This window comes from Mycobacterium sp. IDUB_36 (genome assembly GCF_055419225.1).
Window position 1 is genome coordinate 3,063,254 of record NZ_JBVAXH010000001.1, and the last position, 55,956, is coordinate 3,119,209.

Consider the following 55,956-nt stretch of genomic DNA (forward strand, 5'->3'; position numbering starts at 1 on the left):
GCATGCCGGCTTCGCTGATGTCGATCTGTCCCGGTTCGCGGGAAAGGCTGGTGTCGATCCAGTGCCGCACCTGCTGGCGGTATTCCTCCGGCACTCCGGCCATTCTGGTGATGACTTCGACCGGGAACGGTCCGGAGAAGTCCTGCACGACATCGAAGTTGTCGGGATCGACCGCACCGAGATACTTGTCGATCACCTCGTGCACTGTCTCGGTCTGCGACTGGACGGCCCGCGGGGTGAAGGCCTTGTTGAGCAGGCTGCGCATGTGCCGGTGGTCGGGCGGATCCATGAAGATGATCGATCGCATATCGGCCGAGATGCCTTTGCGCACCATCGACAGGTCGCAGCCACGGCTCGACGAGTAGGTCTCGTGGTCCTTCAACGCCGCCGCGACATCAACGTGGCGGGTGATGGCGTAGAAGTCTTCCTTCTCGTCGTAGTAGAGCGGGGCGTCCTCGCGCATTCGGCGATAAATGTCGAAGGGGTTCATGAAGAACTCTTCAGAGACCGGATGGAAGACGACTTTTGCCTTGGTCACGACAACCTCCTGACCGCCCAGTGAGCGGCGTACACCGTTACGACGGAATGCTCGACTGTAACGCTAACGGTAGACGCTTCGTCGCGGGCCGAAAAGGCCTTATCCGACGCCGGGAATTGCCGCATCGATGACGCTATCCAGGATGCCGAGGTCGCCGCCCAGTTCAGCGGCGATCTTGCGGACAACCGCGACGTCCTTGCCGACGAATTCGCCTGCGGATTCGACGAACGACGCCACCGAGCCCCCGGCCGCCACGATCTCCAGCACGCGACTCGCCGAGCTGCCGCTCGGCAGGGCGGCGAGCAGGGCGGACTCCGCTACGCCGAGGCGGTCCGCCAGCGCGACCGCGTTCGACAGCAGGCCGATCTGCGCTGCGAACAAGGCGTTGTTCACCAGCTTCACCTTCTGTCCCGTGCCCAGCGGGCCGACGTGCAGGATCGGATTCCCGTAGCAGCTCAAGACCGGCCGCACTCTCGCGACCGCGTTGTCACCGCCTCCGACGAACAGCGTCAACGTCCCCGCGGCGGCGTTGTGCGGGCCACCGCTGACCGGGGCGTCGACGACGTCGGCGCCGCGCGCGGCGATCGCCTCCGCCGTGCGGGGGCTGCCGGTGGTGTGCAGCACCAGGGTCGAGCCCGCCGGCATCGCGTCGATCAGACCGTCGGCCAGGCAGACCTGCCGCACCTGTTCGTCGGTGAACACGCAGACCACCACCACCTCCGCCGCGGTGCACACGGTGGCGATCTGGTCGACGGGCTTTGCGCCCAATTGGGATATGGCCGAGCGCTTCTCGTCTGATCGGCCCAGGACGCGGACGTCGTGGCCGCCGCCGACCAGGCGACCTACCATCGGGCCGCCCATCCGGCCGGCGCCGATGAATCCGATCCTCACCGCGGGTGATCCATCAGGGACAGCGTCTCGTCGGCGGCATTCAACACCGTGCCGGCGGCCACCGATGAGGCGTCGGCGACATCGGCCAGCAGCCGGACATCCTTCTGCAACAGGGTGCCGGCCATCTCGGCGAGCCGGGCCAGGCCGGCGGTGTCACCGCCAAGTACGTTGAGCGCGAAGCTGTTTCCGCTGCCGCGCGAAATGACCTCGGTCAGGCGGTCGGGCCGGACACCGAGTGCCTCACCGAGCGCGAGGGTGGTGGCCGCCGTCCCCAGGTTCGCGGTGAACAGCAGGTTGTTCAGTAGCTTGGTGGTCTGACCGGCGCCCAGTGCGCCGAGGTGCACAATCGGGTCCGCGTAACTGGCGAACACCGGGCGGCACCGCTCGACGACGTCGCTGTCACCGCCGACCATCACCAGTAGCCGTCCTTCGGCGACGGCCGGTGCGCCGCCGCTGACCGGCGCATCGATGATCGAGACGCCTTGTGCGGCAGCCTTTTCGGCGAGCTGCAGGCAGGTCTTCGGATGCACGGTACTGTGAACGGCGATCACGCCGTCCGCCTTGAGTCCGGCCAGCACCCCGTTTTCACCCGCGACCACTTCTTCGATGTCGGCGTCACCGACCACACACAGGCAGACGAGGTCGCTGGCGGCGGCGAGTGCGGCCGGGGTTTCGGCGACGGTGGCGGCGGTGCCGGCGAAAGGCTCGAGCGATGCCGGCCGGCGCGCCCACAGCGTGGTGGTGAAGCCCGCGTCGATGATTCGGCCTGCCATCGGTGCACCCTGACTACCCAGGCCGATGAATCCGACATCCATCAGTGCGCCTCCGAGCATTCGTCGGCGAACGCAAAGACCGCCGAGTGGTAGGCCGCGGCCGTGTGGCCGAGGCTGATGTTGTGACCAGCTCCGGGTTGCTCGTTGAGCTGGAAACGTGGTGCGCCCGAGAACAGTTCAGCAATCTCGGCGTGCGCGGAGGAGTCGGCCTGCCACACCTTTTCGTGTTCGGCCGCGCTGAACTGCACGGGAACTCGTACCCGCGGGGCGAGCGCCGGGAAATCTTGGCGTGCCCAGTTCGACACCATCTGGTCCTCGTAAGGCGGAGCGCCCGGATACACCGTTGCTCCGCTGAGCACTTCGGGTGGATACAACTCGGTCGGATGCCACAACAGCTCGCGCAGTCCGGCCGGCCGGCGATCTCTGGTGGCGGCCTTCAGGATTTCCCGCGCTGCGGGATGGTAGCGCCGGCCGGTGCCGGACAGTTCGATGCCGATCACGTCGGCCCGCTGTTCCTCGGCGGCCATCCGCAACGTGAGTTCGCACCCACCGGAATGGCCCAGCAGAAACAGTCCTGCGCCACGCGGCTTTTCGCCCAGGATGCGGTCCACCGCGCCGAAGGCCAGCCGGACCCGCTGCTCGGGCTGGGCCACCGCGTCGAGATAGGCGGCGGAGCTGCCGTAGCCGGGTCGGTCGAGCGCTATCACCGTGTAGCCGTGCTGGGCGCCGGTGCGCAGCAGCGACGACTCGGGATGGCCGGGGCAGTCGAAATACATTGCGGTGGTGCCTCCACCGTGGATGGCGACGATCACCGCACGCGGGTCCGGTGACTCGGCCACCAACGCGGACATCGGCACACCGTCGACGATGACGAGCCGCGGCTGCACGGTTGCGGTCGTCATGCGCCGCTCCTCCTCATCGCTGCGCTCTGCATCACCGTTCGGCCCGGAGCAGCAGCACCCCGCTCGGTGTCAGGCCGCCGCTGCTGACGACCCCGACCCGAGCGTCGGCAACCTGACGTTCACCGGCCTCGCCGCGCAACTGCGTGATCGCCTCGTGCAGCAGACCCATGCCGTGGGTCCGGCCGTGGGACAGCTGACCGCCGTGGGTGTTCAGCGGCAGCTGCCCGTCACGGGCGATGTTCTTCCCGCCGTCGAGAAAGTCGCGCGCTTCCCCGATGCCGCAGAACCCCAGCGCTTCGATCCAGGACAGGCAATTCATCGTGAACCCGTCGTACAGCTCGGCGACGTCGACATCCTGAGGCTTCAGCGAGGTCCGCGACCACAGGTGAGCCGCTTGACCGAGCACCTGCGGCTCGTGAGTCAATGTGCTTTGGTCCCAATCGATCCGCTCGATGATCTGGGTGCCGACGGCGTCGACGTAGACCGGCGGTTTAGCAGTGTCCCGGGCGGCGTCGACAGCAGACACGATCACCGCGACCGCGCCGTCGCAGGGCACGTCACAGTCGAAGAGCCCGAAGGGCGAGGTGATCGGTCGAGCGTTGAGGTAGTCGTCCATCGTCATCGGCGTGCGGTAGACCGCGGTCGGGTTGAGTTCGGCGTTGGCGCGCTGGTTCAGTGCGATCCAGCCGAGCGTTTCTTTGGTGGTGCCGTAGCGGTGGAAGTGGCGTTGTGCGTTCTGCGCCAACGTGTGTGCCGCGGAGGTGGCGCCGAACGGGAGCAGCCAGTCGGCTCGGCGTCCGCCCGACACCGGGATCTTGCCCTGCTTCATCTGTTCGTTGAAGGTGGCTTCCCACAGCGTCCGGAAGCACAGTACGTGACGGGCCAACCCGGCTGCGACGGCGAGCATCGCCGCGATCACCGAGCCACCCGGACCGAAGGTTTCCATGCCGCCGTTGTGCCAGGTCGGCCGGATGCCCATGGCGGCCTCGAGCGCGGTGACGCCGCCTTCCCCGAAGCCGCCCAGGTTCCCACCACCGGGATACGTTGAGAGACCGTCGATGTCGTCGATCGTCAGCCCGGCATCGGCGATTGCCGCCTCGCAGGCCGCGACCGTCAGCGACAGCGGCGGCACCATCAGCCGCCGGCCGATCTCCGACATGCCGATGCCGGTGAGCGCCACCTTGTCTTCGAATTTCTCTGCCGTGAGCATCGGCCGGACGAACTCGCCGAAGCGGTCGGGTTCGATCTCGTCGATCGGCAACGGCCCGGGCTCGGCGCCGTCGACGAGGCGGAACAGCGGCAGCCAGACGTCGTCGTCCTGCTCGAAGACCACTTCGACCTGCTGGCCCAATTCCAGTTGCCCAGGGTCGCATTCGATGATGTTGGTGGTCAACCGAACTCGTGGATCCTCGGCGATCGCGACCTGCGCGACCACATAGGGTGCGGGCAAACCGGGCAGACTGAATCTTTCGTTGATCGTGAACCCGGCCAGCGTGGCACGCCCGGACACGGCCCGCACGCCGAGGTTGTGCGAGCGGCAGTACCGGCAGACCGGCGCCGGTGGATGGATCAGCGCCGTGCAGTCGCCGCACTCCTGCAGGCGAAGTGTGCCGTCAGCCCCCGACTTCCAGAAGAACTCGTTGTCGTCGGTGATCAACGGCAGCGGACGTCCGGTCAACGGGTGAACCCCCACTCCGCTTCGTTCGCTTCGGTTTTCAGGTGTTCGGCCGCGTCCGGGGCACCGACCGACCGGTCGTGTGGTTCGGCCTCACGGTGCTCACCCCACTCGGTGATGGCGTGCACGGGGCAGTCCAGCAGTGCCCGCTTCACATCGTCACGGTCGGCTTCGCTGACGTCGCCCCCGCCTTCCAGTGATGCGTATCCCCAGTCGTCGAGGGAGAAGTAGTTCGGCGCATGCTTGGCGCACAGCCCGAAACCGTCACAGATCGTGCGATCCAGCCGAACCTTCACAGCGCCTCCACCTGGTAGGGCCGGTCTGCGATGAAAGCACCCGATTGGCATGTCGGACAACCATTGTCGAGGTGGTTCTGAACCAGGTCGGGGAACTTCGCCAGCAGGCTGGCGGCGATATTCGTCGCTGCGTCCAATGTGCCGCAGGCGCCGCGTCCGCGAAGCACGACCGACCAGCGGCGCAACCGGGCCACATCCTCCTCGGTGGCGACGCCGTCGCGCAGGGCCCCGGCGACGGCCGCCATGGCCGCCGTTCCGTTGAAGCACGACCCGCACTGCCCGGCGTTCTCACGGTCGAAATACGCCAGCACCGAGGCGGCCACGGCGAGCGGGCAGTCGTCGGTGATCACCGTGATCGCGCCATTACCGAGCCCGCTGCCGAGATCGCGGAGTGTCTCGTGGTCGAGCGTGGTGTCGAGCACGGCACGATCGAGCAGGCCAGCGAAATAGCCGCCGATCAGGGCGCCCCGCACGCGGTCCGGTGAAACACCGTGCAGAGCAAGAAGATCGGTGAACGGCAGGCCGTGCGGGATTTCGTAGAGCGCGGGCGGCCGTCCGGCGCCGGTCAGCGTGACCAGGAAGCTGCCCGGCGACGACGATGTGCCCACCGAACGGAATTCCGCCGACCCGTGCCGCTGCAGGAACGGCAGGGCGGCCAGCGTCTCCACATTGCTCACCAGTGTGGGCAGTCCGCCGACACCTTCCTGGAAGGGTCGCGGCGGCTTGTCGGTCGGCTTGGCCGGCCCACCGTTGAGCGCGCGGACCGCCGCGGTTTCCTCACCCGCGACATAGCCCGCGTCGACAATACGCACCTCGACCGCGATCCCGTCGAACGGACCGGATCCGAGTTCGGCCACCGCGGCGTCCACACTGCGTGCCGAGTCCGTGTCCGAGACGTAGACGTAGGCGCGGTCGGCGGACACCATCGAAGCGGCCAGCCGCAGTCCATCGAGGACCAGATGCGGCCGGTAGCGCAGCAGCCATCGGTCTTTGACCGAAGCCGGTTCTCCCTCTTCGCCATTGGCGACAACGACGGCGCCACCGGCGATGCGGCCGTTGTCACGTACCGCGCGCGCCTTGACCGCGAATGGGAAACCGGCCCCGCCGCGGCCGAGGAGCCCGCCGGCTTCGACCGTGCGGAGCAGCTCCTCGGCTTCGGCGAGCGGCAGGTATCCGGGGTAGGCGCCGAGGTCTTCGCGGCCCCCCTCGGTCAACAACCGGGGCGTCAGCCCGGACGAGGTGCCGGTGGTGATCGCCGGTGGGGCACTGGTCTCCATCAGTCGACTCCCGCCGTCACGGTTAGGCTGGCACACATGCGAACCGCAGTCGTGCGCGTCAATGTCGACCCGGACAACGCGCTGGCGCCGGCACAGCTAACGGAGGGCATGACGGCACTCCTCGAACGTGTCGGCCAGGTGGGTGGCGAGGTGATCATGAACGACCTCGGAGCCATGCCCGCCGGCCGCCGCGAGGTGGAGCTCCTGATCAGCTGCGACGATGCCGACACCGCAAGCCAGACGGCGATCGGGCTGTGCGCCAGAGCTTTTGCCACTACACCGGTGCCCGGCGTCATCACCTTTGTCAGTCGGGGAACCGACGACGACGCGCACGGCGTACTGGCCGGATTCGGGTTGACCGGCGACATCGTCCGCAGTCCCGGCGACGACGGCTTCGACGTGGTCGACGTGACTCTGCGGGAAGCCGACCTCGATCGCATTCCCGAGAGTCGGGTCCACACCGCGCTCGAGGCGTCGCTGAATTGTGAAGTCCGCATTCACACCAGGTAGCCGCATCAGGATCCCAGGAATTTCAGGATCTCCGGCGCGGCCTGCACCCAGGTGTCGAACATGTTGAAGTGCTTCACTTTACCCTGAGCGCGGGCCTCGGACGCGCGCTCCCAGGCATCCTCCGGCCATGGTGGATCGATCAGTTTCGATCCCTTGATCAAGCAGCTGACTTCCAGCGATGTCCGCTTCGGATGGTCCATGTCGTTCTCACCACCGCGAATGATCAACGTAGGAACCTTGATTCGGTCGAACATCTCGTCGTCGACACCGGGAATCGTCTGGCCCGGCTTGGATACGAACGCGTTGAGCCAGCGCAGCATCAGTTTGAGGAATTCGTCGGAGTCGAAGTCGAGGAAGCGCTTTTCGTTGTCCGGATTCTCCTCGATGCGTTCACGCCACTCCGGCACCTTCGCCACACCGTCCATGCCGGTGCCCCGCACCGCGAGAATGCTGGGAATGATGTAGTACGAGCCGAGTACGAAGCTGCCGTAGATTCCGCCGACGATGTTCCAGACCACCAGCTTTTCGACCAGCTCCGGGTAGAGCATGGTGGTCAGCATGGAATCTCTTGCGCCACCGGAGCCGCCGGCCAGGATGCACCGGTCGAATCCCAATCCGGTGACCAGCTTGTGCAGCGTCTCTGCGCGCATATGCGATTCGCTCTGCCCGTAGAACTGGACATCGGACGCACCGCAGTTGGGCCGGTCCCACAACAGCACCCGGTAGCCACCGTCGGCCAGCGCCTCGGCCAGCGGTCGCAGACCGGGGATGTCCTTGCTGAACCGGCCGCCGGGTGTCAATGCGATCAGATCGCCTGAGTCACCGAGGATTTCGTAGACGACATTGCCACCGTTGACCTCGATAGAAGACACAGATTCTCCTGTTGCTCAGGCCTGTACCAGGACGTCGTTGCCGACGACCCGCACCGGGTAGGTGCGGATGCTCCATTCCGGTTTGACTGCGGTCGTCCCGGTCGCCAACTCGAATCCCCATTGGTGCCAGGGGCAGTAGATGTATTCCTTGTCGCGCACCATCACCGCATCGCCGGGCGCGCTCTCGTCCACGATCGTGCGACCACGCGCGCGCCCCGAGCACAGCGGACCACCTTGGTGCGGGCAGTAGTTCGCGATGGCGTAGAACGTTCCGTTGACGTTGTAGACGCCCACGCCATGCCGCCCGATCGGCACCAATTTGTGCTTACCCGAGGGAATCTCATCGACCGTCGCGACGACGTGCTCGCGGCCCTGGGCGAGACGGGGCTGGGCGAGCGGGGGCTGGGCGAGCGGAGGCTGGGGCCGGGTGGTCTCTGGCCCTGTGGTGTCAGCAGACAACTCAGAGCACCCGGACTTGACCCTCGAGGACGGGAACCGTCTCCGGGAGGTGGTACGTCGCAATGCCGTTCTTGTACATCACGGCGTCCCTGGCGTGCTTGGGCAGGTGCTTGACCAACCAGCGCGGGTCATCGAAGGTCCAGTGCGGGTAGTCCGAGGAGAACAGCAGGATCTTCTCGCACTCCATCCATTCCAGGGCGCGGGTCAACTCGGTCTTGTCCTCCGGGTAGTCCAGCGGCTGGGTGGTGAATTTGATGTGGTCCTTGACGTACTCGGACGGCTTGCGCTTGATGTCCAGCCAGGACTTGCGCGCGTCGTAGATCGCGTCCATCCGCCACATCAGCGGCAGGATCCAGCTGAAGGCGTGCTCGACGAACACGATCCGCAGTGTCGGGAAGCGGTCGAAGACACCGTCGAAGATCAGGCTCATCACCTGATTGGCGGCCAGCAGTGAATAGGTGACCATGAAGTCGTGGTTGTAGCTGGGATAGCCCACCGGCGGCGCGGGCAGTTCCTCGAACTGGCTACGCGACAGGTGGCAGCTGACCGTGATGTCGTGCTTGGTGGCGGCGGCCCAGATCGGATCGTATTTCGGGTTGCCCCACGACGGCCGTGGTTCGGCTTTGATCAAGATCTGCGCCATATAGGGATGCCCGGCCCACTTCTCGATCTCGCGGACGGATTCCTCGGGCTGCTCGATCGCCGCGCAGATCGAACCGCGCCACCGCTCGTGCCAGTTGTTGTGACCGTCGAGCCAGTGCTGGGCCTGCCACTCGTTGAGCGCGGCCGCCATCGCGTGCTGGGCCTCGGGTAGCCGGGCCGGGTAGGCGGCCGGCTCGAGGATCGCGATGTCGGATCCGGCTTCCATGATCAGCTGCCGAAACGCCATGTCCGGGTCGCTGCAAGCGAATTCGCCGTCCGGGGGGAAGGCGTCGGTGCGCATGGCGTAGCTGTGCGCGTAGTCCGGGGCGTCGTAGTAGATCTGCTCACCGACGTCGCGGGTACCGAAGTACTTGCTGCGCCACGGCTCGGGGATGTACTGGACGAGCTCGCCGCGCCGGGGTGCCGGGTGGACGTCCGAGTCGACGCACCGCACCGCGATGCGTTCGGCGGCGGGAACACGCTCCTGGGAATGGGTCAGCGTCATCTCGATCTCCTCGCTCTCCCTGATTGCTTCTATTCTGCGACTAGCCGGTCGCGAGATCGGCCGAAATCTCGATCCCGTACAAATCGGCGGCGTTGCGCCAGCACAGCTTCTCCCGCTGCTCGGCGGACAACGCCCGGGGCAGCTTGCTGATGTCGCCGCACTGCCAGTGCGGATAGCTCGAGCCGAACATCACCATGTCTTCCTTGCCGGTGAAGCCGAACCACTCGCCGGCGAAGTCGGTGTCGCCGGGACCGTCGAGGCTGCCCTGGACGAAGTAGATGTGTCCCGGTAGGTACTCGCTGGGCATCCGCGGCGCCCAGGGGGTCTGCTCGAGGTGCGGTCGCCCGAAAGTGTCCATTCGCCAGATGAACGGAGTGATGAAGTCCGCGGCGCCGTCACCCCAGACGAACTTCAGGTCGGGGAAGCGTTCGAAGACGCCTTCGGCGATCATGTTCATCTGGTGGTACAGGTAGTTCAACGCCATGAAGCTGACGTAGTGCTCGTAGACGCGGGTGTTGCCGTTCGGCGTGGGTGGGTTGGCGATGCCCGAGCCGACCTCGATGTGGGCGGCCACCGGCAGGCCCGCGTCAACCGCGGCTTCCCACAACGGCCAGAACTGCGGCTTGCCATAGAGTTCGCGCGACTGCAGCGGCACACCGATCTGGACCACGCGCGGGTGCGAGCGCCACTTCTCGATTTCCTTGCATGCGCCCGCGATGTCGTCGGGGTTCACCCGAATGGTGCCGCGGAACCGGTCGCCGAACTGGCTGTGCTCCAACCACTTCGACACCAGCATCTCGTTGTGCGCCGCATGGAGCGCGGTGCCCAGATGCCGGTCCGGCATGATGCCGCGCGCCATCGGGTGCAGCACCGCTACATCGACACCGCGGTTCGAAAAAAGTTCATTGCCAACGAATTCGGGGTCCGAACCGGGGTACTGGCGTTCGGGCCCGCGAGTTTTGGGTGCGTACTCACCGCCCGGCGCGCCGTACCAGTCCATTTCGTAGTCGGGAAACCCGCGACTCTTGAACGGCTCGCGAAGCACCGAGCGAAGTTCCTTGTTGGACGAGAAGAAGATGTGCACGCTCGCATCGATCAGCGGCGTGCGCGTCCCGTCCGGGTGCTCGATCACCTAACCACCCTCCATGGGTCGACAGACTGCGTCGGGGCTGTCGCAGTCTGATAGCCAAACTAACATCCTCGTTCGCCGCTAATCAACGGGTTTCCGGTAAGCATTTCGATTATTCATAGCAGCTGATGGCGGGCACAATCGGGGTTGGTCTGCGTAAGTGCTGTTCTGCACCAGCGATAATATCATTCTCCCATTTCGGAGCCCTCGGGCGATGAGAGCAACCGGTCCGGGCGCCCAGACGTCGGACGCGGCATCGCGGTGCCGCCATCCGCCGTTGCCGGCCATCGAAAACCCACGGGGCTCAGCTCGATGAGGCCGGCACCCGTCGTTGCCGCCCGCCCCCGGTCGGCGCTCGACCGGTCACGGGCTGTTCCTGGCGAGATTGTCACTGTGCTATTAAGAGAATAGTATTCTCGCAGCACGTTAACTGATCTGAGGAGTTGGCCGGGATGCTGTTGGAATTCGACGCTGATCAGCGGCTCTGGCAGGAAACGGTGCGCGACGCCGTCGGCAAGCAGTGTCCTCCCGCCCTGGTCAGGGGCGTCGCCGAAGACGGTGCCGACGCGACTCCGGTGTGGAAGGCGTACGTCGAGCACGGCTGGACCGAGATGAACGAGCCCGAGAATGCCGTGGAGTTAGCCATCGTGCTCGAGGAGCTGGGCCGGGCCACCGACCCCACGCCGTTTCTGGCGACCATGAGTCAGTTCGCCCCGCTGGTGGGAGACCGGTTCGATCCGCAGGCATCGGGTGCCGCGGTCTACAGCGGAATCACCGTGCACCGGGATGGCGACGAGTGGGTCCTGGACGGCACCGCCCGGCACGTGCTGGACGGCGACCGGGCCGAGTGGCTTGCTGTGGTCACCGACGCCGCGGTGTTCGTCGTCGACGCCGCCGAGGCGGGGGAGTGGGTGTCCAGAACGCGCAGCTCCGTGCTCGACCCGGTGCTGCACGTCGCGGACCTGACGTTCCGTGGACTGCGGGTGCCCGACGCCGCCCGCGTGCGCGTCGACACCGAGCAGGCCCGCCAGGTTGCTCTGATGGGCATGTCGATGACGATGGTCGGTGCGTGCCAACGCATTCTGGACCTGGTCCTCGACCATGTGCGCAGCCGTCACCAGTTCGGGGTGGCGATCGGATCCTTCCAGGCCGTCCAGCACAAGGCAGCCGACATGCACGTCGCCATCGAACGTGCGCGGGCCCTCGCCTACTACTCGGCACTGACGATCGCCGGTGACGATCCGCGCCGTCGACTGGCCGCGGAGATGGCGAAAGCCGGTGCGGGGGAATGTCAGTCGCTGGTATTCCGCAACGGCTTGCAGCTGTTCGGGGCGATGGGCTTCACCTGGGAGAACGATCTGCAGTTCGCGCTGAAGCGCGCCAAGGCCGGCGAACTGATGCTCGGCGGGACCGCTGAGCACCGGGCCAGGGTTACCGAGGAGTACCGTGCAGCTCACCTTTGATCCAGACGTCGAAGCGTTCCGCGACGAGTTCGTCGCATTCTTGGACGAACATGTGCCGGCGGCCGCTGCCGAAGCGTTGGAGCGGCCGAAGTCGGTGTCGCACATGCCGGGTTGGGCCCGCCGCTGGCAGCGCCTGCTGTTCGACAACGGCTGGCTGCTGCCCACCCAGCCGCCAGAATTCGGCGGTCGCAACGCCACCGTGTTGCAGCAGTACGTGTATCTGGAAGAACTCTGCAGGCGGCGGATCTATCACAGCTTCAACCCGCAGGGCGTCAATATCATTGCCGCATCCTTGATTTCATTCGGCAGCGACGAGCAGAAGCAGCGCTGGGCGGTACCCATCCTGCGCGCCGAGATCACCGCGTCGCTGGGCATGAGCGAGCCCAGCGCCGGATCGGATCTGGCCTCGCTACGGACCAAGGCCGTGCGCGACGGCGACCACTTCGTGGTGAACGGACAGAAGGTCTGGACGTCGGGCGCCCATGACGCCGACGTACTGTTGACTTTCGTCCGCACGGATCCAGATGCGCCGAAGCACAAGGGAATCAGCGCGCTGGTGATCCCCACCGATACGCCTGGTGTGACGCGCCGGCCGTTCGCGGACATCTGCGGTCAGGACAACCTGGACTTCAACGAGGTGTTCTTCGAAGACGTCCGAGTCCCGGCGGAGAACCTGGTCGGGCCGCTCAACCAGGGTTGGGGCGTGGCCAACGGTTCACTCGGGCACGAGCGCACGATGATGTGGCTCGGGTTCGCCGACCGACTCGACAACGTCATCTCCGATTTCCATCCGGCAGATGCCCTCGAACGGGATCACTATGCGACCGCGATCATGGATCGCCAGGCGCTTCGCCTGCTCGGGTCGGTGGCACTGGCCCGCGCGGCCCGCGGCGAGGAGGACGTTCCCGCCCTGTCGGTACTCAAGCTGCTGGGCTCGGAGGCGGAACGGCAGGCATGCGAAAACGCCTTGTCCGCAGCGGGATCCGACGGGTTGGTGCACCCGGCTCTGAGCGGACCGTACGAGCCGATGAACCTCGACCACTACTTCGGCAGCTGGTTCGAGCGTTACGCCCGCAGCTTCTCGGGAACGATCGCCGGTGGCACGTCGGAGATCCAGCGCAACATCGTGGCGCAGCGAGTGCTGGGGCTACCCGCTCGCTGAACCGCGGGCTCAGAACCGGACGAGGCTGAACGGCCAGCTGGCGGTGCCGCCCGGCGCGCCACCGCAGCCGGCGTCGAACGTCGACGTCACCGAGCCCGTCAGCGTCACCACGTCCCACGTGTAGACGTCGTGCGAGGGCAGGAAATAGACCGTGCAGCGCACGCCGTCGGGTACGTCGACGCTCATGGTGTAGGTGCCGTTCGTCAGGTGTCCCACCGCGTACCACGGGGTTGCCTGGCCGTTCGGCCTGGGCTGGGCCTGGTCCTGCACGCAGTCGGTCGGTTCACCCGGCTCGCACGGCCGGATCGCCCACAGCCACGAGTGGCCAGGGTCGCGCGGGGTCTGCACTTCGTAGTTTCCGTACACCATCTGGGCGTGGGCCACCGGAGCCATCGTGACCGCGGCCGCCATCAGCGACATGCCGAGCGTCAACGACTTCACGGGCTGCCCCTTCCGCTCGCCTGTTCGGGACCTGGATCGGCTGAATATATGCCGATCGGCATCACCGCCACTCGGTATTGCCGAGTTCCGTGCCACGGGCCGGACGCTCAGTCGATGACCGCGGCTTCCTTGCGTTCGGTGATCGGCCGGGCGAGCTCCTGCTCGTCGCAGATCTTCTGCAGCTTCTCCAGGGTCTCGTCGAGTCCTGCGCCGAGTCGCTTGCCGGGGGTGAAGGTGGCCGGCAGATTGCGCATGCCCTGGATGACACCGATGGTCTCGTAGTGCACGGTGCCTTCGGGGTCGCACACATAGTCCGGCATCCGGTCGAGCACCGCGGTCAACATGGACTTGAACACCGTGCGCGCGACGTTGGAGCCGATGCAGCGGTGGACACCGAGTCCAAAGCTGAAGTGCCGATTGCCCTTACGATCCATGACGATCTCGTTGGGATCGTGGAACACCGATGGGTCTCGATTGGCCATGGCCCACGAGATCCACAGCCGCTCACCCTCCTTGAACTGCGTCCCCTCCAGCTCCACGTCATCGGAGAAGGTACGGCCGTCACCGGGGGCCGGCGTGTAGAACCGCAGGAACTCCTCGGTGGCGGGATCGAGCAGGGTGTCGCGGTTGCGGCTGAGCCGTTCGCGCTCATCCGGGTGCTGAGACAGCCATTCCATCGAGTGCGCGGTCAGCGCGGTGGTGGTGTCGAAGCCGCCGCCGATCACCAGGCCCAGATTGCCCATGATCTCGAGGTCCGGAGCGGGTTCGCCGTCGATGCGTAACTGCAAGAGCCCGTTGACGATTCCCGGCCGGGGATTCTCCTTGATCTCGACCATGTTGGTCAGCAGGTCCAGGCCCATCTGCCGGTGCATGGCGACGATCTTGTCGATGTCGGGGGAGTGCTCCGGGGTGTACACCGAGGCATGCACCGGCTCGCTGTAGATCGCCCAATTCTTCAGTGGGATACCGAGCATGGCCAGCGTCAGCACGGCGGGCACGATGTTGGCGAGGTCGTCGACGAAGTCGATCCGGCCCTCTTCGATCTTCTCGTCGAGGCACGCCCGGGTCACGTCGTCGATGAAAGGAACCCAGCGCTTGACCGCAGCCGGCGACAGGTAGGGATTGAGCACGGTCCGGTAGGTGCGGTGCTCGGGCTCGTCCATCTCCAGGATGCCGCCGCGCACTCCGCTCGCGCGCTTGGCCTTGGGGATCGAAATGCCCTGATAGCCACGACGTTCACCGTTGATGTCGTGATCATTGGACACGGCTGGGCAGCGGGCCAGTTCGAAGACCGCGTTGCTGCCGCCGGCGACCCAGTGGCCGTCATAGGTGTCGGTCCACGCGACCGGACATTTCTCGTGGATCTCTTCGGTGATCTTCTCGAATTGATGGCGGTACTCGGGCGTGTGCCGGTCGAAGTGGTACCGGTTCTTCTTGCGATCGATGTCGTCGTCGACGCTCACGAGCTGGCCTCCGTGATCAGAATGGCTTGCTCCGGGCAGGACTGCGCCGCTTCTCGAACGGCGTCTTCGTGTTCTGCCGGAACATCTTCCGACACCGCCGAGGCGTGGCCTTCGATGTCGTCGAGCTCGAAGGATTCCGGCGCGATCATCGAGCACAGCGTGTGCCCCTGGCAACGATCTGAGTCAACCCGAACTTTCATTGGCATTCCTTAAGCGCGGTAGTCGTACCACTTGAGGTATCCGCCGGCGTCGACGCGGAGCTGCAAACCGGTCACATACCTGGCCTCGTCGGAAGCCAGCCACAGCACCGCATTGCTGATGTCCTCCGGTTCGACGAACGGAATCCTCATCGCCTGCTGCACACCGAAAACCGGCTCGGCGTCGGCACGCGTGGGATTCTCGAGATCTGGCCGGAACGAACGGTACATCGGTTCGCTCTGCAGCATAGGGGTATTGGTGTTGGTCGGATGCACGACGTTGGCCCGGATCCCGAATGCGGAGAGCTCGGTCGCGAGGTCGTGCACGTAGCTCGACAGCGCGCGCTTGGAGTGCACGTAGGCCATGCCGCCCGGGTCCTGCCCGGGGTTGTCCTTCTTGGACGTGTCCATCAGCGCGGCCGTCGACCCGGTTGCGACGATCGAGGCGCCTTCGTTGAGGTGAGGCAGCGCAACCTGAATGGTGTTGATCGTCCCGATCAGGTTGGTGTTGATCACGTCCGACCAGGCCTGCAGCGGTGGCTGCCCCTTCATGCCGGCGATACCGGCCGCCGTCACGACGATGTCCAGTTTGCCGAACTCGGCGAGGCCGCTCTGCAGAGCTGTGTTCAGCGCCGCGGTGTCGCGAACGTCGGCCTGCGCGATCACCACTCGCTGACCGGTCTTCTCGATCAGCCGCGCAGTCTCGTCGAGATCTTCCGGGCTGGCCATCGGGTATCCGATGGTGTCGATGTCTCGGCAGATGTCGACGGCAATGATGTCGGCGCCCTCTTCGGCGAGCCGTACCGCGTGCGCGCGGCCCTGACCGCGGCCCGCGCCGGTCACGAACGCGACTTTGCCGGCCACCCGGCCGTGCGCTTCTCCCACGACTTCTCCTTCGAGTCAGTTAGTGAATTGTGTTGGTCAGCTACGTGTTTCGGCCACCATTGACGCCCAGGATCTGGCCGGTGATGTAGCCGGCTTCCTCGGACGCCAAGAACGCGACGGCGGCCGCGATGTCTTCCGGTTTGCCGATCCGGCGAACCGGGGTGGCCGCGATGGTCTTGTCGATGTCGCCGAGGTAGCCGCGCTGTTCCGCGCTGCGCAGCATCGGGGTGTCGATGAAACCCGGTGGCACCGCATTGACCGTGATGCCATTGGGGCCGTACTCCAGCGCCAGCGACTTCGTCAATCCGTTGACCGCCGACTTGGCGGCGACGTAATGCGACATGAACGGGGCGCCGGAGTGCGTACTCGACGACGAAATGTTCACGATGCGGCCCCATTTGGCGTCCAGCATGTCGGGCAGCACGGCCTGGGTCATGTGGAACACACCATTGAGGTTGACGTCGATCAGGCGTTGCCAGTCGGCGAACTCGATGTGGTTGAAGCGCTTGAAGCCGTCGAGTCCGGCCGCGTTGACCAGAATGGTGATCGGCCCGAGTTCCTCGCGGACACCAGACAAGGCCGTATCGATCTGTCCCCGGTCGGTGACGTCGGCGGTGTAGGCCGATTGGGTGTCCGACGGCTTGAGGTCGACGATCGCGACCCGGTGGCCGTCTTTGCGGAGCCGCTCGACGATGGCGAGACCGATTCCGGAGCCGCCGCCGGTGACGACTGCCGTTCTCACAGGGTCACCGCGGCAAGGGCTGTGGCGCACACAAAGAATCTCCCTTCCGAATACGAGAACCTTACTCTCGCGTTATGGCTGCGTGCAAGATGGCTCAGAAACAACCGTTGTACTGCAGTGATGCCGAAATCGCCGGGTGCGCATATCGCCTACAAGGACGGTGGTCTCGTTTCTTCCGTTTGGTTGAATTCTCGTAGGCGGAATGTAAGATTCGCCCGGGATGAGAATGCAATTATCGACGTGTTGAGGAGCCTAAATGCCGCCGCAGGAAGCCGCTACCGCCATTGTGGGCGTCAGCCCATCGACGGACGGCGGGCCTGATCGGCGGCTGTTGATCGACGGCCGGCTCGTCACCATCGACCGGGTTTTTCCTTCCGTCAACCCCGCCACCGGCGAGGTAATCGGTCACGCTCCCGATGCGGGAATCGAGCAGGCGCAGCAGGCAATTGCGGCCGCGCGCCGGGCTTTCGACACCACGACGTGGTCGACCGACGTGGCGTTCCGGGTGCGCTGCCTGGAGCAGTTGCATCAAGCGCTGCTCGATCACGCCGAAGAGCTGCGCGACCTGACCATCGCTGAGGTGGGGGCGACACGAGCGCTCACCCAGGGAGCTCAACTCGACGAGCCGATCAAGATCGTCCGTTATTACGCCGACGTGTTGCGCGGATACCAGATGACCGAAGAACTCGGCGAAATGGAGTCCCGGGGCATGCGGCACCGGCGCTGGGTGGAGAAGGAAGGCGCCGGGGTGGTGGGCGCGATCATCGCCTACAACTACCCGAATCAATTGGCGCTGGCCAAGCTTCCGCCCGCCCTGGCAGCAGGATGCACGGTCATCCTCAAGGGCGCACCGGACACCCCGCTGGTGACGCTGGCGCTGGGCGAGCTGATCGCCAACCACACCGACATTCCGCCCGGCGTGGTCAACGTGCTCAGCTCGTCGGACGCGGCGGTCGGAGAAGCGCTGACGACGAGTCCCGACGTCGACGTCATCACATTCACCGGGTCGACGCCGGTCGGGCGACGCATCATGGCGGCGGCCAGCGACACCGTCAAGCGTGTCTTTCTCGAGCTCGGCGGAAAGTCGGCGGCGATTCTGCTCGACGACGCCGATTTCGCCGGAGCCAGCGTGTTCGCGGCTTTCTCGATGGTCACGCACGCCGGCCAGGGCTGTGCGCTGACCTCTCGGCTGCTGGTGCCGCGCGCACATCAGGACGAGATCGTCGAGCTGGTCGCGCAGAATTTCGCCAAGGTGCGCCACGGCGATCCGGCCGATCCCAAGACATACATGGGACCGCTGATCAACGAGCGCCAGCGCGACAAGGTCGACGGCATGGTCCAGCGGGCGATTGCCGACGGCGCGACTCTGGTCACCGGTGGCAAGAAGCTCGACCCCGGCTACTTCTATGCGCCCACGCTGCTGACCAATGTCGACCCGGACAGCGAGATCGCGCAGCAGGAGATCTTCGGCCCGGTACTGGCGGTGATCGCCTACGACGATGACGACGACGCCGTGCGGATCGCGAACAACTCCATCTACGGCTTGGCCGGCGCGGTGTTCAGCGCCGATCAGGATCGGGCACTGGCAGTCGCGCGCCGCATCCGCACCGGATCGTTCTCGATCAACGGCGGCAACTACTTCAGCGCAGACGCTCCCTTCGGCGGCTTCAAGCAGTCCGGTGTCGGCCGCGAAATGGGTGTGGCGGGTCTCGAAGAGTTCTTGGAGCGCAAGACATATGCCGTTCCGGCCGCGACGGCCGGTGGCGCGGCATGACTCGGCCGCTGGAGGGCATCCGCGTCCTCGAGGTCGCCATGTACGGGTTCGTGCCGTCCGCAGGCGCGGTGCTGGCCGAGTGGGGCGCCGACGTGGTCAAGGTCGAGCACGCCGTGACCGGTGACCCGCAACGGGGTTTGCGTCAGACCGGGCTGCTGCGGGTCGAAGGCGATCCCAACCCGAACATCGAGCACGCCAATCGGTGCAAGCGCAGCATCGGTCTGGACATCTCGCTGCCCGAGGGCAAAGAGGTGCTCTACGAGTTGGCCCGTCGCTCGGACGTCTTCCTGACCAGCTTCCTGCCCGGGCATCGCACGAAGTTCGGCATCGACGTCGACGACATCCGTGCGGTCAACCCGACGATCGTCTACGCCCGCGGCAGCGCTTTGGGCCCGCGCGGCGCGGAGGCGGAAAAAGGTGGCTACGACATGACCGCGTTCTGGTGCCGAGCCGGAACCGCCGCCACCATCACCCCACCCGGAACCGAAGGCATGGTCGGCCCGCCCGGGCCGGCCTACGGCGACACCATCTCGGGGACCAACCTCGCCGGCGGCATCGCGGCGGCACTGCTGAAGCGGGAGCGCACCGGCGAACCATCGGTCGTCGACGTCTCATTGCTCGGCAGCGGCCTCTGGTCGTTGGGACACACGGTGGCGTTGACGACTCATCTCAACCAGCGCATGGAAGCCTTCCCACCGGGAGTGCACGGTTCCCCGATCAATCCGCTGGTGGGCCTTTATGCCACCTCGGACGGGCGCTACATCTCGTTCGTGATGATGCAGGCCGCCAAGTTCTGGGCTGACGTCTGCCGCCACATCGACCAGCCCGAATTGGCCGATGATCCACGCTTCGACAGCGGCGAGAAGATTGCCGCCAACACCGGCGAGGCCGTGCAGATTCTCAGCAAGGCCATCGCCACCAGGACCCTCGCGGAGTGGAGTGAGCGCTTTGCCACCCTTGCCGGGCCGTGGGCTCCGGTCCAGGACACCTTGCAGGCGGCCGGCGACGCTCAGATCCGGGCCAACGAATATGTAGTACAGGCAGGCGAACTCGAACTGGTGGCCAACCCGGTGCAGTTCGACGTGGCTGCGCCGGTCTCCGGACCCGCGCCCGGATTCGCCGAACAGACCGACGAGATCCTAGAGGAACTCGGACTCGACTGGGACCGCATCATCGAGCTCAAAACTATCGGAGCCGTCACTTAATTCGGAGGTCTCTCGGTTGTCAATTTTCACTCCAGACGCACGTGGTGTAGGTCATACTCGCCAGACGCTTCCAGAAGTGGGGTCCGCCCGGCCCGTGTTGTTCGGGTGCGCCAATTCGGGCGGACGAGACGGAGGGATTGGCGTGGCGATGGTAGGGACCGATGGCGACTAAGGGACCCGAGCGCTGGTCGACAGGAATCAGCTTGCCGAATGGCATCTCCGGTGCGATGCAGGCCGTCGGTGGGCTTTTCGCGATGAGCGTCGACGCGGTCAGGTTTGTGTTTCGCCGACCGTTCCAGACTCGCGAGTTCTTCGAGCAAGCCTGGTTCGTCGCGCGCGTCGCTCTGGCTCCGACGCTGTTGGTGGCCATCCCCTTCACGGTTCTCGTCAGCTTCATTCTCAACATCCTGCTGCGCGAATTGGGCGCTGCGGATCTCAGTGGCGCAGGTGCCGCCTTCGGCGCGGTCACGCAACTCGGTCCGCTGGTGACCGTGCTGATCGTCGCCGGCGCCGGCGCGACAGCCATGTGCGCGGACCTCGGCTCGCGCACCATCCGCGAGGAGATCGATGCGTTGGAGGTGCTGGGGATCAACCCCGTCCAGCGACTGGTGACGCCCAGGATGCTGGCCGCCGGTCTGGTCGCGCTGTTGCTCAACAGTCTGGTCGTCATCATCGGAATCGTCGGCGGTTACGTGTTCTCGGTGTTCGTGCAAGACGTGAACCCCGGTGCGTTCGCAGCGGGCATCACCTTGTTGACCGGAGTGCCCGAGGTGATCATCTCCTGTGTCAAGGCGGCGCTGTTCGGTTTGATCGCCGGTCTGGTGGCGTGCTACCGGGGACTGACCATCTCCGGCGGGGGCGCCAAAGCGGTCGGCAACGCCGTCAACGAGACCGTGGTCTATGCGTTCATGGCGCTGTTCGTGGTCAACGTCGTCGTCACCGCCGTCGGTATTCGATTCACGGCGAAGTGACGGGAACGATGCCGTGACGGTAAAGACGTTGAGAGCCACCTATCCGCGGGCGTTTCGCGCGTTCGGGGTTTGGCGCCGACCCGTCGGCGCCCTCAACTCCATCGGCGACCACACCGTTTTCTACGGCAAGGCATTGGGCGGTATACCTTTCGCGCTCACCCGCTACCGGCGGGAGATAGTCCGTCTGATCGCCGAAATCAGCATGGGCGCCGGGACATTGGCGATGATCGGCGGAACTGTCGTCATCGTCGGCTTCCTGACGCTGGCCGCCGGTGGCACGCTCGCGGTTCAGGGCTACAGCTCGCTGGGCAACATCGGCATCGAAGCCCTGACGGGATTCCTGGCCGCGTTCATCAACGTCCGCATCCTGGCGCCGGTCGTCGCCGGAATCGGACTGGCGGCAACGTTCGGCGCCGGTGTTACCGCGCAACTGGGTGCCATGCGGATCAGCGAAGAGATCGATGCGCTCGAATCGATGGCGATTCGGCCGATCTCCTATCTGGTCAGCACCAGGATCGTGGCTGGCATGATGGCGATCACACCGCTGTACAGCATTGCCGTCATATTGTCTTTCCTGGCAAGCCAATTCACCACGGTGGTGTTGTTCGGCCAGTCCGGTGGTCTGTACAACCACTACTTCGACACCTTCTTGAACCCGATCGACTTGCTGTGGTCGTTGGTGCAGGCCGTGTTGATGGCGCTCTCGGTCCTGCTGCTGCACACCTACTACGGATTTTTCGCCTCGGGCGGACCCGAAGGCGTCGGGGTCGCGACCGGCAACGCGGTACGTAGCTCGCTGATCGTGGTGATCTCGGTGACCCTGCTGATCTCGCTGTCGATCTACGGCTCAAATGGAAACTTCAACCTCTCGGGATAGGGAACACATCCGATGCCCCACAACGGGTTACGCGCACTGACGGGTCTGGTGACCGTCGCGGTTATCGCCGCGATCGTTGCCGTGGCCGTGGGTTTGTTCCAAGGCAGCTTCAGTGAGAGCGTGCCGTTGACCGTCCTGTCCCCGCGTGCCGGCTTGGTGATGAACCCGGACGCGAAAGTGAAGATGCACGGCGTTCAGGTCGGCAAGGTCGCCTCGATCGAGTCGCGACCCAACGGTCAAGCCGCTCTGCACTTGGCGATGGATCCCTCGGAGATGCACTTGATCCCGGCCAATGTGCTCGTCGACCTCACCTCGCCCACGGTGTTCGGTGCCAAGTTCGTCGAGTTGGTTCCGCCGGCCGAACCGTCGGCGCAATCTCTGCGCGCCGGTCAGGTGCTCGACAGCCAGCACGTAACCATTGAGATCAACACGGTCTTCAAGCAGTTGACCCAGGTACTCGGCACGCTCGACCCGGCCAAGCTCAACGAGACCCTCGGGGCGGTCTCCCAGGCCGTCAGCGGACGGGGAGACAAGATCGGTCAGGCGTTCAGCGACCTGGACTCGTTCCTGGCGAAGTTCCAGCCGACCCTGCCCGCGCTGAGCCACGACATCGCCATGTCGGCCCCGGTGTTCCGCGCCTACGGCGATGCGTCAGCGGATCTGGTCAAGACCTTCGAGAACTCGGTGAAGATCAGCAAGACGATCGTCGAGGAACAACGCAACCTCGACGCCTTCCTGATCAGCGCAATCGGCCTGGCCGATGTCGGCAATGACGTCCTGGGCGCCAACCGGAAGGGCCTGACCAACGTCTTCCACTTGCTGGCGCCGACCACCGATCTGCTCAACGAGTACGCCCCGGGCCTGACCTGCGCCCTGGCCGGCGACGCGCAGTTGTCCAGGACGCCGCCGTTGCCGGAACCGAGCATCGCGATCTCGGCCAGCCTCACATTCGGTGCCGAGCGCTATCGGTATCCGGCCAACCTGCCCAAGGTGGCAGCGACCGGCGGCCCACACTGCATGAACCTTCCAAAGATTCCCTTCAACAGCACGGCGAAAGTCCTTATCGCCGATACCGGCTCGAACCCGGTGGGGTATGGGAATCCGCAGTTGTTGCTGAACTTCGACGGCCTCAAACAGCTGTTGTACGGGCCGATCGACGGCCCACCGCGTAACCCTGCTCAGGTTGGACAACAGGGATGAGGGGCTCGCTGGGCCCGACGCTGGTCAAATTCGGTGTCTTCGCTGTCGTGATGTCATTGCTGACCGTGTTTTTGTTCTTCACGTTCGGCCAGTACCGCACCGGTGGCGTCACCGGTTATTCGGCGCTCTTCACCGATGCGTCACGGCTGAGGGCCGGAGATTCCGTGCGCGTCGCCGGCGTCCGGGTGGGCACCGTCAACGGTGTCTCCCTGCAGCCGGACAAGCGGGTCGTGGTGAAGTTCGACGCGGACCGGTCCGTGACACTCACCGAGGGCACCAGAGCGGCGGTTCGGTACCTCAACCTGGTCGGCGATCGCTACCTCGACTTGGTCGACGGTCCGGGGTCGGCCAAGCGGCTGGCGGCCGGCGGACAGATCAACATCGGCCACACCGCGCCCGCGCTCGACCTCGACCTGCTCCTCGGCGGCTTGAAACCGCTGATTCACGGCCTGAATCCGAAGGATGTCAACGCACTCTCGTCCGCGCTGTTGGAGGTCTTCCAGGGTGAGGGCGGTACCTTGCAGTCGCTGTTCAACAAGTCGACGTCGTTCACAAATGCGTTGGCCGACAACGACCAAACGATCGAGCGTCTGATCGACAACCTGAACACGGTGGCGGCAACCCTGAACAAGGACGGTAGCCAATTCTCCGGGGCCATCGATCGCCTGGAGCGGCTGATCACCGGACTGGCGAACGACCGGGACACGTTCGGTCCGGCCATCGACGCCTTGAGTACCGGCACCACCACGGTGGCCGACCTGCTGGGCAAAGCGAGGCCGCCGCTGTCGGGCACCATCGACCAGCTCTCGCGGTTGGCGCCCAACCTCGACAACGACAAGGACCGCATCGACGCCGCGCTGCAGAAGTCGCCCCGGAACCTCCGCAAGCTGACCCGGCTCGGCGTTTTCGGTGCCACCATCCCGTACTTCCTGTGCCTCATCACGATCCGTGGCACCGACCTGTCCGGCAAGACCGTCATCGCTCCCTGGTTCAGGTCTGATGCGCAGCGGTGCGAGGAACCGGAACCGGAGGGGCACTGATGCTGAAATACCGCGGCACACGGTTGGTCAAAGCCGGATTCATCGGCGCTGTACTGATCACGATGCTCATCCTGGTGGGACTGTCGCCCGACCGGATTGTCTCGCTGGCGACCAACGTTCGCTACCAGGCGCTGTTTTCCGAAGCCGGCGGCCTGGCCAACGGCAACGCGGTCACGGTGTCCGGAATCAAAGTCGGCACGGTGTCCGATGTGGCGCTGCACAACGGCGACGCGCTGGTCACCTTCACGATGAAGGGCAACGTGTCGCTCGGCAATGACACCAGCGCGCACATTCGCACCGGCACGCTCCTGGGCGAGCGGGTGCTGACCCTGGAGTCGTCGGGCGGCGGGACCATGCATCCGCTGGATATCATCCCGATCTCGCGCACCTCCTCGCCGTACTCGCTGACGCAGGCGGTCAGCGACTTCACGGCCTACGCCGACCAGACCAACACCGCGAACCTGAACCAGTCACTCGACACGTTGTCGGCAACGCTGAACCAGATCGCGCCGCAACTGGGACCCACCTTCGAGGCGGTCAGCAGGTTTTCCCAAAGCCTCAACAACCGCAATACGAGCCTGGCCGACCTGTTCAAAAGTGCCAGCGCTGTCACCGGGATCCTGTCCGAGCGCAGCCAGCAGGTGAACAAGCTCATCCTGAACTCCGATGACCTGCTGCAGGTTCTGGCGGGGCGCAGGCAGGAGATCGTTCAACTGCTCGCGGCGACGTCGCAGGTATCCAAACAGCTGACCGGATTGGTGCACGACAACGAAAGCAAGTTGGCGCCGGCGCTGCACAAGATCAATTCGGTGACCTCGGTGCTGGAAAAGAACCGCGAGAACCTCGAGAAGGCCTTACCAGGCCTGGCGAAATTCCAGGTCACGGTCGGCGAGGCCATCTCCAGCATGTACGCCTACTCGGCGTTCGTCCCGAACTTCCTTATCCCGCAACTCTTCCAGCCCTTCCTGGATTATCTCTGGGGATTCCGCACCTTCGACACCAGCAAGGGCCCGGGCTTCCCGTCGCCGACACCGCGGGCGCTGTTGCAGTTCCCGTTCAACGGTGCTCCGCCATGCCCTGGTTGCACGCTGGGTGGACGGATCGGGGGATCGCAATGACCTCGTGGACTCGCCGGATCCCGCGAAACAGGCTCACGAAAGTAGCCGCAATCGTCCTGGCATTGCTCGTCGTCGCCGGTGCCGTCTTCGGAATCCGGCAGATCTTCTTCGGCCCGCGGACCATCAACGCCTACTTCACCTCGGCCACTGCGATCTATCCCGGTGACGAGGTGCGGGTCTCGGGCGTCAAAGTCGGCACCATCAAATCCATTGACCCGCAAGGCACCAAGGCCAAGATGACGTTGCACGTCGACCGCGACGTGCCTGTACCGGCGGACGCGAAGGCCGTCATCGTCACCCAGAACCTGGTGGCTGCCCGCTACGTCGAGCTCACTCCCGCCTACCGGACCAGCGGTCCGGTCATGGCCGACGGCGCCGTGATACCGGTCGAGCGCACGGCCGTTCCGGTGGAGTGGGACGAGGTCAAGACCCAATTGATGCGGTTGGCAACGGATTTGGGTCCGAACGCCAAAGTGTCGACGCCGTCGATATCGCGGTTCATCGACAGCGCGGCCAACGCGCTCCAGGATGGAAACGGCGAGAAGCTGCGTCAGACGCTGACCCAGTTGTCCGGGGTGGCGCGGACCATCGCCAATGGCAGCGGCAACATCGTCGACATCATCAAGAACCTGCAGACCTTCGTCACCGCATTGCGTGACAGCAACGTCCAGATGGTGCAGTTCAACAATCGGTTGGCCACGCTCACCAGCGTGGTCAACGACAGCAAATCCGATCTGGACGCGGCGGTGACGGACCTGTCGACCGCGGTCGGCGAGGTGCAACGTTTCATCGCCGGGTCCCGCGACGAGACCAGTGAGCAGATCGACCGATTGGGCAAGGCCATCCAGCCGCTCGTCGATCAGCACATGGCTCTGGAGAACATCCTGCACGGCGCGCCGACTGCCCTGAGCAACTTCTTCAACGACTACAACGCCGACACCGGAACCATCGTCGGCGGGTTCGGAATCATGGACTTCGCCAACCCCACCCAGTCCGGTCTGCTCCTCCCGATACCGATACCTGGGTGTGCACAGGTCCAATCGGTCGAGAACGTCACGGCAACCGAATCGGGGAAGCTGTGCTCATTGTTCCTCGGTCCAGGTCTGCGGGTGCTGAACTTCAACAGCCTGCCGATCCCGATCGATCCGTTCATTCAGAAGTCGGTGGATCCGGCCAACGTCGAATACAGCGAACCGCGCCTGGCACCAGGTGGCGCCGGGCCGAAGCCCGGGCCGCCCGAGACGCCGCCGGCGGTGTCGGCCTACACCGGTCTGAACGGCGACTCGATAGTGCCCGGTCCGACGCCGTCGGTTCCGTTGCAACGGATACCGGGGGCGGCGATGCCGCTGCCGCCGCCGCCGTCGGTAGCGGAGGTTCCGCCGCCGGCGCCAAGCCTGCCGGGCATGCTGCTCCCAGCCGAAGGTCCGCAACAATGACCGCCCGGAAAGCCCTCTGGCGGCTGCTCGCCATCGGATGTTGCGTGATGCTGACGGGCACCGGCTGCGCGTTCCGCGGTCTCAACTCGTTGCCGTTGCCCGGGGCGGTGGGCCGCGGACCAGACGCCAACGTCTATCACGTCGAAATGGCGAATGTCATTACGATGGAGTCGAATTCGCCGGTGATGATCGACGACGTCGTGGTCGGCAGCGTGGGGCCGATGACAGTCAAGGACTGGCACGCGAACGTGCAGATCTCGGTCAAGCCCGATGTCGTCATCCCGGCCAACGTGGAAGCCAGCATCGGTCAGACCAGCCTGTTGGGATCCATGCACCTGGAGCTCAATCCACCACTCGGGCAGCCCGGTGTGGGCCGGCTGCGGCCGGGCGCCACCATCCCACTCAGTCGATCGTCGACCTATCCATCGACCGAACAAACCCTGTCGTCGCTGGCGTTGGTCGTCAACGGTGGCGGACTCGGGCAGATCGGCGAGATCATCCACAACTTCAGCGCCGCGCTCGCCGGACGCGGGGGCGCCGTACGCGATTTGATCAACCGCTTCGACACTTTCGTCGGGACACTCGATGAGCAACGTGACGAGATCGTCGCGTCGATTCAAGCGCTGGATCAGATCGGCGGGACCTTCGCGGCGCAGCGCGACGTCATCACCCAGGCGCTGAACAAGGTGCCGCCCGCACTCGACGTGCTGATCAAGGAACGGCCACGCCTCACGGAAACTTTGGACCGCCTGCGGATCTTCAGCAACACCGCCACCGGACTGATCAACGACACCCAGGCCGATCTGGTCAGGAATCTGAAGAATCTGGAGCCGACCGTCAAAGGCCTCGCCGACGTCGGACCGGACCTGGACACCGCGCTCGCGGCGTTGACCGTGTTCCCCTTCACGCAGAACTTCGTCGACCGTGCCGTCCGCGGCGACTACTTCAACCTGCACGTCCAACTGGACCTGTCGATCCCGCGGCTCAAGCGTGGTCTGTTCCTCGGAACGCACTTCGGACAACTCGGGGAGCAGATGATCCCCGGGCCTGGGGACCCGCCTTATCTGCAATACACCCGGGATCCGTTCCATGCCGGCTTCGGACCGCCGCCCGGCGCGCAACCGGGACCGCCAGCTCCGGCCGCACCGGGGCCGGCTCAGCCGAACCTTCAGTTCAGTGCTCCACTGCCGGGACCGGCTGCCGGCGCACCCCCCGGATTCGGTCCGCCGCCCGGACCCGCGCCTGAGTCGGCGCCGGGGCCGGTCATGCCGAATGCCGCTGCGTCGCCCGGGCTTCCGGCGAATGAGGGGAGCAGGTAGATGCTGACACGCTTCGTCCGGATGCAGCTGCTGATCTTCTCGATCGTCGGCCTCATCGGCGTGATCGCGATGGTCCTCTTCTACATTCAAGCGCCGACATTGCTCGGTATCGGCCGGATCACCGTCAGCCTCGAGCTGCCGGCGACCGGTGGCCTGTACCGGTTCTCCAACGTCACCTACCGCGGAGTCCAGGTCGGGAAGGTCACTGCGGTGTCATTGACGTCGCACGGTGCCAAAGCGACTCTGTCGCTGGGTACTTCGCCGAAGATTCCGGCGAATTTGAAAGCCGAGGTACTGAGCGTCTCGGCGGTGGGCGAACAGTATGTGGACCTGCGGCCACGTACTGATGCCGGGCCGTATCTGCGCGACGGCTCCGTTATCGCCATGCGCGACACGACGATTCCGCAAGCGGTCGGGCCGATGCTCGATCAGGTGAGCGCGTTGGTCAAGAGCCTTCCCAAGAACAAAATCGGCCAGCTGCTCGACGAGTCGTTCCAGGCTTTCAACGGTGCCGGATACGATCTCGGTTCGCTGAGCGATTCAGCGTCGCGAATCTCGGCTGACTCCAACAACATTGTCGAGCGCACGCGTGCCCTGACGGTTGACGCGCAGCCGCTGCTGAACGCTCAGGCGCAGACGACCGACTCGATCCGGAAGTGGGCGCGCAGCCTGGCCGGAATCTCGGATGTGTTGGCGAACGACGATTCTCAGTTTCGCACGGTGCTGGACAGAGGCCCTGGCGCGTTGGACGAGGCTTCGGGGCTCTTCCAGCAGATCAAGCCGACGTTGCCGCTGTTGCTTGCCAACCTGACCACGATCGGGCAAATCGGCATCACCTACCACCCCTCGATCGAGCAGGTGCTGGTGCTGCTGCCGGCGGCGGTTGCCTACGAGCAGACGGCGGGCAGCACGAACTGGCCCGACGGTCAGTCCAGGGGTGACTTCGCGCTCACGGTGGACGATCCGCCGATCTGCACGGTCGGCTTCTTGCCGCCCAGCCAGTGGCGATCCCCCGCTGACACAAGCGATATGGACACCCCGGACGGCTTGTACTGCAAGCTGCCGCAGGATTCGCCGCTCGCGGTGCGCGGCGCACGCAACTACCCGTGCATGGGGCATCCCGGGAAGCGCGCGCCGACCGTCGAGATCTGCAACAGCGACAAGCCGTACATGCCGTTGGCGATGCGCCAGCACGTGCTCGGCCCGTCGCCCCTCGATCCGAACCTGCTTTCCCAGGGCATTCCGCCCGACGACCGGGTCACCGCCGACAAGCGAATCTTCGGTCCGGTCGAGGGGACACCGCTGCCGATGGGGGCCGTTCCGCGCGGTGCGCCCCCGGGACCTCGGGGAGCAACTCCGCCTCCGGGAACGATGGGCGCGGCGGCACCGCCGGCGCCGTCGTCGGCCAACATGTCCACTCAGGCCTCGAACTTCCCCCCGATTGCTCCACTCGATGTGCCGGCATCGCCACCGGCCATGCGCCGGCCGTCCGCGCCGCCGAAACCACCTTCGGTGATCGACGGAGGCCGGCCGCAGGCGGCACCGAGTTCGTTCGACGCCAACGCGCCCAAGCAAGCGCCGTTGGTCGCGGTCGCGACGTACGACCCGCGCAACGGTCGCTATCTCACCCCGGACGGTAAGTTCCTCGAGCAGTCAGATCTGGCGACCAAGACAACGCCGAAGACGTGGCAGGACATGCTCCCGACGTAAAAGAGATGATCGGCGACCGCGCGGTCAGCCGATCTTGTCCAGCCGCAACGGAATATCGATCGAGAGCCACTGGTTCTGTCCGCACGCGCCGCTGGGTCCAAGCGTCTTGTTCCGGCCGGCCATGACCGGCGATCCGAGTTGCAGGTAACCGCTGCCGCCGGGATCTGCGGGGTAGAACGAGAACGTCTGTCGGCCGGTGAACGCCGTGCCGTCTTCACACCGCTCCCAGTTCGGTACGTCACGTCGGACGTACCACGACGTCCCGTCGATCATGTACATGCGGGCGCTCCAGCCCTCGTCGCTTTTCGCTGTACCGTCGCACTGCAAAAAGGTGCTGCAGGTGGAGCTCAGCGTCCAGGTCTGGACGGTGGTCGGCTCGCCGTTGTATTGATCGTTGATCTTGGCCCAGTTGCCGATGGACGTGACGCGGTACGTCCCGTTGATCGCGACGTCTTCCTTCGTGACGGCCCGGGCTGTCGAGGCCGGACCCATCAGCCCAACTGCGCTGGCAGCCAACAGCATTGCCGTGGTGCGTGTCCCAAGTGGTCGCATCGTCTACTCCTCGACGCGCTCATGCCGATCAGGTCGGAGCGGTGGCTGAACCGGTAGCGGCGTTCTCGCCTGCCGAGAATATCACCGGCGCGTTCGCCCTGGTCCGGGTTCGAATAAGTAGATGGAGCGCTTATCCCACCGGATCCAATTTCGAGATCAACCACGAACCTTTGACCTTGGTGAGGGTTACCCGGACGCTGCTCGGGGTGACCAGCGGTTGGGGCTTGTCTCTGCCTGTCGTGGTCTCGTTGAGGAAGATCAGCACGACGGCCGAGTTCGGCTCCAGTTCGGACACCGCCGCTCTCAGCACCGAGGCGGTTTGCGCGAGGTGCTTTTGCTGCACGGTCGGAATCACGATTTCTTTGGTGAATTTGTCGTAGTACGCCAGGAAATCCCCGGTGAGATGTGATCTCGCCCGGGCGAAATCGTTGTCCATGTTCTCGCTCGAGTACGACAGCGCCGCAACTGCGCCGTCCGAGGCGGCTTGGATCGCCCGCCGGCCCGCGGCGTCGTCGATTTGTCGGTCCGGACGGTACTGCAGCACGAACAGGCACACCGCCAGGCCCACTGCGGCGATGACCGCCGCTGTCAACAGGATTGAGGTCCAATGCGCGAGGAGGCTGGTGGCGAACCGGTCGATCGTTGCGCTTCTGTCGAGACGCGATTCGCGGGTGGGAGCGGCCTTGGTGTTGTTGGCCTTCGGCGCCGGATCGCCGACGGCGGTGTCGGCAACGTCTGGCGATGATGCCGGCTCGTCCGCCGCGTTCTCTTCCTCGTCGAGCGGCGACCCTGATTCGGAACTCATTGGACGAATTCGAATTTCGACATCTTGAGCCGATCCCCATCCCGATCGATGCCGACGCTCAGTCGCCAGAAGACCGGGGGCCGCAGGGATTTGTCGGCGTTGACGGTATCGGACTTCGCTATCACCAGCAGAACTGCCGAGTTGTCTGTCATCGACTCGACCGCGACATCCTGCACGGTGGCCTTCGTGGTGACCCCCGCCTCCTGGGCATTCTTTGCCATGTAGCCCGACGTCGCTTCCAGCTGGCTTTTGAGCGCTCCGGTCGAGTCATCGATGGTGTGCTGAAGATTCTCGACAGCGTGGGCGGGGTCGATGGACATCAGCGCGGCGACTTGCTCCCGGGCCGTCGCGGCGAACTCCGCGGCGTGCTGCCGCTGCTGCGCGAGTGCGCGGTGTTGCCACACGAAGTAACCACTCGCCGCCAGTGAGGCGCCGATGACCAGGATTGCGGCGCTGATAGCCACCACTTTTCGAGTGGGGCGGTGGAGCCTCCGTGGCAACCGCCCCTTCAGCTGTGACCCCAGCCCCCGGAGTTTCGAGGCAGCCGGGTTGGCGTCAGTGGCGTCATCGGTCACGCCGGACGTTTCGCTTGAATCCTGCTCGGCATCCCGACGCAATTCGGCGGCGCGCGCTCGTGCGGCCGCGGCGCGCTGCTCGGCACGAATGAGCTCTTCTTCGGCCTCCGCTAGCGAGTCTGGAACTTCGGAGGTGGTGGGATCGGCGCCGGAGTCCGTCACCGGTACAACACCATCGCCGTCGCGCGTGCACCGCGATGTACGGCTCGTTCCGGGCTAGACATGGAGATTCACGTTATCACCTCAAAATCGCTGGCTGGATGGTGTAACGGCCTGCGATGAACGTCGGTTGCCCGGTCCGCGTGATCTTCTCCGAATAAGAGAATTTTCTTACCGCCCATGCCAGACTAATTCGGTGCGTTTCATCGTGGCGGTGGTGACGGCGCTGATCGGAGTCGGCGTGGTGATGCCGCCGACGGCTGCCGCGGGGCCGACTGTCTGCGACTACCCGGCGTGCACTCCAGGTATCGCTCCGAACATGGTTCTGGGTGCGCCCTGTGACAACACGACCTACTACGCATTCGGCGTATCAGGCGGTTATGTTCCCGCCACCCAACCCGGACGGCTGATGTTCTGCGGCTCACCGAGGCGATACCAACCGAGATGGTTCCGCTCTCCGCCGATGGCCGGCATCAAAGAAGAGAATGCCGACTGCCATCTGTTCAACAACTACGTCGCGCAGGCGCCCGACGGACTGTTCCTGATCTGCATCGCGCAGGCCGGTCGATCATTCTGGACCCGCGCCGACACCTGAGTCGCCGCGTGACCACGGTGTTGCGCAATCAGTCTCGGCGGTGCAGGAATCCATGCAGTATTGCCTGGACCAGTTCGTCGACGATGGCTTGTCTCGGTGGGGGTTTGGTGCCGAAGTAGGTGGATCGCAACGCGGCCATGCCGGCGATCATGGCGACCGTCGAGTGCGCCGGAAGGTCGGGATTACTGGAGCGCATGCCTCGGATCTGCATGCCCTCGGCGCTGATCCGGCTGAGCAAGGTGAGCGCACCCCTGATGTCGGCGATGCCCGTCTCGGCGAGTTCGTCCTCACTGAGCGTCTGGGCCGCCATGAGCGTCAACAGCAGACCTTGGTGCTCGACGAAGACATCGTAGAGATGGCCGACGAAGCGCCGGGCGAACTCTTCCTCATCCGTTTGCTCGTGGACGACGGAGTTCCAGGTGTGGCCGAACTCGTCGACGAATTGCGTGAAGGGCAGCACCAGGGCTTCGCGGAACAGTCCCGCTTTGGAGCCGAAATTACGAAACAGCAGGTGCTCGGTAACGCCTGCGGCTTCGGCGATTTCACGCGTTGTGGTGCTTCGGTAGTCCTGGCGGGCGAATAGATCGCGGGCCGCTGCGAGCAGAAGTTTCCGTGGCGCACCGCGCGGCCGGCGCGACCCCGAGACCGGGGGCTCGGCCGCGGTCGGCGGTTTCGCAGAAGAGCGCTGGGGCACGGTTGCAGACTACTCAAACCACCTTTGACGGTTGACTCTTTATAAGATAGTCGTCACTATCTAAAGATCGATTCCTCAAGGGAGAGGTTCTTGGCGTGGGTGCTGTCATCATGCTGGGCACGTTGTTCGGATTGATTGCCCTGGTGTTCGGTCTTGTTCTCCGCTTCGATCCGGAAGCGCGGCGCACCCCGAGCGGGGAGAGCCGTCGATGACCCCGAAGATAACGCCCCTGCTGGCGGGGCAGATGTACTTTGCCTACGCCTCCGGGATTGCGTTCATCCTCATCGGCATCTATCTGAGCTATCGTCGCCGTCGCCTGCATCCGCTTCTGCTGCTGAGCATTTCGGCGCTGTCCTTCTCCTGGATCGAGTCGCCTTACGACTGGGCGATGTACGCCCAGTTCCCGCCCGGTCTGCCGCGGATGCCGTCGTGGTGGCCGCTCAACGTCACCTGGGGTGGTCTGCCCTCGGCGGTACCCATCGGCTACGTCTCCTACTTCGTGCTTCCCGCGTTGATCGGAGCCGCCCTCGGTCGATGGCTGAGCGCAAAGTTCCAGTGGCGCAGGCCGATTACGCTGCTGACGGTCGGCCTTCTGGTGGGCTTCAGTTGGGCGTTCGTGTTCAACGCCATCACCGGGGCCCAGTTCGGGAACTTCTACTACGGCTACGTCATCCCGGGGCTCGCGATATTCGAGGGAACCAAGCATCAGTACCCGCTGTACGACTCCCTGGCCATGGGCATCGAGATGATGGTGTTCACCTACCTGCTCGGCCGCACCGACGCGGAGGGGCGCAACGTCATCGAGATGTGGGCCGACAGCAAGGCGAAAACCCGCGTGCAGTCGGCGGTCCTGTCGGTCGTCGCCGTCATCGTCCTGGGCCACCTGGTGTACGGCTCAGTCTTTGCGCCGCACCTCATCACCAAACAGGGCGGCTGGGTGACGGCGGGTCCCACCGAACAACTCTTCCCGGGAATCCCCAACCAGCCCCGCTAGCAGAAGGCAGATCTTGAGCAATTCGACAACCGAGTTGTACTACGACCCGTTCGACCACGCCATCGACGACGACCCCTATCCGGTCTGGAAGCGGATGCGTGCGGAGGCACCGCTGTACTACAACGACAAGCACAACTTCTATGCGCTGAGTCGTTACGACGATGTCTCACCGGCACTGCATGATTGGCGGACCTATCGCTCAGGACACGGCACCACCGCAGACGTTCTCTTCAGTGGCATCGACATACCGCCGGGCATCTTGCTCTGGGAGGACCCGCCGCTGCATGACCTGCACCGTCGACTCTTGTCACGGGTTTTCACTCCGCGCCGCATGCTGGCGGTCGAAGGCCTGGTGCGCGACTTGTGTTCGCGCGCACTGGATCCACTGCGTGACCTCGACGGGTTCGACTTTGTCGACGACCTCGGTGCGATCATGCCCATGCGGACGATCGGCTACCTGCTCGGCATCCCCGAAGATGGTCAGCAGCAGATCCGCGAGCGCAACGACAAAAGCATCACGGTCGAATCCGGGGGCACTCTGCTCACCGCAACGACCCTCGAGGAGTCGATCGCGCAGTTCGCCGACTACATCGAGTGGAGATCGACTCATCCGTCCGATGACCTGATGACAGAACTGCTCAACGCACAGGTCGAGGAACCCGACGGCACGATGCGCCCGCTGGACCGCGGCGAAGTGATCGCCTACACCGCGATGATCGCCGGCGCCGGCGGCGAGACCACCGCACGGCTGATCGGTTTCATGGGTGAGCTGCTCGGCGAAAACCCAGACCAGAGAAGGCAACTCGCCGCTGATCATGCTCTGATCCCCTCGGCGGTCGAGGAAACACTGCGGTACGAGCCACCGTCGCCGGTACAGGGCCGTTATGTCGCACAAGACACCGAACTCTACGGGCACACGGTGACCGAGGGGTCCTACATGCTCTTGCTCAACGCCTCGGCCAATCGCGACGAGTCACATTTCGTCGAACCGGACCGCTTCGACATCCACCGCAAAGGTGGGCATCTGAGTTTCGGCCAGGGTCTGCACTTCTGTCTTGGCTCGTCGCTGGCACGGCTGGAGGCGCGAGTTGCATTCGAAGAGGTGTTCAAGCGATGGACCGACTGGGATGTGGACTACGAGAATGCCAGTCGAGCAAGGACTTCCAGCGTGCGAGGCTGGGCCCGGCTGCCGGTCAAGGTCCGATAGCCACCGTGACTGCAATGCAACAGATTTGACACACTGAAGGAGGCGGCATGTCCGATGGTAAGTACCGCGTGGTGGTGTGGGCGACCGGCGGGATCGGGTCGATTGCGATACGCACCATCACCAACCGTCCCGACCTGGAGCTGGTCGGCGTCTGGGTGCACTCTGCGGACAAAGTGGGCAGAGATGCCGGTGAGCTCGCCAACGGTGATCCGGTGGGCATTGCTGCGACCAACGATGTCGAGGCCCTGATCGCCCTGAAACCCGACTGCGTGGTCTACGCCGCCAGCGGCCCGGAGCGCGACGCCCTGGCCATCCCCGACTACGTGAAGTTGCTCGAAGCGGGTCTCAATGTCGTCACCACCAGCACCACCCGACTGGTCAACCCGCATGCCTACGAGCCCGCCGAATGGCGTGAGCAGCTCGTTGCCGCAGCCAAGCAAGGTCAGTCGTCTCTTTATGCCTCAGGAATCGAACCCGGTTTCGCCGCCGACTACCTGCCGCTGGTGCTGTCCACCCAGTCGTCGTCGATCGAGTCGATCCACTCGTATGAGATCGGGTTGTACGACGACTACGGTGTGCCCGACATCATGATCAACGGCTTGGGTTTCGGCCAGCCCCTGGACTACCAGCCCTGGATCTCGTTTCCCGGTGCCATCGCCGGTGAGTGGGCCGGCCAGCTGCGGTTGATCGGCGATGCGTTCGGTGTCGAGGTCGACGAGGTGCGCGAGGATTTCGATCGCGCCGTGACCAACGAAACACTGGAAGTGGCAATGGGAACCGTCGAGGCGGGCACGTGTGGCGCCATCCGGATGAAGGCCATCGGCATCGTCGACGGACGTGAGGCCATCATCGTCGAGCACGTCACGCGACTGGCGCACAGCGTTGCGCCGGACTGGCCGCGCGGCATCGGTGATCTGTCGTACCGGGTGGTGATCGCCGGTGATCCCGATATCGACTGCACGCTCGCAGCGACCCTGCGGGATCCCGGGCGGGCCGGCATCGGCTCGATGACCTCGGGGGCCGGCGCGATGGTGGCCACTGCGATGCGGGTTGTCAACGCCGTTCCCTATGTCGTCAAGGCGCCGCCAGGACTTCTCAGCGCCGTCGACCTGCCACTGACGATCCCGAAGAATGTCTTTGCCACACAACAAGTGTGAGCAGGCATGTCTCGAGCGTGCAGCCCGGTGGGCGCGCCCTGCATTCACGGATCCAGCTGAATCGGAGGGACATTCGCCGTCGTGCTGACACTGCGGTTCGACATGAGGGTTCCTGACTGGGCCGGCTCAGCGGCGGCCCACTACGCCGCGGTGCCGGCGATGTGTGAATGGGCCGAGACCCGTGGGGCGCCGCTGGCGGTGCTCTCCGAACATCACGGAGCCGGCGACGGCCACCTGCCGACCCCGCTGATGCTGGCCTCGGCCGTGGCGGCACGGACGCGGGAGATGTCGATTCTGCTGGCCGCGGTGCCGTTGCCGTTGTGGGACCCGGTGCGCCTGGCCGAGGAGATCAGCGTGCTCGACCTCATCAGCCGCGGCCGGGTTTCCTACGTGTTCGGCGTGGGCCATCGCGAGGAGGAGTACATCCACTTCGGTGCCGACTTCGCCTCTCGCGGCAGGCTTGCCGACGAATACCTGGATGTCTTGATACCGCTCTTGCGTGGTGAATCGGTCGACTTCCGTGGCCGGCGCATCCGGGTCACGCCGCGGTGCGCCTCCCCCGAGGGACCGCCGATCATGATCGCGGGCGGCAGCAGGCCCGCGGTACGCAGGGCGGCCGCGCGTGGCCTCGGTTTCATCTCCCAGATCGACCGTCCCGAACTGCGAACCTATTACGAGGATGAGTGTCGCAGCCGGGGCACCGTTGCGGGCTTCGTCCAGTTTCCGGCCCCGGACACCCCGACCGTGGTGTTCGTTGCCGACGATGTGGATCACGCGTGGCAGCAGCTGGGGCCGCACCTGCTGCACGACGCCGCAATGGCGGCGTCGTACCGGCACGGCGACGACTCGGTGGCCAGTATCACCCGGGCCCAGACCGTGGCCGAGCTCCGCCAGACGTCGGGGCCCTATCGCATCCTGACGCTCTCTGCGGCAACGGATTTCGTTCGTGCCGGGAAGCCGCTGCCGCTGCACCCGCTGTGCGGCGGCCTCGACCCAGAAGTGGCCTGGCGGTATCTGGAGACCGCAGTGGCGGCCCACCAGCAAGCTCAGCTGGCCTGATTGATGACGAAGGAGAATACGGTGATGCGCGTGATCGTATGGTCGACGGGCGGGGTCGGGTCAGCCGCGATTGACGCCATCCGGCATCGGCCTGATCTGGAACTCGTTGGGGTGTGGGTTCATTCGCCCGACAAGGTGGGCAAGGACGCCGGTGAGCTGGCCGGCGGCAGCCCAATCGGGTTGGCGGCCACCAGCGATGCGGACGCGCTCATCGCACTGAGGCCCGATTGCGTCGTCTACGCCGCCAGCGGCCCTCAGCGTGACGCGGGCGCCGTGCCGGACTATCTCAGGTTGCTGGCAGCGGGTGTCAACGTCGTATCGACGTCGACGACAAGCTTGATTCACCCGTCGTCGTACTTCGCCACCGAGTGGCGTGACCAACTCGCGGAAGCCGCCGAGGCCGGAGGCGCGTCGTTCTACGCATCCGGCATCTTTCCCGGATTCGCATCGGATCAGCTCGCGCTGCTGATGAGCACCCAGTCCAAGAAGATTCGCACTCTCACCGTCTCCGAAATCGCGCTCAACGACCACTACCCAGTGGCCGACGTCATGATCAACGGGATGGGTTTTGCCCGCCCGCTTGACTTCGAACCGATGCTGAAGACACCGGGGTTCATCGAAATCGCTTGGAAGGCACCGATACATCTCATTGCCGACGGACTCGGCGTCGAGGTCGAAGAGATCCGCGGGACCTTGGACCGCGAGCTGACCGATCGCGACATCGAGGTGGCCTTCGGCACGATTCCGGCCGGCACCTGCGGTGCGGTGCGCACCAGGGCTGTCGGCGTGGTCAGGGGCCGCGAGGCGATCGTGGTGGAGCACATCATCCGGATGGCGCGCGACGTCGCCCCCGACTGGCCCGAGTCGGAAGCCGACGCCACCTATCGGATCGACATCGAGGGCGAACCCGACATCCACTGCGCCATGACCATGGGAGCCACCCGTGGCCACGGTGCCGGTCACGCGGCGATGGCCGCGACCGCGATGCGGGTGGTGAACGCCATTCCCTTCGTGGTGGATGCACCACCCGGGCTACTCAGCTCGCTGGATATCCCGATCACCCTGCCGCGGAACGTATTTCAATAAAGCCGCGCGGCTAGTGCACCGACGCCAGCGCGGGCCGGGGCGTGAACGTCAGGTGCAGGTCGCTGAGCCCGCGCAGGATGTAGGTCGGCTCGAAGGTGTAGCGCCGCCCGTCGACCGGTCCGTGCTGGGTCTCGCTGATGGAGATGTCGGACATCCGGTCCAGGATGCGCTCGATCGAGACGCGTCCCTCGACGCGGGCCAGCGGCGCCCCCGGGCAGGAGTGCACGCCGCGGGCGAACGCCATGTGCTCGCGGACGTTCTTGCGATCGATCTGGAATTCGTGCGGGTTCTCGAACCGGCGGGGGTCGCGGTTGGCGGCGCCGGGCAGGATCATCACGACGGTGCCGGCTGGGATGTCGACGCCGGCGATGGTGGTCGAGCGGACGGCGAGCCGGGAGTCGCTCTTGACCGGGCTCTCCATTCGCAACGACTCCTCGATGAACCCGGGAATCAGGCTGCGGTCCTCGCGCAACCGCTGCTGGACTCCCGGCCGGTCGCCGAGTGCCTGCAGGGCCGCCGAGAGGAGCTTGGCGGTGGTTTCCTGTCCGGCGGCGAAAAGAAATGTCGCCGAACGGCTTACCTCGATCACCTCGGGCGTGGACCCGTCGGGGTACTTCGCCGTCGCCAGTGACGTCAGCACGTCGTCGCGAGGGGAGCTGCGCCGGTCTTCGATGTAGGCGCAGAACTTGTCGTCGAGCCATTCCAGCGGGTTGATGCCGACCGACTCGTGGTCGAGCGCGCCGACCCGGGCGCCCGGCCGGTCGGCGCCCAGCACGTGGCGGAACTCCTTGTGATCCTCTTCCGGCACACCGAGCAGGTCGGCGATCACCAGGGTGGCAAACGGCTTGGAGTACTCGCCGATGAACTCACACTCGCCGTTGCCGAGGAACTCGTCGAGCTGGCGGTCGGCCAACCGCCACATGAACTCCTCGTTCTCCTTCAGCCGGCTCGGCGTGAGCAGCCGGCTCAGGATCGAGCGCGCCCGGGTGTGGTCGGGCGGGTCCATGGTGACCATGTGCTCGAACATCGGGAACTGGCTGCGGTGCGCGTCGATCAGCGGACGGAGGTCGTCACCCGCGACCTCGAACGGCAACGGCGGAAACGGGCCGCCGAGCGCGACGATGTTGGAGAACGTCTCCGGGTCTTTGTAGACCGCGTTGGCCTCTTCCCAACCGGTGACCGCGACCACGTTGTAGTGCGGAAGTCGCAGCACCGGGTTCTGGCCGCGCAGGTAATCGAAGTACGGGTGCGGATCGGGAACCAGTGATTGGTCGGTGAAGAAGTCGATCGATTCGAAGCTGGTCATGTACGCGGGCCTCCCGAGGCTGTTTTACCCGTGGTGTGGGGCGGCTGGATGATGAGACGGTGTGCCGCCCGGAATTGACTTCGGCAAATGTGCGGAACTTGCTGAGCACCTGCTTAGCATGACGCTAATGTCGTGGTCAAGGCGAGCGCGCGGCCCGCGACTACGATCGGCATGTTCGGCAAATTTTCGGCGAGAGTGTGGAACCACGGCATGACTTCGGCCCGCAGGATCGGGGCACCGGACGCGAAGAATCGCACGGTGCTGCTCGACGCCGCCGAGCAGTTGATGCTCGAAGACGGCTACGCGGCGGTCACCTCGCGCCGGGTTGCGGAGCGCGCGGCGCTCAAGCCGCAGTTGGTGCACTACTACTTCCGCAACATGGACGAGTTGTTCCTTGCGGCGTTTCGGCGCCGCGCCGAGGAAGGACTCGAAGTGCAGGCGATGATGCTGCAGGCGCCGCAACCGCTGTGGGCGCTGTGGCGGTTCAGCACCGACCCGGCAGCCACCAGCATCACGATGGAGTTCATCGCGCTGGCCAACCACCGCAAGGCGCTGAAGGCGGAGATCGCGCTCTATGCCGAGCGTTTCCGGGAGGAGCAGCGCAAAGCGCTCACCACGATTCTCGACGGCTACGGCGTCGACCCGGCAAAATTTCCGCCGCTGGTGTGGTCGGTGCTCATGACCAGCGTGTCCCGCGTCCTGGTGATCGAGCGGGCGCTCGACATGTCCGCCGGCCACCGCGAGACCGTGGAGATCGTCGAGGCGTATCTCCGCCATCTCGAGGGCGATCCCCAGATCTGACCGGCTCACCAGCTGCGCAGTGAGCAGAGTGTGCCCTTGGCGCCGTCGTTGGACTTGACGACCTTTCCGTCCACGACCAGCGCGCAATGGAACATCGGTGTGCCGGGCTCGGTGCCGGTACTCACGACGACCATCGCGTAGTTGTCGGGGTCGGTGAGCATCACCTGAGGCGAGGTCCACGGGTGTCCCGGTCCGATGTCGGCCTGGACATTCGGCGTGTACTGGTACGGGTTGTGGCTGTAATCGGAGTATTTCGGCGGCTGCTGGTCCAGGTAGTAGATGTCGGCCCAGATCGGACTTGCCGCCGTGATCACATAGGTGACCTGGTGCGCCGGCGGGTCGGCCGGTGACGGGGCCGCGGTCCCGACGGCGGTCAGGGCCGCCACAGCCATGCCCAACGCAGCTTTACCGATGGTTGTCATGCGCACCTCCGGCCGTCCGCTCCCCAGCGGCGATATTGGCATTCTCCGTAGCGGAGAACAGCGTCACCGTTGCTCTTGTCATGACCCTAGCCGGTGCAGGTCGGGGGCTCGAGCCAATTCGCCAAAAGGCCACCGGCTGCTGTCTGTCACCGGTCGTAACCTGGGCGCCATGAGCACTTCCCTGGATTGGACCACCGAGCTTGTCGATCAGCTGCGCTTCCATTGGGAGACTGGGCTGCGGCCGCGGCTGACCGCACTGACCGACGACGAATACCACTGGGAACCGGTCGCGGACTGCTGGGGCGTGCGCCCGCGCGGGCAACAGCGCACCGCCCAGGCGGCGGGTGGCGGCGACACGGTGATCGACTTCGCGTTCCCCCAGCCCGAACCCGCACCGGTGACGACCATCGCCTGGCGGCTCGCTCACCTGATCGTCGGTGTGTTCGGGATGCGCACCGCCTCGCACTTCGGCGGACCGCCGATGGACTACGAATCGTTCCGCTACGCCGCGACCGCCGCGACGGCGCTGCGGCAGCTCGACGACGGGTATGCGCGCTGGATCGCGGGGGTCGCCGCGCTGGATCCTGCGGCGCTGGCCGCGCCGTGCGGTCCGGCCGAGGGGCCGTATGCGGACAAGCCGATGGCCACTCTGGTCCTGCATATCCATCGCGAGGTGATTCATCACGGAGCCGAGGTGGCCCTGCTGCGCGACCTCTACCTTCGGCGCGGTGACAGGGGGTGAGGGCATTGCGGTATCTGCGCTGTGAGAATATCATTCTCACAAAATGTGAAGGAGGATTTCATGGGCCAGCTGTCGCATCGTGAGGACGTCCCGTTCCCAATCTTTGACGCGGACAACCATCTCTACGAGCCGCCGGAGGCGCTGACCAAGTTCCTGCCGAAGGAGTACAAGGACTACGTCCAGTACCCGCAGGTCAACGGGCGGACGAAGATCGCCATCCGGGGCCAGATCAGCAACTACATTCCCAACCCGACCTTCGAGGTCGTCGCCCGGCCGGGCGCCTGGGAGGAGTACTTCAAGTACGGCAACCCGGAGGGTAAGAGCAAGCGCGAGCTGTTCGGTGAGCCCATGCGCGCGATCCCGGCGTTCTTCGAGCCCGGCCCACGCCTGGAGAAGATGAACGAGCTGGGCCTGGACCGCACGTTGATGTTCCCGACCCTGGCCAGTCTTCTGGAGGAGCGGCTGTCGGACGACCCGGTCGCCATCCACGTCTTGGTGCACGCGCTGAACGAGTGGCTCGACGAGGTCTGGGGTTTCAACTACCAGAACCGCATCTTCACCACCCCCGTCATCACGCTGCCGATCGTCGAGAAGGCGATCGAGGAGCTCGAGTGGGCCGTCAAGCGCGGTGCCCGGTGCATCCTGGTCCGCCCGGCGCCGGTCCCCGGCTTCCGCGGTCCCCGGTCGTTCGCACTGCCCGAGTTCGACCCGTTCTGGGAGCGGGTCGTCGAGCACGACGTGCTGGTCGGCATGCACTCCAGTGACAGTGGCTACTCCCGCTACACCTCCGAGTGGGACGGTGCCAGCGCAGAGATGCTGCCGTTCCAGACCAACGCCATGGGCATCCTCAACGAGTGGCGGCCGATCCAGGACTCGGTGGGCTCGTGGGTCATCCACGGCGCGCTCTACCGCCATCCCAAGCTGAAGGTCGCGATCGTCGAGGCCGGCTCGAAGTGGATGACCCCGTTGCTGGACGGCCTGGCCGAGGTCTTCCGGAAGGCTCCGGAGGCATTCCCGAGCGACCCCGTCGAAATGGTCAAGAACCGGATCCACGTCAGCCCGTTTTTCGAGGACGGCATCGACGACCTGGTCAACCTGGTCGGTGTCGACCAGGTGCTGTACGGCTCGGACTGGCCGCACCCGGAGGGTCTGGCTGAGCCGACGTTCTACGTCAACGCGCTGTCACACCTGTCCGCCGACGATCAGGCAAAGATCATGGGCGGGAACCTGTCTCGTCTCGTCACGGTGTAGCGGCGCGCTGACAAGTCACACATGGCAGACCATCCCCGAGATGGTCGCCGGCGCGGCGGACCGGTTCGGTGGCACGGAAGCGGTCGTCGACGGTCCGCTGCGCTTGACTTTCGGTGAGCTCGTCGACCGGATCCGCTGCGCTGCAGGCGCTTTCGCCGAAATCGGTATCGCCAAGGGCGATCGGGTCGCGGTCTGGGCCCCGAACTCGGCTGAGTGGATCATCGCGGCGTTCGGTGTGCTCACCGCCGGTGCTGTGCTGGTGCCGGTGAACACCCGGTTCAAGCCCGACGAGGCCGGTGACATCATCGGCCGCAGTCACGCGAAAGCCGTTCTGGTGCAGCAGGGATTCCTCGGCCAGGTATTCACCGGACCGCCAGGTGTCCCGATGATCGACCTGAAGTCCGACTTCCTTTCCAGCGGTTCGCCGTTCGAGCGTTCGGTGGATGGCGCCGACGTCTCCGACATCATCTTCACCTCGGGTACCACCGGCCGTCCCAAGGGCGCGATGATGAATCATCGCCAGACGCTGCGGATGTACGAGGAATGGGCGACGCTCGCTGACCTGCGCGCGGGCGACCGCTATCTGATGATCAACCCGTACTTCCATACGTTCGGGTTGAAGGCCGGACTGATCGCCTCGTTCCTGCGTGGCGCGACGATGCTGCCGTTGGCCGTATTCGACGTCGACACCGTGGTGGATCTCATTGAACGGGAACGAATCTCGATGCTGCCGGGGCCGCCGACCGTGTATCACTCGCTGCTGACGGTTGCGGACAAGGCCAGGCTGTCGAGTTTGCGGGCGGGTGTGACGGGCGCCGCCGACATCCCGGTCGAGTTGGTTCGCCGCATCCACGACGAACTGCCGTTCCAGACGTTGATGACCGGCTACGGGCTCACCGAAGCCGGCAATGTCACGTTGTCGCGCCCCGGCGACTCCTTCGAGGACGTGGCCACCACTGCGGGTCTGCCCTGCGAGGACGTCGAAGTGCGTATCGCCGGTGACGGCGAGGTGCTGGTGCGCGGCTACGGCGTCATGCAGGGCTATCTCGACGATCCGGCGGCCACCGCCCTGGCGATCGACGACGACGGGTGGCTGCACACCGGAGATCTGGGCAATTTCGACAAGTCGGGCCGGTTGAAGATCGACGGGCGTAAAAAGGACATGTTCATCGTTGGCGGGTTCAACGCGTACCCGGCCGAGATCGAGGGGTTCATGCTGGAGCATCCGGGCGTTGCTCAGGTCGCCGTGATCGGTGTGCCCGACGAGCGGCTCGGCCAGGTGGGAAAGGCCTTCGTGGTGCCAGGGGCAAACGCGAAAACTGCGATGTCCGAACAGGATTTGGTGGCATGGTGCCGTGAGCGGATGGCCGGGTTCAAGGCGCCGCGATACATCGAGTTTCTCGACAGTCTGCCGCTGAACGCCACCGGAAAGGTGATGAAGGACCAGCTCCGGTGAGCGCACTCGACCCGCGCTCGCATTCACTGGTGATCGCGTCCGACTATCGGGTGCCCGACCCGGAGCAGGTGTGGCCGTTGCTCACCCGCCGCCGGTCAGCACTCGCCGATATCGGGGCGCACCATGTGCTGCTGTACACCTCGACGCACGACCGCGGTCGCGTACTGGTGACCATCGGCGTGCGGAGTCGAGAGCCGATCGTGGAACTGCTGCGCTCGCGGGTGTTCTTCGACTGGTTCGATGCGGTCGGAGTCGACGACATTCCCGCAGTCTTCGCCGGCGAAATCGTGGAACGGTTCGGGTCGGGGGCCCGCGTGGCGAATTCCGCGCCGGGTGTCGTGGTCGCCGCGATCTCGTCGGTGAATAACGTCCCGGTCCTGACACACGAAATACGCAGTGCGCAAGCGCGATTCGAGCAGGCCGGCATCCGGGAGACCCGACTCTTCCAGGCCTTCGACGACAGCCATGAAGTCATGATCCTGCAGGAACTCGACGACGAGGACCGCGCCCGGGAATGGATCGCCCACCCCGACGCCGCCGCCCCGTGGATCGACGGAGCCGGCGTCGGCGCGTATCCGCCGGTGTTCGTCGGCAAGTTCTTCGACATGATGCGGATCGACGAGTAGCAGGCCCCGCGATGTTCGTCTGCCTGTGTAACGGGATCACCAGCCAGGTGGTGGCCGACGCCATCGCCGGTGGTGCGTCGACGACCAATCAGATTGCGGCGGCATGCGGGGCGGGCGCCGACTGCGGCCGCTGCCGGCGCACCATACGCATGTTGCTCGGCACCCCGAAGGACGGCCGCGGCAGCTGAGCTGTCGGCGCGGGCGGCCGTCAGCCGAGGTCAGCGGCCAGGTCGGTCAACAGGTCGGGGACGTCGAGGCGCGGCACCACCGCTTCGATCAGCACCATTCGGTCTTGATGTTGCGCCGCAGCGACAAACGCGTCATCGAGCTCGCCGTAAGTCTGCGCCCGGAACGTCAGGTGGTTCGTCACGCCCAGGGCGTTGGGAATGTCGGCCCAGCTCCATCGCACGATGTCGTTGTAGGGCGCGGTCTTTCCATGAATCATCCGCTCGATGGTGTAGCCGTCGTTGTTCACCACCACCACGACCGGCGACAGGCCTTCACGCGAGAAGTTGCCCAGCTCTTGCACTGTCAGCTGCGCGGCGCCGTCACCGATCAGCAGCACCGGGCGGCGATCGCGTTCGGCCAGCCCAGCACCCAGGGTGGCAGGCAGGGTGTATCCGATGGAACCCCAGAGCGGTTGACCGATGAACGTGACACCCTGCGGAAGCCGGTGTGTCGCCATCCCGTAGAACGACGTGCCCTGATCCGCCAGAACGACGTTACCCGGGGTGAGCGCGTCACAGAACCTGTCCCACAACGCTTTCTGACTCAACGGCTGGTCGCGGTCGGGCTTGTCCACCGGTTCGTCGTCGGACGTCGATACGACGGCGGGGGAGCGCACACCACGCTCGGTCAGGATCGCGGTCAGCGCATCGAGCGCCGCACCCATCTCCAACGGTGCGAACACCTCGTTGCCGACCGTGCTCTGCTGCACGCCGATGTCGATGGTGGTGGCCGGATCGATGCGCTGACTGAAGAATCCGCTCACCATGTCGGTGAACACCACGCCCGCCGTCACCAGCACCGGTGCCTCTTCGATCGCCCGGCGCACCGGGTCGGCGCTGGCGGCGCCGGCATAGATACCCAGGAAATCCGGCGCGCTCTCGTCGACCAGGCTCTTGCCCCACATCAGCGTCGCGTGCGGCACCACGTCGGCGGCCAGCAGCGCCTCGAGCTTGTCGACCGCGTTCAGCCGGTGGACCAGCAGGTCGGCCAGCACGGTCAGCTGGTGGTCGCCGACGAGTGTGCTTGCGGCCTCGGTGAACAACGCCAGGGCCCGCGGGCTGGTGCCGCCGGTGAAGTGCGGCAAGGGCGCGTTCGGCGGCTCCGTCTCGAAGCGGGCGACGTCGGTGGACAGCAACAGGTATCCCGGTCGGCGCTGTTCGCGAACCTCGCAGAGCACTCGGTCGATCTCCCGGGTCGCGGTGGCCGGCATGAGATTGGCTTGCGCACAGGTGATTTCACGGCTGATGCGCAGGAAGTGCTCGAAGTCGCCGTCGCCCAGCGAGTGATGCAGTGCCCGTCGGGTGCCTTGCGCGTCCTTCGACGGGCCGCCCACGATGTGCACCACCGGCACATGCTCGGCATAACTGCCGGCTATGGCGTTGGCGACCGACAGCTCGCCGACGCCGAATGTGGTTACCACAGCGGCCATTCCACGGAGCCGGCCGTATCCGTCCGCGGCGTATCCGGCGTTGAGCTCGTTGGCGTTGCCCACCCAGCGCAGACGCGGATGGGCGACGATGTGGTCGAGGAATTCCAGGTTGTAGTCGCCCGGGACGCCGAACACCTCGGTGACGCCGAGTTCGGCCAGCCGATCCACCAGGTAGTCGCCGACGGTGTAGGACGAATCAGCCAGATCAGTCACGAGGTCGACGGTACCGGTCTGCCGACGAAAACGCCGTCGCTGTGGCGTCCGCTCGCTATCGTCCGGACATGGCAATAAACGAAACCCGCGAAATCGTCATCGAGGCGAGCCCGGAGGAGATCCTGGACGTCATCGGCGATCTGGACTCTGTCACCGAATGGTCGCCGCCCCATCAGAGCACCGAGGTCCTCGAGAAGGACAAGAACGGGCGACCACTCAAGGTGAAGATGAAGGTGAAGGCCGCGGGGATCACCGACGAGCAGGTGGTTGCCTACACCTGGAGCAAGAACAAGGTCAGCTGGACACTGGTCAGCTCCGGTCAGCAACGCTCGCAGGACGCCTCGTACACGTTGACGCCGGACGGCGACAAGACCAAGGTCCTCTTCGAGATCAGCGTCGACCCGGTGGTGCCGTTGCCCGGCTTCGTCCTCAAGCGGGCCGTCAAGGGGACGATCGACACCGGCACCAAAGGGTTACGCGATCGGGTGCTGGAACTGAAGAAGGGGAAGTAACGACGTTGGCCTCCCGCGGACCGCTGGATGGCGTGCGGGTGATCGAGCTCGGCGGCATCGGGCCGGGCCCGCACGCGGCGATGGTGCTCGCGGATCTGGGCGCCGACGTGGTGCGGGTCCGCCGCCCCGGGGGACTGACCATGCCGGCGGAGAATCTCGACCTGCTGCACCGCGGCAAGCGGATCGTCGACCTCGATGTCAAAGCCGATCCACAACGGCTGCTGGCACTGGCGGCGAAGGCCGACGTGCTGCTGGACTGTTTTCGACCCGGCACCTGCGAGCGCCTCGGCATCGGCCCGCAGGATTGTGCGGCGGTGAACCCGCGCCTGATCTTTGCGCGCATCACCGGCTGGGGGCAGGACGGGCCACGGGCCAGCACGGCCGGCCATGACATCAACTACTTGTCGCAGACCGGTGCGCTGTCGGCGCTCGGCTATCGCGACCGGCCGCCGATGCCGCCGTTGAATCTGGTCGCCGACTTCGGGGGCGGCTCGATGTTCGTCATCGTGGGCATCGTCACCGCGCTCTACGAGCGGGAGCGCTCGGGAAGCGGTCAGGTGATCGACGCGGCGATGGTCGACGGGGTCGGCGTGCTGGCGCAGATGATGTGGACGATGAAATCGACCGGCGCGCTGCGCGACGAGCGCGAATCCTTTCTGCTCGACGGGGGTGCGCCGTTCTACCGCTGCTACGAAACCGCCGACGGCAAGTACATGGCGGTGGGCGCCATCGAGCCGCAATTCTTCGCGGCGCTGCTGGCCGGGCTCGGCTTGTCGGCCGACGAAGTGCCGAGTCAGTTCGACATCGGTTCCTATCCAACGATGTTCGACGTGTTCACCCGGCGATTCGCCGGCAAGACCCGCGAGGAGTGGGCGTCGATCTTCGACGGCACCGACGCGTGCGTCACGGCGGTGTTGACGTGGAGCGAGGCCGCCGCCGACCCGCATCTCAACGCCCGCGCCAGCGTGGTCAACGCGGGCGGTGTCGATCAGGCCGCGCCGGCACCACGGTTCAGCCGCACGCCGCCGCCACCGGTCCGCCCGATTCCGCAGTCGACCACGCCGCTCGACGAAATCGGTTGGTAATCAACCCTCTGATAAGCGACCCGTCGGGTGCCGGCTTGCTAGCTTGGTTGTCAGTGGCCGTGCGAGCATCGCGAGAGATTGTCATCGACGCGCCGCCGGGGGTGATCCTGGAGGCGTTGGCCGATGTCGGGTCGTTGTCCTCGTGGTCCCCGGTGCACAAACGGATTCAGGTGCTGGACTGGTACTCCGACGGCCGTCCGCATCATGTCAAGGCCACCATCAAGATCTTCGGGCTCGTCGACAACGAAATCCTGGAATATCACTGGGGTCCCAACTGGGTGGTCTGGGATGCCAGCGACACCTTTCAGCAGCGCGGGCAGCACGTCGAATACAACTTGCAGCCGGTCGGCGTCGACCGGACCCGGGTGCGCTTCGACATCACCGTCGAGCCGGCGGGACCGGTGCCCGCGTTCGTGGTCCGGCGGGCCAGCGAGATCGTGCTCGACGCCGCAACCAAGGGACTCCGCGACCAGGTGATGGCCGTCGTCGAGTCCGAACGCCGGCAATAGCGATCGTGTCGAGCAAAACGGTGGCCCGCCAGCGCCTCATGCTGGATGGTGATTCCTCGTGCGGGTGTGGCTGAGCGGCTAGGCAGCGGCCTGCAAAGCCGTATACACGGGTTCGAGTCCCGTCACTCGCTCTACCGAGGTTCCGCTCAGCTGGCTATCGAGAGCAATTCCTTGAACGCCTGCTCCATGCAGTCGGCGTAGTTGCCCGGGTCGGGCAGCGCATCGCGATCCGCGGTGGCGCTGATCGACAACGTGCCGTTGTAGCTCGCGACAACGTGGATCAGGTTCATGCCGCCGATCAGCGGTCCCAGACCGGCGGCGCGCAGCAGCTTGGCCCCGCGGAAATACAGCGGCACGGGTGGGCCCGGCACGTTGGTCACCGTTGTGGTGGCGACATTCGGACCCGAGAACGGCAGCACGCTCGCGGCCTTCGCGGCCACGCCGAGCAGTGCGGTCGGCACCGTCCCGATCAATTCGATCAACTGCGTCTGGGCCGACCGGTCCGGACCCGACCGACTGCCCGCGGTCGACTCGGCGATCGTGGCGAGCCTGACGAGCGGGTCGGAGATGTCGGTACCCAACGACTGCAAGCGGCCGAACAACGCGTTGCCCTGAGCGGTGGTGTCGTCGGCCTGGCGCAACGACATCGGGCAGGCCGCCACCAACGACTCGTCGGGAAGCTCCCCGTGGCCGGCCAGGTAGTGCCGCAGGGCACCGCCGACGTAGGCCAGCGCCACGTCGTTGACCGTGGCACCGGGCACGCGGGACTTGATCCGCTTGAAATCCTCGAGGTCGTGGAACCGGGCCTCGAAAACCCGGTGCGGCGAAACGGTTTGGTTGAAGCGAGTCTTCGACGGGAACGACGGCGTGCCGAGTTCGGGGATCTTGGACACGGTGCTGATCAGCTTGCCGGGAAGGCCGGCCAGCCCGCGTACCGCCTTGGGGGCGCTCGCGGCAAGCACCGCGGTAGCCCGCGCGGGATACAGCGCTGCCTTGAAGGCGGTGCGCGACAACAGGTTTACGGTCGAGGGCAGCGGGGCCGGTTGCCACGGCGATTCGGGGCCGGGCGGGCGTGCGCTGTCCGGGGCCAGATCGTGCATGGCCGCGATCATCTGCACGCTCGCCATCCCGTCGACCGCGCAGTGGTGCAATTTCAGCGCCATCGCGAACGAGCCTTTCGGCACCCCCGGAACCGCGTTGAGCCCCTCGATCACGGTGATCTCCCACGGCGGACGCCGGAGGTCGATCTGGCGGCCGTGCAGTCGCGCGACCTGGATGCAGAGCTGGCGCCAATCACCCGGCTGCGGCAGGCCGATGTGCCGGACGTGGTACTCGAGGTCGAAGCTGGGATCGTCGACCCAGTAGGCCCGGTCGACACCGATGGGCAGCTCGGTCACTCGCCGGCGGAAGACCTCGGCGAGATGCAGGCGCGCGTCGAGCTCTTCGAGAATTCCCTTGAAGGTGACCTTCCCGTCGGGGGCGGTCGACGGGTCGTAGATCAGCAACAGCTGGATTTGTAGCGGAGTTTCGGGCTTCTCCGCGCGAAGCAACATGTCGTCGGTCCAACTCAGTTGCTGCATTTCCCAACAGTAGGCTTCGCGAATGCCCCTGCGTTGCTACTTTGCTCGTAGTGGCCGTACAAGCTTCGCGTGAGGTTGTCATCGAGGCGCCGCCGGAGACCATTCTGGAGGCGCTGGCCGACGTGGGCTCGGTACCGTCCTGGTCCGCGGTGCACAAGCGGGCCGAGGTCATCGACTGCTATCCCGACGGTCGTCCCCACCACGCGAAGGTCACCATTCGGGTGTCCGGCATCGTCGACACCGAGGTGATCGAGTACCACTGGGGTCCCGACTGGGTGGTGTGGGATGCGAGCAGGACGCTGCAGCAGCATGCGCAGCACGCCGAGTACACCATGCACCGCGAGACCGAGGACCGGACGCGGGTGCGTTTCGAGATCACCCTCGAGCCGTCGGCGCCGATCCCGGAGTTCTTGATCAACCGCGCTCGCCGCAAGATCCTTTACGCCGCAACCGAAGGACTGCGCCGCAAGGTGATGGCCGTCGTCCAGGCGAACCAGTCGGCCTAGCCGCGTAGTCGCGCGAGCCGGCGGATCGCTTCGTCGAGGGTGTCCTCGCGTTTGCAGAATGTGAAGCGCACCAGATGGTTCCATGCGGCCGAGTGGTCCGCGGCGGGATCGCAGAATGCCGTCATCGGAATCGCGGCCACCCCGACCTGTTCGGGTAGTGCCGCGCAGAACGCGGTGCTGTCGTCGTAGCCCAGCGGTCGCGGGTCGGCGCAGACGAAGTAGGTGCCGGCGCTGTCATGGACCGCGAAGCCGACCTCGGTCAGACCGCGGATGAGACGATCACGCCTGCCCTGCAACGAGTTTCGCAATGCCTCCACCCAGGCGTCCTGGGTGTTGAGGGCATCGGCCACCGCCGGCTGGAACGGTGCGCCGCCGACGTAGGTCAGATACTGTTTAGCCGCCCGCACGCCCTGGATGAGTTCCGCGGGGCCGCAAGCCCAACCGATTTTCCAGCCGGTGCAGTTGAACATCTTCGCCGCACTCGAGATCGTCACGGTGCGCTCGGCCATCCCGTCGAAGCCGGCCAGCGGGAGATGCCGCCGGCCGTCGAACACCAGGTGCTCGTAGACCTCGTCGGTGATGACCAGCAGGTCGGCCGCGACGGCGATCTCGGCGATCGCGGTCAGCTCCGCGGCGCTGAGCACTGTGCCGGTGGGGTTGTGCGGCGAGTTCAGGATCAAGGCCCGGGTGCGGGGTGTCACAGCTCGCCGCAGCGCGTCGATGTCGAGCGCGAAGTCCCGCCCGTCGGGCACCAACGGCACCACCACCCGCCGGGCGCCGGCCATCGCCACCACCGGGGAGTAGGAGTCGTAGAACGGCTGGATCAGGATGACCTCGGCGCCCGGTTCGACCAGACCGAACACCGCCGCGGCGATGGCCTCGGTGGCTCCGACGGTGACCAGCACTTCGGTCGCCGGGTCGTAGTCGACCCCGTGGATGCGTTTGCGCTGGGCGGCGACCGCTTCCCGGAGTGCCGGTATGCCGATGCCCGGCGGGTACTGGTTGACGCCATCGGCGATGGCGTCCTGGGCGAGCTCGAGCATGGCCGGCGGCCCGTCCTCGTCCGGAAATCCCTGGCCGAGATTGACCGCGCCGATGCGTGCCGCCAGCGCGGACATCTCGGCGAACACCGTGGTTGCGTACGGCTGCAGTCGCTTCACCGTCATGGCCGTCGAGCCTAAGCCAAGCCCTCCCAACCAACAGGTTGGCCGGGCACTTTGTTAGGGTGCCGGGTGGAGGACTAGCGTCGCCAACGGCGGGATCCGTCGCCGGATCTCAAAATCAAACGGTTAAGAGGAATCAGTCATGTCCGAAGAAGCCTTCATCTATGAGGCCATCCGCACGCCGCGCGGCAAGCAGCGCAAAGGGTCGCTCAACGAGGTCAAGCCGCTGAACCTGGTCGTCGGCCTGGTCGACGAACTGCGCCGGCGCTTTCCCGATCTGGACGAGACCCTGATCAGCGACATGATCCTGGGCGTGGTGTCGCCGGTTGGCGACCAGGGCGGCGACATCGCCCGCACCGCGGTGCTGGCCGCCGGGTTGCCCGAGACCACCGGTGGCGTGCAGCTCAACCGGTTCTGCGCCTCCGGCCTGGAAGCCGTCAACACCGCCGCGCAGAAGGTCCGCTCCGGCTGGGACGACCTGGTGCTGGCCGGTGGTGTCGAGTCGATGAGCCGTGTCCCGATGGGTTCCGACGGCGGCGCCTGGGCCACCGACCCGGAGACCAACTACCGGATCGGCTTCGTCCCGCAGGGCATCGGCGCCGACCTGATCGCCACCATCGAGGGCTTCTCCCGTGAGGACGTCGACCGCTACGCGCTGCGCTCGCAGGAGAAGGCGGCCGCGGCCTGGTCCGGTGGTTACTTCGCCAAATCGGTTGTGCCGGTTCGCGACCAGAACGGCCTGACCATCCTCGACCACGACGAGCACATGCGGCCCGACAGCGACCTGGAAAGCCTCGGCAAGCTGAAGACCGCGTTCGACGGCATCGGTGAAATGGGTGGCTTCGACGACGTGGCACTGACGAAGTACCACGCCGTCGAGAAGATCAACCACGTCCACACCGGCGGTAACAGCTCCGGCATCGTCGACGGCGCCGCGTTGGTGCTGGTCGGTTCCGAGTCCGCGGGCAAATCGCAGGGCCTGACCCCGCGGGCGCGCATCGTGGCGACGGCCACCAGCGGTTCGGACCCGGTCATCATGCTGACCGGGCCGACGCCGGCCACCAAGAAGGTGCTCGACCGGGCGGGCCTGACGGTCGACGACATCGACCTGTTCGAGCTCAACGAGGCCTTCGCCTCCGTCGTGCTGAAGTTCCAGAAGGATCTCGACATCCCGGACGAGAAGCTGAACGTCAACGGCGGTGCCATCGCGATGGGACACCCGCTGGGTGCCACCGGCGCGATGATCACCGGAACCATGGTCGACGAGCTGGAGCGCCGCAACGCGCACCGCGCGCTGATCACGCTGTGCATCGGCGGCGGCATGGGTGTCGCCACCATCATCGAGAGGGTTTAAGACCATGGCAGAGAACACCATTCAGTGGGACAAGGATGCCGACGGCATCGTCACGTTGACCCTCGATGACCCCACCGGGTCGGCGAACGTGATGAACGAGCACTACGCGGAGTCGATGCACAACGCGGTGGAAAAGCTTGTCGCCGAGAAGGATTCGGTTACCGGCGTGGTCATCACCAGTGCGAAGAAGACCTTCTTCGCCGGTGGCGACCTCAAGAGCATGATCAACCTCGGCCCGGAGAACGCCGGTGAGGCCTTCGACACCGTCGAGGACGTCAAGCGTGACCTGCGTGCGCTGGAGACCCTCGGCAAGCCGGTGGTGGCCGCCATCAACGGCGCCGCGCTCGGCGGCGGTCTGGAGATCGCGCTGGCGTGTCACCACCGCATCGCCGCGGACGTCAAGGGCTTGGTTGTCGGTCTGCCCGAGGTGACGCTGGGCCTGCTGCCCGGCGGCGGCGGGGTGACCCGCACCGTGCGGATGTTCGGTATCCAGAACGCCTTCATGAACATCCTGTCCCAGGGCACCCGGTTCAAGGCCGACAAGGCCAAGGAGACCGGCCTGGTCGACGAGATCGTCGGTTCGGTGGACGAGCTGGTGCCCGCCGCCAAGGCCTGGATCAAGGCCAACCCCGACTCGCATGAGCAGCCGTGGGACAAGAAGGGCTACAAGATGCCCGGCGGCACCCCGTCCAGCCCCGCGCTGGCCGGCATCCTGCCGTCGTTCCCGGCGCTGCTGAAGAAGCAGCTCAAGGGTGCACCGATGCCGGCACCGCGGGCCATCCTGGACGCGGCCGTCGAGGGCGCGCAGGTGGACTTCGACACCGCAAGCCGGATCGAGAGCCGCTATTTCACCCAGCTGGTCACCGGCCAGGTCGCCAAGAACATGATCCAGGCGTTCTTCCTCGACCTGCAGCACATCAACGGTGGTGGGTCGCGTCCCGACGGCATCGAGTCGGTCAAGATCAACAAGATCGGCGTGCTGGGCGCGGGCATGATGGGCGCCGGAATCGCCTACGTGTCAGCCAAGGCCGGCTACGAGGTCGTGCTGAAGGACGTCAGCATCGAGGCCGCGCAGAAGGGCAAGGGCTACGCCGAGAAGCTCGAGGCCAAGGCGCTGCAGCGGGGCAAGACCACCGAGGAGAAGTCCAAGGAGCTGCTGGACCGGATCACTCCGGCCGCGGACCCGGCCGACCTCAAGGGCGTCGACTTCGTGGTCGAGGCGGTCTTCGAGAACCAGGACCTGAAGCACAAGGTGTTCCAGGAGATCGAGGACGTCGTCGAGCCCAACGCGCTGCTCGGGTCCAACACCTCCACGCTGCCGATCACCGGTCTGGCGACCGGTGTGAAGCGCCAGGAGGACTTCATCGGGATCCACTTCTTCTCCCCGGTCGACAAGATGCCGCTGGTCGAGATCATCAGGGGCGAGAAGACATCTGACGAAGCACTGGCCCGGGTGTTCGACTACACGCTGGCGATCGGCAAGACCCCGATCGTGGTCAACGACAGCCGCGGCTTCTTCACCAGCCGCGTCATCGGCACGTTCGTGAACGAAGCGCTGGCGATGCTGGGCGAGGGCGTCGAGCCGGCCAGCGTCGAGCACGCCGGTTCGCAGGCCGGATACCCGGCGCCGCCGCTGCAGCTGTCCGACGAGCTCAACCTCGAGCTTATGCACAAGATCGCGACCGCGAGCCGCAAGGGCATCGAGGATGCCGGTGGCACGTACGAGCCGCACCCGGCCGAGGCTGTGGTCGAGAAGATGATCGAGCTCGAGCGTCCGTCGCGGCTGAAGGGTGCCGGTTTCTACGAGTACGTCGACGGCAAGCGCACCCGGTTGTGGCCGGGCCTGCGCGAGACGTTCAAGTCAGGTTCGGCCGACCTGCCGCTGCAGGACATGGTCGACCGGATGCTGTTCGCCGAGGCGCTGGAAACCCAGAAGTGCTTGGACGAAGGCGTTCTGACGTCGACCGCCGACGCCAACATCGGCTCGATCATGGGCATCGGCTTCCCGCCGTACACCGGCGGCTCGGCCCAGTTCATCGTCGGCTACGAGGGAGCGCACGGCATCGGTAAAGAAGCCTTCGTCGCGCGGGCTCGCGAGCTGGCTGAGCGCTACGGCGACCGTTTCCTGCCGCCGTCTTCGCTGACCTGATTCAGGACACGCGAAAGCCCCTGAAGCCCAACGGTTTTCAGGGGCTTTCGTGTAGGCGCGATCGCCGCGTCACACCAGCCACTCGCGCCCCCGCCGACGAGCGGCACTCAAAGTGCCCACCTCTCAGCGACAACAGACGATCGGAGGGCAAGCACGCGCTGGTGGATTCGATAGTCGGTGGATCGCGGAATGTACCCGGGACCGTATCGTCCGCGACCGACTCGATGCACCCGACCGTGCTCGATCTCCCAGCGCAGCGCGTCGGACAC

57 protein-coding genes and 1 tRNA gene (2 of these 58 only partly in view) are annotated in these 55,956 nt (G+C 65.5%); 32 read left to right on the plus strand and 26 right to left on the minus strand.

The features are described from left to right. From ACZYW1_RS15185 to ACZYW1_RS15215, 7 genes are all read right to left on the minus strand, one after another. Positions 1-538 carry the start of a cytochrome P450 gene (locus ACZYW1_RS15185; protein WP_463786996.1) on the minus strand. 668 nt of this gene lie to the left of the window's left edge, so 538 of the gene's 1,206 nt are visible here — the first part of the coding sequence; its start codon is at positions 536-538; its stop codon lies beyond the left edge, outside the window. 99 nt (positions 539-637) lie between these two features. Further along, complete coding sequence (locus tag ACZYW1_RS15190) at positions 638-1,429, minus strand: NAD(P)-dependent oxidoreductase (protein ID WP_463786998.1); 792 nt, start codon at positions 1,427-1,429, stop codon at positions 638-640. Next, a complete protein-coding gene (locus tag ACZYW1_RS15195; RefSeq protein WP_463786999.1) occupies positions 1,426-2,244 on the minus strand; it encodes an NAD(P)-dependent oxidoreductase in 819 nt (272 codons plus the stop codon). The genes ACZYW1_RS15190 and ACZYW1_RS15195 overlap by 4 nt, the downstream gene beginning before the upstream one ends. Next, on the minus strand, positions 2,244-3,104 hold the full coding sequence (locus tag ACZYW1_RS15200; protein ID WP_463787001.1) for an alpha/beta hydrolase: 861 nt from the start codon (positions 3,102-3,104) through the stop codon (positions 2,244-2,246). The genes ACZYW1_RS15195 and ACZYW1_RS15200 overlap by 1 nt, the downstream gene beginning before the upstream one ends. A gap of 31 nt (positions 3,105-3,135) precedes the next feature. Beyond that, positions 3,136-4,782, minus strand: a complete 1,647-nt coding sequence (locus tag ACZYW1_RS15205; RefSeq protein ID WP_463787002.1) for a thiolase C-terminal domain-containing protein — start codon at positions 4,780-4,782, stop codon at positions 3,136-3,138. Then, positions 4,779-5,075, minus strand: a complete 297-nt coding sequence (locus tag ACZYW1_RS15210) for a ferredoxin (RefSeq protein ID WP_463787003.1) — start codon at positions 5,073-5,075, stop codon at positions 4,779-4,781. The genes ACZYW1_RS15205 and ACZYW1_RS15210 overlap by 4 nt, the downstream gene beginning before the upstream one ends. Continuing rightward, positions 5,072-6,352 carry an NADH-ubiquinone oxidoreductase-F iron-sulfur binding region domain-containing protein gene (locus tag ACZYW1_RS15215; protein ID WP_463787004.1) on the minus strand — a complete coding sequence of 427 codons (1,281 nt, stop codon included), beginning with the start codon at positions 6,350-6,352 and terminating at the stop codon, positions 5,072-5,074. Before ACZYW1_RS15215 ends, ACZYW1_RS15210 begins: the two co-directional genes overlap by 4 nt. Before the next feature lie 36 nt (positions 6,353-6,388). On the opposite strand from ACZYW1_RS15215, the gene ACZYW1_RS15220 reads away from it, so the two are divergent. Then, on the plus strand, positions 6,389-6,862 hold the full coding sequence (locus tag ACZYW1_RS15220) for a hypothetical protein (RefSeq protein WP_463787005.1): 474 nt from the start codon (positions 6,389-6,391) through the stop codon (positions 6,860-6,862). Positions 6,863-6,867: 5 nt separating this feature from the next. On the opposite strand, the gene ACZYW1_RS15225 is transcribed toward ACZYW1_RS15220, so the two are convergent. From ACZYW1_RS15225 to ACZYW1_RS15240, 4 genes are read right to left on the minus strand one after another with little or no spacing between them, the layout of a single operon-like run. Next, positions 6,868-7,734 carry an alpha/beta fold hydrolase gene (locus tag ACZYW1_RS15225; RefSeq protein WP_463787006.1) on the minus strand — a complete coding sequence of 289 codons (867 nt, stop codon included), beginning with the start codon at positions 7,732-7,734 and terminating at the stop codon, positions 6,868-6,870. A 15-nt stretch (positions 7,735-7,749) separates the two neighbouring features. Next, positions 7,750-8,193 carry a Rieske (2Fe-2S) protein gene (locus tag ACZYW1_RS15230; RefSeq protein WP_463787008.1) on the minus strand — a complete coding sequence of 148 codons (444 nt, stop codon included), beginning with the start codon at positions 8,191-8,193 and terminating at the stop codon, positions 7,750-7,752. A 1-nt stretch (position 8,194) separates the two neighbouring features. Then, positions 8,195-9,340, minus strand: a complete 1,146-nt coding sequence (locus tag ACZYW1_RS15235; RefSeq protein WP_463787011.1) for an amidohydrolase family protein — start codon at positions 9,338-9,340, stop codon at positions 8,195-8,197. A gap of 40 nt (positions 9,341-9,380) precedes the next feature. Next, positions 9,381-10,472 carry an amidohydrolase family protein gene (locus ACZYW1_RS15240; protein WP_463787012.1) on the minus strand — a complete coding sequence of 364 codons (1,092 nt, stop codon included), beginning with the start codon at positions 10,470-10,472 and terminating at the stop codon, positions 9,381-9,383. A gap of 449 nt (positions 10,473-10,921) precedes the next feature. On the opposite strand from ACZYW1_RS15240, the gene ACZYW1_RS15245 reads away from it, so the two are divergent. Both ACZYW1_RS15245 and ACZYW1_RS15250 read left to right on the plus strand, forming a co-directional pair. Next, a complete protein-coding gene (locus ACZYW1_RS15245; protein ID WP_463787013.1) occupies positions 10,922-11,932 on the plus strand; it encodes an acyl-CoA dehydrogenase family protein in 1,011 nt (336 codons plus the stop codon). Next, on the plus strand, positions 11,916-13,094 hold the full coding sequence (locus tag ACZYW1_RS15250; protein WP_463787014.1) for an acyl-CoA dehydrogenase family protein: 1,179 nt from the start codon (positions 11,916-11,918) through the stop codon (positions 13,092-13,094). The genes ACZYW1_RS15245 and ACZYW1_RS15250 overlap by 17 nt, the downstream gene beginning before the upstream one ends. Before the next feature lie 9 nt (positions 13,095-13,103). On the opposite strand, the gene ACZYW1_RS15255 is transcribed toward ACZYW1_RS15250, so the two are convergent. The 5 genes from ACZYW1_RS15255 to ACZYW1_RS15275 all read right to left on the minus strand — a co-directional run bounded on the left by ACZYW1_RS15255 (position 13,104) and on the right by ACZYW1_RS15275 (position 16,822). Continuing rightward, positions 13,104-13,514, minus strand: coding sequence for a hypothetical protein (locus ACZYW1_RS15255; RefSeq protein ID WP_463787842.1), 411 nt, complete (start codon positions 13,512-13,514; stop codon positions 13,104-13,106). Positions 13,515-13,642: 128 nt separating this feature from the next. Further along, positions 13,643-14,998 (minus strand): cytochrome P450, encoded by a 1,356-nt coding sequence (locus tag ACZYW1_RS15260; RefSeq protein WP_463787015.1) that lies wholly within the window; start codon positions 14,996-14,998, stop codon positions 13,643-13,645. Beyond that, positions 14,995-15,198: a ferredoxin gene (locus tag ACZYW1_RS15265; RefSeq protein WP_463787016.1), complete on the minus strand. Its 204-nt coding sequence runs from the start codon at positions 15,196-15,198 to the stop codon at positions 14,995-14,997. Before ACZYW1_RS15265 ends, ACZYW1_RS15260 begins: the two co-directional genes overlap by 4 nt. Positions 15,199-15,207: 9 nt before the next feature. Further along, the gene (locus ACZYW1_RS15270; protein WP_463787018.1) at positions 15,208-16,080 is read right to left on the minus strand and encodes a mycofactocin-coupled SDR family oxidoreductase; all 873 of its coding nucleotides are present in this window, start codon (positions 16,078-16,080) and stop codon (positions 15,208-15,210) included. Positions 16,081-16,120: 40 nt separating this feature from the next. Continuing rightward, a complete protein-coding gene (locus ACZYW1_RS15275; RefSeq protein WP_463787019.1) occupies positions 16,121-16,822 on the minus strand; it encodes an SDR family NAD(P)-dependent oxidoreductase in 702 nt (233 codons plus the stop codon). Between the two features lie 256 nt (positions 16,823-17,078). Between ACZYW1_RS15275 and ACZYW1_RS15280 the strand changes: the two genes are divergently transcribed. From ACZYW1_RS15280 to ACZYW1_RS15325, 10 genes are all read left to right on the plus strand, one after another. Further along, positions 17,079-18,596, plus strand: a complete 1,518-nt coding sequence (locus ACZYW1_RS15280) for an aldehyde dehydrogenase family protein (RefSeq protein WP_463787020.1) — start codon at positions 17,079-17,081, stop codon at positions 18,594-18,596. After that, complete coding sequence (locus ACZYW1_RS15285) at positions 18,593-19,801, plus strand: CaiB/BaiF CoA transferase family protein (protein WP_463787022.1); 1,209 nt, start codon at positions 18,593-18,595, stop codon at positions 19,799-19,801. Before ACZYW1_RS15280 ends, ACZYW1_RS15285 begins: the two co-directional genes overlap by 4 nt. Before the next feature lie 161 nt (positions 19,802-19,962). Beyond that, the gene (locus tag ACZYW1_RS15290) at positions 19,963-20,772 is read left to right on the plus strand and encodes an MlaE family ABC transporter permease (protein WP_463787023.1); all 810 of its coding nucleotides are present in this window, start codon (positions 19,963-19,965) and stop codon (positions 20,770-20,772) included. Positions 20,773-20,785: 13 nt separating this feature from the next. Continuing rightward, positions 20,786-21,649 (plus strand): MlaE family ABC transporter permease, encoded by an 864-nt coding sequence (locus tag ACZYW1_RS15295; RefSeq protein WP_463787024.1) that lies wholly within the window; start codon positions 20,786-20,788, stop codon positions 21,647-21,649. Between the two features lie 12 nt (positions 21,650-21,661). Then, positions 21,662-22,849, plus strand: coding sequence for an MCE family protein (locus tag ACZYW1_RS15300; RefSeq protein WP_463787025.1), 1,188 nt, complete (start codon positions 21,662-21,664; stop codon positions 22,847-22,849). Further along, on the plus strand, positions 22,846-23,889 hold the full coding sequence (locus ACZYW1_RS15305) for an MCE family protein (RefSeq protein WP_463787026.1): 1,044 nt from the start codon (positions 22,846-22,848) through the stop codon (positions 23,887-23,889). The genes ACZYW1_RS15300 and ACZYW1_RS15305 overlap by 4 nt, the downstream gene beginning before the upstream one ends. Beyond that, positions 23,889-25,007, plus strand: coding sequence for an MCE family protein (locus ACZYW1_RS15310; protein WP_463787027.1), 1,119 nt, complete (start codon positions 23,889-23,891; stop codon positions 25,005-25,007). The genes ACZYW1_RS15305 and ACZYW1_RS15310 overlap by 1 nt, the downstream gene beginning before the upstream one ends. After that, positions 25,004-26,443: an MCE family protein gene (locus ACZYW1_RS15315; protein ID WP_463787029.1), complete on the plus strand. Its 1,440-nt coding sequence runs from the start codon at positions 25,004-25,006 to the stop codon at positions 26,441-26,443. Before ACZYW1_RS15310 ends, ACZYW1_RS15315 begins: the two co-directional genes overlap by 4 nt. Then, a complete protein-coding gene (locus ACZYW1_RS15320) occupies positions 26,440-27,762 on the plus strand; it encodes an MCE family protein (protein ID WP_463787030.1) in 1,323 nt (440 codons plus the stop codon). The genes ACZYW1_RS15315 and ACZYW1_RS15320 overlap by 4 nt, the downstream gene beginning before the upstream one ends. Further along, the gene (locus tag ACZYW1_RS15325; protein ID WP_463787032.1) at positions 27,763-29,472 is read left to right on the plus strand and encodes an MCE family protein; all 1,710 of its coding nucleotides are present in this window, start codon (positions 27,763-27,765) and stop codon (positions 29,470-29,472) included. Positions 29,473-29,496: 24 nt separating this feature from the next. Here the strand turns inward: ACZYW1_RS15325 and ACZYW1_RS15330 are convergent, their stop codons facing one another. From ACZYW1_RS15330 to ACZYW1_RS15340, 3 genes are all read right to left on the minus strand, one after another. Beyond that, a complete protein-coding gene (locus ACZYW1_RS15330; RefSeq protein WP_463787033.1) occupies positions 29,497-30,024 on the minus strand; it encodes an Rv2253/PknI dimerization domain-containing protein in 528 nt (175 codons plus the stop codon). A gap of 130 nt (positions 30,025-30,154) precedes the next feature. Then, entirely contained in the window at positions 30,155-30,829 is a 675-nt protein-coding gene (locus ACZYW1_RS15335) for a twin-arginine translocation pathway signal (RefSeq protein WP_463787034.1), read from the minus strand. After that, a complete protein-coding gene (locus ACZYW1_RS15340; RefSeq protein WP_463787035.1) occupies positions 30,826-31,566 on the minus strand; it encodes a hypothetical protein in 741 nt (246 codons plus the stop codon). Before ACZYW1_RS15340 ends, ACZYW1_RS15335 begins: the two co-directional genes overlap by 4 nt. Positions 31,567-31,771: 205 nt before the next feature. Here ACZYW1_RS15340 and ACZYW1_RS15345 point away from each other — a divergent pair, with 205 nt between their 5' ends. Continuing rightward, positions 31,772-32,158, plus strand: a complete 387-nt coding sequence (locus ACZYW1_RS15345; RefSeq protein ID WP_463787843.1) for a hypothetical protein — start codon at positions 31,772-31,774, stop codon at positions 32,156-32,158. 28 nt (positions 32,159-32,186) lie between these two features. Here ACZYW1_RS15345 and ACZYW1_RS15350 read toward each other — a convergent pair whose 3' ends face one another. Then, positions 32,187-32,852: a TetR/AcrR family transcriptional regulator gene (locus tag ACZYW1_RS15350; RefSeq protein ID WP_463787036.1), complete on the minus strand. Its 666-nt coding sequence runs from the start codon at positions 32,850-32,852 to the stop codon at positions 32,187-32,189. A 208-nt stretch (positions 32,853-33,060) separates the two neighbouring features. On the opposite strand from ACZYW1_RS15350, the gene ACZYW1_RS15355 reads away from it, so the two are divergent. The 5 genes from ACZYW1_RS15355 (at position 33,061) to ACZYW1_RS15375 (ending at position 38,355) form a co-directional block, all read left to right on the plus strand. Beyond that, entirely contained in the window at positions 33,061-33,846 is a 786-nt protein-coding gene (locus ACZYW1_RS15355; RefSeq protein WP_463787037.1) for a spirocyclase AveC family protein, read from the plus strand. Positions 33,847-33,859: 13 nt separating this feature from the next. Beyond that, positions 33,860-35,053 (plus strand): cytochrome P450, encoded by a 1,194-nt coding sequence (locus ACZYW1_RS15360; RefSeq protein ID WP_463787038.1) that lies wholly within the window; start codon positions 33,860-33,862, stop codon positions 35,051-35,053. Between the two features lie 47 nt (positions 35,054-35,100). Continuing rightward, positions 35,101-36,210: an NAD(P)H-dependent amine dehydrogenase family protein gene (locus tag ACZYW1_RS15365; protein WP_463787039.1), complete on the plus strand. Its 1,110-nt coding sequence runs from the start codon at positions 35,101-35,103 to the stop codon at positions 36,208-36,210. Between the two features lie 81 nt (positions 36,211-36,291). Further along, positions 36,292-37,269 carry an LLM class flavin-dependent oxidoreductase gene (locus tag ACZYW1_RS15370; RefSeq protein WP_463787040.1) on the plus strand — a complete coding sequence of 326 codons (978 nt, stop codon included), beginning with the start codon at positions 36,292-36,294 and terminating at the stop codon, positions 37,267-37,269. A 24-nt stretch (positions 37,270-37,293) separates the two neighbouring features. Then, the gene (locus ACZYW1_RS15375) at positions 37,294-38,355 is read left to right on the plus strand and encodes an NAD(P)H-dependent amine dehydrogenase family protein (RefSeq protein ID WP_463787041.1); all 1,062 of its coding nucleotides are present in this window, start codon (positions 37,294-37,296) and stop codon (positions 38,353-38,355) included. Positions 38,356-38,365: 10 nt separating this feature from the next. Here the strand turns inward: ACZYW1_RS15375 and ACZYW1_RS15380 are convergent, their stop codons facing one another. Beyond that, positions 38,366-39,661, minus strand: coding sequence for a cytochrome P450 (locus tag ACZYW1_RS15380; protein WP_463787042.1), 1,296 nt, complete (start codon positions 39,659-39,661; stop codon positions 38,366-38,368). 210 nt (positions 39,662-39,871) lie between these two features. On the opposite strand from ACZYW1_RS15380, the gene ACZYW1_RS15385 reads away from it, so the two are divergent. After that, entirely contained in the window at positions 39,872-40,462 is a 591-nt protein-coding gene (locus ACZYW1_RS15385; protein ID WP_463787043.1) for a TetR/AcrR family transcriptional regulator, read from the plus strand. Positions 40,463-40,467: 5 nt separating this feature from the next. Here ACZYW1_RS15385 and ACZYW1_RS15390 read toward each other — a convergent pair whose 3' ends face one another. Beyond that, positions 40,468-40,854: a hypothetical protein gene (locus ACZYW1_RS15390; RefSeq protein WP_463787844.1), complete on the minus strand. Its 387-nt coding sequence runs from the start codon at positions 40,852-40,854 to the stop codon at positions 40,468-40,470. A gap of 199 nt (positions 40,855-41,053) precedes the next feature. Here ACZYW1_RS15390 and ACZYW1_RS15395 point away from each other — a divergent pair, with 199 nt between their 5' ends. Genes ACZYW1_RS15395 through ACZYW1_RS15415 form a run of 5 tightly spaced genes read left to right on the plus strand, consistent with a single transcriptional unit; the run spans position 41,054 to position 45,147 of the window. Continuing rightward, a complete protein-coding gene (locus tag ACZYW1_RS15395) occupies positions 41,054-41,626 on the plus strand; it encodes a DinB family protein (protein ID WP_463787044.1) in 573 nt (190 codons plus the stop codon). 60 nt (positions 41,627-41,686) lie between these two features. After that, on the plus strand, positions 41,687-42,877 hold the full coding sequence (locus tag ACZYW1_RS15400) for an amidohydrolase family protein (protein WP_463787045.1): 1,191 nt from the start codon (positions 41,687-41,689) through the stop codon (positions 42,875-42,877). A gap of 40 nt (positions 42,878-42,917) precedes the next feature. Continuing rightward, positions 42,918-44,333: a FadD3 family acyl-CoA ligase gene (locus ACZYW1_RS15405; protein WP_463787046.1), complete on the plus strand. Its 1,416-nt coding sequence runs from the start codon at positions 42,918-42,920 to the stop codon at positions 44,331-44,333. Further along, entirely contained in the window at positions 44,330-44,959 is a 630-nt protein-coding gene (locus tag ACZYW1_RS15410) for a fatty-acid--CoA ligase (RefSeq protein WP_463787047.1), read from the plus strand. Before ACZYW1_RS15405 ends, ACZYW1_RS15410 begins: the two co-directional genes overlap by 4 nt. 11 nt (positions 44,960-44,970) lie before the next feature. Next, positions 44,971-45,147, plus strand: a complete 177-nt coding sequence (locus ACZYW1_RS15415) for a (2Fe-2S)-binding protein (protein WP_463787048.1) — start codon at positions 44,971-44,973, stop codon at positions 45,145-45,147. A 20-nt stretch (positions 45,148-45,167) separates the two neighbouring features. On the opposite strand, the gene ACZYW1_RS15420 is transcribed toward ACZYW1_RS15415, so the two are convergent. Then, positions 45,168-46,829 (minus strand): alpha-keto acid decarboxylase family protein, encoded by a 1,662-nt coding sequence (locus ACZYW1_RS15420; RefSeq protein WP_463787049.1) that lies wholly within the window; start codon positions 46,827-46,829, stop codon positions 45,168-45,170. 68 nt (positions 46,830-46,897) lie between these two features. Here ACZYW1_RS15420 and ACZYW1_RS15425 point away from each other — a divergent pair, with 68 nt between their 5' ends. The 4 genes from ACZYW1_RS15425 to ACZYW1_RS15440 all read left to right on the plus strand — a co-directional run bounded on the left by ACZYW1_RS15425 (position 46,898) and on the right by ACZYW1_RS15440 (position 49,066). Beyond that, entirely contained in the window at positions 46,898-47,341 is a 444-nt protein-coding gene (locus ACZYW1_RS15425) for an SRPBCC family protein (RefSeq protein WP_463787050.1), read from the plus strand. Between the two features lie 5 nt (positions 47,342-47,346). After that, positions 47,347-48,426, plus strand: coding sequence for a CaiB/BaiF CoA transferase family protein (locus ACZYW1_RS15430; RefSeq protein WP_463787051.1), 1,080 nt, complete (start codon positions 47,347-47,349; stop codon positions 48,424-48,426). 53 nt (positions 48,427-48,479) lie between these two features. After that, positions 48,480-48,935: an SRPBCC family protein gene (locus ACZYW1_RS15435; RefSeq protein WP_463787052.1), complete on the plus strand. Its 456-nt coding sequence runs from the start codon at positions 48,480-48,482 to the stop codon at positions 48,933-48,935. A 60-nt stretch (positions 48,936-48,995) separates the two neighbouring features. Then, positions 48,996-49,066, plus strand: a tRNA-Cys gene (locus ACZYW1_RS15440). Between the two features lie 15 nt (positions 49,067-49,081). Here the strand turns inward: ACZYW1_RS15440 and ACZYW1_RS15445 are convergent. Next, complete coding sequence (locus tag ACZYW1_RS15445) at positions 49,082-50,515, minus strand: WS/DGAT/MGAT family O-acyltransferase (protein ID WP_463787053.1); 1,434 nt, start codon at positions 50,513-50,515, stop codon at positions 49,082-49,084. 50 nt (positions 50,516-50,565) lie between these two features. Between ACZYW1_RS15445 and ACZYW1_RS15450 the strand changes: the two genes are divergently transcribed. Beyond that, positions 50,566-51,021, plus strand: coding sequence for an SRPBCC family protein (locus ACZYW1_RS15450; protein WP_463787054.1), 456 nt, complete (start codon positions 50,566-50,568; stop codon positions 51,019-51,021). Here ACZYW1_RS15450 and ACZYW1_RS15455 read toward each other — a convergent pair. After that, positions 51,018-52,187 (minus strand): pyridoxal phosphate-dependent aminotransferase, encoded by a 1,170-nt coding sequence (locus ACZYW1_RS15455; protein ID WP_463787056.1) that lies wholly within the window; start codon positions 52,185-52,187, stop codon positions 51,018-51,020. The two genes, ACZYW1_RS15450 and ACZYW1_RS15455, sit on opposite strands and share 4 nt — an antisense overlap. 139 nt (positions 52,188-52,326) lie before the next feature. Here ACZYW1_RS15455 and ACZYW1_RS15460 point away from each other — a divergent pair, with 139 nt between their 5' ends. Further along, the gene (locus tag ACZYW1_RS15460; RefSeq protein ID WP_463787057.1) at positions 52,327-53,538 is read left to right on the plus strand and encodes an acetyl-CoA C-acetyltransferase; all 1,212 of its coding nucleotides are present in this window, start codon (positions 52,327-52,329) and stop codon (positions 53,536-53,538) included. A 4-nt stretch (positions 53,539-53,542) separates the two neighbouring features. Further along, positions 53,543-55,687: a 3-hydroxyacyl-CoA dehydrogenase NAD-binding domain-containing protein gene (locus tag ACZYW1_RS15465; RefSeq protein ID WP_463787058.1), complete on the plus strand. Its 2,145-nt coding sequence runs from the start codon at positions 53,543-53,545 to the stop codon at positions 55,685-55,687. A 107-nt stretch (positions 55,688-55,794) separates the two neighbouring features. Here ACZYW1_RS15465 and ACZYW1_RS15470 read toward each other — a convergent pair whose 3' ends face one another. Further along, positions 55,795-55,956, minus strand: the 3' portion of a protein-coding gene (locus ACZYW1_RS15470; RefSeq protein WP_463787059.1) for a hypothetical protein. The gene runs 138 nt beyond the window's last position; the window shows 162 of its 300 coding nt (coding positions 139-300); its start codon lies beyond the right edge, outside the window — the gene reads right to left on this strand; it ends in the stop codon at positions 55,795-55,797.

What these genes read in the sequence shown, in the direction of transcription:
- ACZYW1_RS15195 (WP_463786999.1), bottom strand. Translation starts at nt 2,244, where the DNA reads ATGGATGTCGGATTCATCGGCCTGGGTAGTCAGGGTGCACCGATGGCA.
- ACZYW1_RS15200 (WP_463787001.1), bottom strand. Translation starts at nt 3,104, where the DNA reads ATGACGACCGCAACCGTGCAGCCGCGGCTCGTCATCGTCGACGGTGTG.
- ACZYW1_RS15215 (WP_463787004.1), bottom strand. Translation starts at nt 6,352, where the DNA reads ATGGAGACCAGTGCCCCACCGGCGATCACCACCGGCACCTCGTCCGGG.
- ACZYW1_RS15220 (WP_463787005.1), top strand. Translation starts at nt 6,389, where the DNA reads ATGCGAACCGCAGTCGTGCGCGTCAATGTCGACCCGGACAACGCGCTG.
- ACZYW1_RS15235 (WP_463787011.1), bottom strand. Translation starts at nt 9,340, where the DNA reads ATGACGCTGACCCATTCCCAGGAGCGTGTTCCCGCCGCCGAACGCATC.
- ACZYW1_RS15245 (WP_463787013.1), top strand. Translation starts at nt 10,922, where the DNA reads ATGCTGTTGGAATTCGACGCTGATCAGCGGCTCTGGCAGGAAACGGTG.
- ACZYW1_RS15255 (WP_463787842.1), bottom strand. Translation starts at nt 13,514, where the DNA reads ATGTCGCTGATGGCGGCCGCGGTCACGATGGCTCCGGTGGCCCACGCC.
- ACZYW1_RS15265 (WP_463787016.1), bottom strand. Translation starts at nt 15,198, where the DNA reads ATGAAAGTTCGGGTTGACTCAGATCGTTGCCAGGGGCACACGCTGTGC.
- ACZYW1_RS15280 (WP_463787020.1), top strand. Translation starts at nt 17,079, where the DNA reads ATGCCGCCGCAGGAAGCCGCTACCGCCATTGTGGGCGTCAGCCCATCG.
- ACZYW1_RS15285 (WP_463787022.1), top strand. Translation starts at nt 18,593, where the DNA reads ATGACTCGGCCGCTGGAGGGCATCCGCGTCCTCGAGGTCGCCATGTAC.
- ACZYW1_RS15290 (WP_463787023.1), top strand. Translation starts at nt 19,963, where the DNA reads ATGGCGACTAAGGGACCCGAGCGCTGGTCGACAGGAATCAGCTTGCCG.
- ACZYW1_RS15300 (WP_463787025.1), top strand. Translation starts at nt 21,662, where the DNA reads ATGCCCCACAACGGGTTACGCGCACTGACGGGTCTGGTGACCGTCGCG.
- ACZYW1_RS15305 (WP_463787026.1), top strand. Translation starts at nt 22,846, where the DNA reads ATGAGGGGCTCGCTGGGCCCGACGCTGGTCAAATTCGGTGTCTTCGCT.
- ACZYW1_RS15310 (WP_463787027.1), top strand. Translation starts at nt 23,889, where the DNA reads ATGCTGAAATACCGCGGCACACGGTTGGTCAAAGCCGGATTCATCGGC.
- ACZYW1_RS15315 (WP_463787029.1), top strand. Translation starts at nt 25,004, where the DNA reads ATGACCTCGTGGACTCGCCGGATCCCGCGAAACAGGCTCACGAAAGTA.
- ACZYW1_RS15320 (WP_463787030.1), top strand. Translation starts at nt 26,440, where the DNA reads ATGACCGCCCGGAAAGCCCTCTGGCGGCTGCTCGCCATCGGATGTTGC.
- ACZYW1_RS15325 (WP_463787032.1), top strand. Translation starts at nt 27,763, where the DNA reads ATGCTGACACGCTTCGTCCGGATGCAGCTGCTGATCTTCTCGATCGTC.
- ACZYW1_RS15330 (WP_463787033.1), bottom strand. Translation starts at nt 30,024, where the DNA reads ATGCGACCACTTGGGACACGCACCACGGCAATGCTGTTGGCTGCCAGC.
- ACZYW1_RS15335 (WP_463787034.1), bottom strand. Translation starts at nt 30,829, where the DNA reads ATGAGTTCCGAATCAGGGTCGCCGCTCGACGAGGAAGAGAACGCGGCG.
- ACZYW1_RS15355 (WP_463787037.1), top strand. Translation starts at nt 33,061, where the DNA reads ATGACCCCGAAGATAACGCCCCTGCTGGCGGGGCAGATGTACTTTGCC.
- ACZYW1_RS15365 (WP_463787039.1), top strand. Translation starts at nt 35,101, where the DNA reads ATGTCCGATGGTAAGTACCGCGTGGTGGTGTGGGCGACCGGCGGGATC.
- ACZYW1_RS15375 (WP_463787041.1), top strand. Translation starts at nt 37,294, where the DNA reads ATGCGCGTGATCGTATGGTCGACGGGCGGGGTCGGGTCAGCCGCGATT.
- ACZYW1_RS15380 (WP_463787042.1), bottom strand. Translation starts at nt 39,661, where the DNA reads ATGACCAGCTTCGAATCGATCGACTTCTTCACCGACCAATCACTGGTT.
- ACZYW1_RS15385 (WP_463787043.1), top strand. Translation starts at nt 39,872, where the DNA reads ATGACTTCGGCCCGCAGGATCGGGGCACCGGACGCGAAGAATCGCACG.
- ACZYW1_RS15390 (WP_463787844.1), bottom strand. Translation starts at nt 40,854, where the DNA reads ATGGCTGTGGCGGCCCTGACCGCCGTCGGGACCGCGGCCCCGTCACCG.
- ACZYW1_RS15395 (WP_463787044.1), top strand. Translation starts at nt 41,054, where the DNA reads ATGAGCACTTCCCTGGATTGGACCACCGAGCTTGTCGATCAGCTGCGC.
- ACZYW1_RS15400 (WP_463787045.1), top strand. Translation starts at nt 41,687, where the DNA reads ATGGGCCAGCTGTCGCATCGTGAGGACGTCCCGTTCCCAATCTTTGAC.
- ACZYW1_RS15405 (WP_463787046.1), top strand. Translation starts at nt 42,918, where the DNA reads ATGGTCGCCGGCGCGGCGGACCGGTTCGGTGGCACGGAAGCGGTCGTC.
- ACZYW1_RS15415 (WP_463787048.1), top strand. Translation starts at nt 44,971, where the DNA reads ATGTTCGTCTGCCTGTGTAACGGGATCACCAGCCAGGTGGTGGCCGAC.
- ACZYW1_RS15425 (WP_463787050.1), top strand. Translation starts at nt 46,898, where the DNA reads ATGGCAATAAACGAAACCCGCGAAATCGTCATCGAGGCGAGCCCGGAG.
- ACZYW1_RS15445 (WP_463787053.1), bottom strand. Translation starts at nt 50,515, where the DNA reads ATGCAGCAACTGAGTTGGACCGACGACATGTTGCTTCGCGCGGAGAAG.
- ACZYW1_RS15455 (WP_463787056.1), bottom strand. Translation starts at nt 52,187, where the DNA reads ATGACGGTGAAGCGACTGCAGCCGTACGCAACCACGGTGTTCGCCGAG.
- ACZYW1_RS15460 (WP_463787057.1), top strand. Translation starts at nt 52,327, where the DNA reads ATGTCCGAAGAAGCCTTCATCTATGAGGCCATCCGCACGCCGCGCGGC.
- ACZYW1_RS15465 (WP_463787058.1), top strand. Translation starts at nt 53,543, where the DNA reads ATGGCAGAGAACACCATTCAGTGGGACAAGGATGCCGACGGCATCGTC.